The sequence below is a fragment of the Sporomusa sp. GT1 genome (assembly GCF_014634905.1).
In the GTDB taxonomy this organism is placed as follows: domain Bacteria; phylum Bacillota; class Negativicutes; order Sporomusales; family Sporomusaceae; genus Sporomusa; species Sporomusa sphaeroides.
This window is the reverse complement of record NZ_BMBX01000007.1, coordinates 115344-173014: the sequence shown is the minus strand read 5'-3', so window position 1 is coordinate 173014 and position 57671 is coordinate 115344. Positions and strand designations below refer to the sequence as shown.

The following is a 57671-nucleotide window of genomic DNA, read 5'->3' as shown; positions in this document are numbered from 1 at the left end:
CTAAGAGGAAAGGTGCGAAAGATGTTGCCAGAAGAACGAGAGCAAACAATTCTTAATGAACTGGCGGAAAAGCTTTCCAATAATAGAAAAAACTATGTTCTACCATTTAGATTTATTAGGGCAGGAGGTGAACGTACAAGTCATTATCTAATATTGGTATCAAAGCATGTGCTGGGATATACAATAATGAAAAATATTATGTATCGCTACAGTTCCGAACATAATGATGGAGTTGCTAGTTTTTCATACATTCCGGTAAGCAATAGGCAGCTTAGTCTTTTATCTTTGTATGATAGGCCTGTAGATAACTTAGCAGATGATCTTTGTCATTGCTTTGCAGGTAAAAGTCTAAATGTGCAACAAATACATGACCTTCATCACATTAATACGCCTTTTGTAATGGCAAATTATAAAGAAGCCTTGAGGAGGCTTGAGTTAAATCAAAGAGTTACTTGTGATCCTTGTAAAAGACGAGTGATTAACGGTATAAAAAGCATGGCTGACCATGTTATAATTTCATTTCCCCAGTAGGGAATGGAACTCATGTTTGCCGTTGTAAAATAGTATGCTATACTGGCAGAGAAAGGAGGACTGGCTATGGGTTCGATTTCAAAAATTGAGTGGACTGAATCAACTTGGAATCCAGTTACGGGTTGTACTAAGATAACTGCCGGATGTGCTAACTGCTATGCATATATAATGGCTAGGAGACTCCATGCGATGGGTAACCCGAGGTATGCAAATGGTTTTAATGTAACGTTACATAATGATCTTATAAGATTACCTTTGACATGGAAAAAACCAAGAAGAGTATTTGTAAATTCCATGTCTGATTTGTTTCATGAAGAAGTGCCGATTGATTTTATTGTAAAAGTGTTTGAAGTAATGAACGTAACTCCTTGGCATAATTATCAAATATTAACTAAAAGAACAAAGCGTCTTGTAGAAATTGCTCCTTATTTAAAATGGACACCAAATATTTGGCAAGGTGCAACTATAGAGAATAGTAGCGTAGTTGATAGACTGTTTGACTTGAAGCGAATTCCTGCAAATATAAAATTTTTATCCCTAGAGCCTTTAATTGGACCATTGAATGATCTTGATCTCGATGGGATTCAGTGGGTCATTGTTGGAGGGGAGTCGGGGGCATACGCTCGACCTATAATGGCTGAATGGATATATGAAATAAGAGATCACTGTGTACGACAAAAAGTTCCTTTCTTCTTCAAACAATGGGGCGGCTTTAACAAAAAAAAGAATGGCCGGTTGCTTGAAGGGAGGACATGGGACGAGATGCCTGACTATTAATCGGTTTTGTTTATATTAGAATATTCATTCGCATATATGAGCGGTAAAAGATAGAGGGGGTTATTATATGCCCTCAAAGGGATGGCGCAGCCTAGAAGGAATATCAGGTTCTTTTTCTATAATTAACCGAATGATGGATAGTATTTCTCATAAATATCCATCTAGTCTCCCAGATTTCAGTTCGGCCGCTAACATTCTTTTAGCCTCTGACTATAGTGGAGAACATCCTGGTGCTACTTATCAGGTGTTATCATTTCTCTTAGCAGACTTGAGTAAATGTGGGCACTGGAATGATGAACGCATTAAATTGCGGGAGCAGTTCTTATCTGATAAACGACGAATGTCTTTTAAAGCGCTACGAGATAATAAGCGCGCGCAAGCATTACCTTATTTTCTTATGGCTGCTGATAATATTCCTGGATTGTGTTTTTCAGTTGCCATAGATAATTCGATAAAAACTTTATTTGATGGGGTAACTCCTCTTGACCTGCAAAATCCTGAATTCGAAGAATTCAGAACGTGGTCGAAAAACGCCCTTGAGAAAAGCTTTCGGGTTGTACATTTTTTATCATTTTTAATTGCCGGTTTATTACAAGAAAAACAAAATATTCTTTGGTTTACTGATGAGGATTCCATAGCAGCAAATGACAGTCGACTCATACAGCTTACAAAATTATTTTCCTGGATTTCGACAATTTATCTAACTTTTGATTTAGGGAACCTTAGATGCGGAACAACAAAAAGTGATGATGGTTCTAGAATGATAGAAGATGTTTGTCGCAATACCAGATCTCGTCGCTGGCTCTATTTCAGAACAACTGAATCTAAATCAATCGACCGATATACCAGATAATACCTTCTTTTTTCACCACAGTAATTTTTCGGCAAAAACACGCTTAATTACATGGTGGCTATCCGATACTCATAAACCTTTGAAACGTCTGTTGTTTAGAATAGATAAGGGGTCAGGAGCTTTGTTTAAAATTTCGGACATACATTTCTTTGATCAATACTCTTAAGACAAGTTAATATGTTATCATCTCATGATGACATAGCAAAGCCTCGTTAGCAGACTAAAATCAACTTTGGTATAAATAAAATCTATGAATTACGTAAGTACATATAATTTTTTTATATTGAACATAGCTCACTAATGGCAATACTGCCATGACTAATTAGATAGTGTATTACCATATAGAATCGCTGTATAGCTAAAGTTAATATCTTAAAGAGATATTTTCTTTTCACCCTTTATTAAGATTCCTCTTATATTCTTTCCGTAGAATAGGACATAATTGTCCGTTTTTTGATACTAATAAATGAATTATAATAAAAACACAAATAGACGAGAGGAAAGAATTATAATGAAAACACTGGGACAAAAGCTAAAGGAATTACGAGCTTCTCTTGATTTAAGCCAAGAAAAATTATCGGAAGAGTTAGGAATTAGCATTAAATCTATTCAGAGATATGAAACGGATAAATTCCAGCCTGATACCTATACAATGGTAAAGCTTGCAACATATTTTGATGTCTCGACAGATTATCTGCTTGGTCTGTTAGCTTATGACGGAGAGTTAAGAGAAATCGCCAGCAAAGTTTCCCAGAATGGGAAATATAATGCATTTTACAGTCATCACCTTAAGTGTAAAAACAGTAGTGATGTGGATGAGTCAAATGGATATTATTGGATCCATTCTGTAGAAAATAGAGTGATTGGAGGGCAGACTGAATGGGTTGGCTGGTTAAATGAAGCACGCACGTTGGAAATAAGGAGGCTGAGACCTGTTATTCCAATGATAGCGATTAGAGAATGTACAAATATTCACGGTAGACCGATGTTGCTCAATAAAGAGGAAGATGTCATTGTATTTCGCCTGTTTGGTGGACACGCAGTTGTTAAGAAGGAAATCTGTGAGCAATACTTGCCTGAGTTTTTAGAGGATTTTATAGCAAGAACGTAACTAGGAAATAGCATAACGGTAAGTTATATAGATATATTGCTTATTTATAAGTACTGATCTCCTATATCGTTAATTTTTAGGGATTTTAAGATGACTAAATTTGTTCTGGAAATGAAAAGGAAAAAGGTAGAAACTAACAGAAAAATGTATTCGTTTTATATAGACGGGGAGGCACTTATGTTCTGCAATTTCGCGGTCTGTAATATAACATCGGAGGAAGTAACACTCAAAAGAATATTATATTCTCAAGCTGAGTTAGAGGCTCTTCGTGCCAACCGATCAGAAGAACTATATATTTTTCGAGATGGTAACTATATATATACTTCGGCTAAGACAAATGGTACTGAAAATACAATAGGTACAGAATTTCGTTTTAATTGGAATAATCGGCCATACCTGACCAAGAAGCTTGCTCATCAAATGATTCTTCACATCCTTAGACTTAAGGCTAAAAACAGTAATTTTACTATAGACTCCTATGGTCCAATCCGATTTTACTCAAATGAGGATAAAGAAAATGTTATATCTGGTGTATTACCAGATGGGGCAAAAATACGATTTGCAAAAGGTTATTCTATTGACACCAGAGTAATCTATAATGATAAGAATCCAGTAATAGGAGTTTTAGTAAATCCGGAATATCGGTGGATAAATCAATATACATGCGAAGATTTAATGGGGATTATTCCCCTAGTAGGATATAGGGTCTATGAATATAAACAGCTAAAGCAACATTTACCGCCAATGAGTAAATTTACTGGAACGATAGTTTCTATTGAAGGTAAAATTGCAATATTAGAAAAAGATGGAGAAAATATACAACGAAATCTGTCAGAGCTCCATGTTAATTGCAATCTAGGCAATTTGCAATCCATAGTATCAGGACTAAATGGACATACAACATGGCAAAGGGTACGCGAGTGCTTTTTCAACTCAAAAAGGAAGAATGCGCGTGAAATAGCTAATAACAACAACAACTTTTATTCGTGGCTAGAAAAGTGTAGGTTTGAAAGTAACGCGGGATTTTCGTTTCAAATAGGTAAATTATTCGATGATAGCTCACTTGAATGGAGGCAGTCATTTATTCAAAAGCCGACATTTGTTTTTGACTATCATGGAGTTCAGACCGACATTAGTAGTGATTCTGGCTTGAGAAAATATGGACCATATGACAAGATTCATTTCGAATATAAGACACCAAGGATTGCAGTAATATGTCAAGCACAACACAGGGGAACCGTTACTAATTTTTTGGATAAACTGACCTCAGGGATACAACTTGTAAAAAATGATGTATTCACAGGCATGCAAAGTAAGTACCACTTAACTAATATTCGATATGATATTTTCACGGCAGAAAAACCAACAATAAACGCTTATGAAAAAGCTATTCGAGAATGCTTAGGCTCCAATTGTCAATATCATCTTGCAATAGTTGAAACTTGTGATGAGTTCAAGTTATATAGGACAAATGAGAACCCGTATTTTCTTTCGAAAATTAAATTTATGAATCGAGGTATTCCAGTTCAAGAGGTTCGTATTGAAACCATGCACAAGAGTGATGCTGGACTAATTTATGTTTTAAATAATATTGCGCTTGCGATATATGCGAAGTTGAAGGGCGAACCATGGATAATACCACGAAACCAAAAAATTGACCATGAATTGATTATTGGTATTGGAAGTTCTTTTGTAGCACGGGAACGTAATCAAAAGCGACGCCGCGTTGTCGGAGTTACCACAATATTCTCCGGCGATGGGCGGTATTTGCTTAATAATAAATCTAAAGATGTCAATATTGACGAGTATTTCGAAGAGTTGCTTTCTTCCGTTCGTAATTCAATAGAGGAAATTAAAAGGCGACAAAATTGGCAAGAGCAAGAAACAGTACGTCTTGTAATTCACGCATTTAAGCCGTTAAGGGATATTGAGGCAGAAGTAATTAAAAAACTTGCAGACGACTATAAAGAAGAAATTAAATTAGATTTTGCCTTTTTACATATTTCTCAAGATCATCCTTTTCGAATTTTCGATCCGACGCAGCAAGGCATTAGAGGTAAAGGTATTTATACACCAAGTCGAGGAACTAATCTATGTATAGACGGAAATAACCAGTTGTTGCAGCTAGTAGGCCCGCGTGAGCTTAAAACCGATAAACAGGGCATGGGGGTGCCCCTCTTAATTAAGTTACATCGTTATTCGACATTCACAGACCTTGGTTATTTAACTCAACAGATATATACTTTTTCATACTTATCGTGGAGAAGTTTCTTTCCTTCTTCTATGCCGATTACAATTTTATATCCGCAATTAATTGCGAGATTGCTAGGAAACATGCGAAATGTGCCAAGTTGTGATCCAGACGCTGTTGTGAGTGGACTGCGTGGACATCTTTGGTTTTTATAAGAGGTGATCTCTTTGCTCGCAGATGACAAGGTTATTCAAGAGTATATATTTAACTCATGTGCAAAATCTCTGTTATTGAAATGTTTTACTGATTTCATGCTGGGTAACCGAATTGGTGGGGTAACACAGGTAACCCACGCTTTGTCTATTGATGATTATCGGGACATCGCTACATCTGGCTATTTATTTTGGCAGGATGGCAGTTGGTATGAGCACTTTAGCAAAAGTATTAGACGGTTACAGGGAAGAGAGCTTAAACATTATTCCCCGTTTCTGCATGATTACGCGGCACTGTTGGGTATAACACTCGGGGTAAAAAAACTAAATAATATAGAACTAACAATGTGGTTGTCGGTTTTGTTAAAGGAAGCCGAAGATGCTACGCAGGACTCTTGGGTGAAGGATTTTATCAAAGCATTAGGATATGTTGCACAAAATCGAGAGAATGAGTATCTGATTTTTATACAAAATAAGATCGATCCTATAATTGAAGACCACGCATTAGCAATTTGGCTTGCTAGGTTTTCCGGGTCCTCACGTGATCTAGAGTTAAGAGCGTCTACTTTTTTAAGAATGCTAAAAACTGACTATTATCCTAAACAGGTTAATTATTTTTTAGATATACTCATTATTACTGCCTATTATAAGGTACCAGTTTCATCCCCGGTAGCCGTTACTAATTTGAACACAGGTGGAGGTTCTAAATTGACTAAAAAGATTTTGTTTGTTGGCTCAGATTTTGATATGAATACAAATGAGTATTTTCATATTAAGGGTCTGGGCAAACCCGAAATTATTAAAGAGCTTGCAGCTGACGCACTATATGATTACGATTTTGTGATTATTCATCCGAAAAGTTTTTCACATTTTATCTTTGGGAGGCCAACAGAAAGTTCGGGTTCATCTAAAGAACTATACGAACTTAAGGGACAAAACAATGATTGGGATTTGGACACTGTATTTGATGAAGCAGAGCGGACTAAGGAACTGGAGATCGCAATTGCGAAGGGAACGGTTGTAATATTTTTAGCGGTCAGCGAAAATATACAGAAATTCTTTGGGTATAGAACGAATTATAAGGGGTATATAAAGACTAATATTGGTAGCTTCCTTCAAAATACAGAATTTAAGATGAAGCGAACTCGCAAAGTTACTGGTGTAGATCAGACTGGTATGTTTTCGGATTATTTTAACGTATTATCGGAGAATGGCCTCCTTAATGTATGGAATAATGAATTTACAACAGCATTGTCTTTAGCTGAGACACCCGACGGGTATTCTTTAGGGCAAGAGATATCAATTGATGGTAAGCAAGCCTGGTTGCTATCACCCCCAAATAGTAAAGAAGCGATGGATGCCTTAATCAAGTGTTTAGATACTAGTTTTAATAGCAACAGTACTAAAAAGATTGCTGCTAAAAGTGGGTTCAAGGCAGTTGCTAATGAAGTATTGCAATCATTGGTCGGCTCAGCTAATCTTCTTCTTGTGACAGCGACTGATTTAGAGACAAAAATACTACACGACATCATAGAGCCTTTGGATAATTACAACCAAAAGTTAAAGGGTTATAACCAGAACCAAACCTATTATATTGGAAAGTTCGGGGCTTACCCAACTATACATGTAAGATGTGCAATGGGGTCAGGTGGTAGAGATGCTTCAATGATGACTGTTTCTGAAGCCATTCGGTTTTGGAAACCTAAGGCCATTGTTATGGTCGGTATTGCCTTTGGTATTAACCCTACAAAACAGAATTTGGGTGATGTTGTCGTCGCGGATAAAGTTACCTTCTATGAACCAAGCAGAGTTGGACAAGATGCATCTCTTAATCGCGATACTAAATATAACGCAGACGTTGTATTGTTGGATCGCTTTAGAAATATTCAGGGATGGGAATTTAAAATTTCGGAAGATGCTTATTCCGAAAAACATATTGGTGAACTTCTTTCGGGAGAGAAACTCATTGATAGTCAGGAATTTAAAGATAAGTTGCTCAAGGCATTTCCTAACGCAAAAGGAGGTGAAATGGAGGGGGCAGGGCTATGCGCTGTAGCTGACCGGGAGCGTGTACCATGGATAATCGTTAAAGGAATTTGTGATTGGGGAGACGGAACCAAAAAAGACGATTTTCAAGAAGTCGCCTGTAAGGCTGCTATTTCTCTATGCCTTGCAGTTTTTGAAGATCCTTACGCACTTGCTGATCTACTATGTATAAAGGGCTAATAGGTAGTTAGACATTAGCCACTGGTATGAACGACTAGTAAGCAAAGAGGAAAAAACTATTGGTTATTAAAACTTCAACAGCCCTTTAACTAAGGGATATTTATTTTGATATGCTATATTAACATAAAATGTACAACAAATTGAATTTTAGCCTTAAATAAGCATTATATGTGTTTTCTTCTCGAATCTTATGTTAACATGATGCAATAAGTCTGTGGGAACATATTTATGGTTGTGGTATTCTGGCCTACGTAAAAACCGTCTAAAGCATCCAATAGCTTTAGACGGTTTTAAAATTACAGTATCTTGCTTCAAGTATTTATCTATTCAAGCCTTCTCAGATTATTGGACCGTCCAACTAAGTAATCGAGAGATACATTGAAATATGAACAATAACCCAGTCTCTGACATTGCCGTCAGTTCTATCTTCTGGCTTTATCTGATCTACCGACCAGATAATCTAGAGATACATCGAAATAGTCGGCTAAGGAGATAAGAACTTCAAAGCTTGGTTTTGACTCGTTTTTCTCATACATATATATGATCCGACGTTTGACTCCAATAACATCTGCCAAATCTTCAGCTTTCAGATCACGTAATTTTCGTAACTGATTTAAACGTTCGCCAAAAGAAGGCATCAAAATCACACACCGTTCAAGTGAAAGTATTGACTGTGCAATTATATTGCATTATAATAACTTTATAGTGCAATATAATTGCACAGAAAGGTGTTTGGTTAAAGATATGATTTTATAACATTCATATCAAGGTTAAAAGAGAGGTAGAGAAAGAAGATACAACATTTAGGTTCAGTAAAATTCTTCTTATTTAGCGTACCTTGCTACCAGTGATGTGTAGACAAGCACCTGGGTATCTGGAAATATTTACAGTTATTAAATTCCTAATTAAGCTCTAGTCTACAGAAAGGAGGCGATTAAAAGAGCGACCTAAACTACGGCAGGCTTAATAAGCCGCTAAACAAGGGCAAAGCATGCCTAAAAATGTGTCCTAAAGACACTTGTCGCTCGACACAACAACAAAACAACTGCTGCCGATGGAGACAATCGAACGGAAAACAGGGGTGTGTTCCACATACGATTGTCTCCATTATAGCGCAGTTGGCAACTGGCTTCAATGCAGGGCTGAGAAAATGCGGCAAATTAATTGCAGGGGTGAGTGAATGAGAGAGTTTGACGGAAAGGTTATTGTCGTTACAGGGGGGAGTGAAGGAATAGGCAAAGCGACGGTTCAGCGGTTTTGCGAGGCTGATGCCCAGTGTATCATTGTGAGCAGAGATGAAGTCAAATGCCGGGAATATGCCAGTGAGCTTACCGGCAAGGGGTATAAGGTCGGTTACATTAGCGCCGATGTTGGCAAGGTTGGCGAAATAAAGAGCATGGTCCGGACTGTTATGGAACGTTACGGGCGGATTGATGTGCTGGTCAATTGTGCCGGGGTCAATGTAAGGAAATTGGCACTGGATTACACGGAAGAAGACTGGGACTATATTATCAATATCAATTTAAAGGGGTCCTTTTTCTGTTGTTTGGAATGCGGAAAAGAGATGGTTGCCCAGGGCTCAGGTGCTATTGTGACCTTAAGCTCTTTGCAAGGCCATATCGTGTTGCCTGAGCGGACAATCTATGCGGCTAGCAAGGGCGGTGTCAGGCAGTTTACCAAAGGGATGGCCAATGAATGGGCCAAAAGCGGTGTCAGAATCAACTCGATTTCGCCTGCTTTCATCAGTACCCCGATGGTGGAAAAAGTAATGAAGGACGTTTGCTGGCGGCAATTGATTGAATCACGTACTCCAATGGGACGGGCCGGAACTCCCCGTGAGGTGGCGGAGATGATCGTTTTCCTGGCATCACCGCGGGCCGGCTATATTACCGGCGCCGATATTGTCATTGACGGCGGCTGGACAGCCAGCTAAACAGGAGTAAAACCGGAACGAAACATTACGAGGAGGCCGTGTCATGAAAAGATATCGCTGGGTAGTCCTGGGTCTTATGGTTCTGTTAACCTTTATCAACTATGTCGACAGGGCATCACTGTCGATCGTGGCGCCGTATGTTATGAAAGAGTTTGATCTTTCACCGGCGGAGATGGGGGTTCTGTTCAGTGGCTTTTTTGCGAGTTATGCATTGTTTTGTTTTATCGGTGGTTATATATCAGATATTTACGGTCCAAAGAAAACAATTACTATTGCGCTGGTATTGTGGTCGGTATTTGCCGCAGCCCCGGCTGTGGCCTGGAGTTTTGCTTCCCTGCTTGTTTTCCGGATCATCTTTGGTGCCGGTGAAGGGCCGGTAAGCTCGGTTACCAATAAAATGATCAATAACTGGTTTCCGGCAACCGAACGGGCCAAAGCTAAAGGTATTACCGATACCGGGATGTCGCTGGGGGCTGCCCTGGCCGGGCCTATCGTCGGTTTGATTGCCGTTCAATGTGGCTGGCGGATTTCATTTGTTACCTTAGCTGTGATGGGGTTTGTCTGGGTAATTTTCTGGCATAGGCTGGTAACCGACTTGCCGAAAGATCACCCTCATGTATCACCGGCAGAGTTGCAGGAGATTGAGGAAGGTAAGGTCACTTCAATACAAACTCCGGTAAAACTTCCGCTGAGCTACTACATTAAGCAGCCAATCATTGTGGCGACCATTGTGGCCTTTTTTGCCACAAATTACGCTACCTACTTCTTTTTGACATGGTTTCCCAGCTATCTTGTCATGGCCCATAATCTTAGCATTAAGAACATGGCCATTGTTAGTGTCATTCCCTGGCTGTTTGGCGCGTTAGGGTACGGCCTGGGTGGTTTTATATCCGATTACCTGGTTAAAAAACTCGGCAATCTGGTGTTGGCCAGAAAGCTTGTTATCTCGGTATGCCTGGCCGGAGCTGCCTTTTCTATCGGGCTGTGCGGCATGGTATCAACCGCGACGGCGGCTGTGGCCTTGATGTCGTGCGGTATATTCTTTGCGTATTTGGCGACCCCATCCTATTGGGCGATCATCCAGGATTCGGTACAGAGTGACAGTGTGGGCCGCGTTGGCGGGTTTGTGCATTTTCTGTCAAACACCGCCGGTATTTTTGCCCCGAGCGTCACCGGCTATATCGTCCAGATTTCCGGTCACTTTACCAGTGCCTTCTTTTTAACCGGGGGCTTGGCGATAACGGGAGCCCTGTTGGTAGCGGTTTTTGCCAAACCGGTTAAGGGGTTTGCAGCAACTGGTATTTAATTAAGTTGGCGGCATTGGTAGCCGCATCAATTTTTAATTATGAAGCGGGCTTTGGTGCAAAAATAAATCAGCTTTTGGATATTATCAGGGAAAACCCGTTCGCACCATATCCTCTATATGAAAAGTTAATAGGTGATTTAACAGGAGCCTATTAACGCAGAATAATATTCAGCACCGTCTTGTATATATGGTGTACCTGCAAGAACGCGTTCTAAAAGTGGTTGCTTTGCGGACGCAGTTAAAACAGTAAAAGACTCATTGACTACTGTCAATGAGTCTTTGCGCTTGTCAGTCAATGTTATTTACATACTTATCAATCAGATAAGGGAAGCCGTGAGTATAATAATCCTCCCAGAACTGGCCGCGGTTTTCCGGGAATTTGACAGGCTCACGGAGACGCTGCTGTTCGGCTAAGCATTCTGCTGCCGGCCGCTCCGCATAATCAAGATCCTGTTTAACCTGTTCGAACAGCATTTTTCCTTTGGCGGAATTTATTAAAATCAGGGATACGCCCTTGCTGTCCATAAATTCCGGCATATATTTTTCAATGCCCCAATAATCGGCGATGGTGATATCGGCAGCCCGTCTGCTGTCGGTAAATCTGCATTGGGAACAGGATGGCCGCATGATGGTACGGGCGGAAAAGTACAGGGTATAGTAATCATCTTCCACATGCGGCTGAGGACAGTTTTTCGTAGTACACATAAAATTCCTGTTGCTATTGGGGCGGTTCCAGGCAAACACCTTGCTGCGGAAATGTACGCTCTCAATTTTATTACCGTATTTAATCTCTAAATGCCGGAGATATTCCTGCCATATCAGCGGACTGGGAATACCATAACAAATGATATCACAGACATACAGGTTTTTCGCCGCAGGGTGGTCGCCGATAAAGCTGCGCAATCCTGCTGTCTGACAGGGTGTTCCTGTGAATAATACCGGTGTTCCGTGGCTAAGCTCGGCTTCAATGTCGGCAAAGGTATCTTTCAAATCGCTTTGCGCATATTTTGAAATTTTAAAGCGGTCGCGCTCTGGGGCAGTGCGGGCCTTCTTATGACATACTTTGAAGTTCTCATTAAAATCAACGCCGTAGACCACGCCATTTTGTTTGAGGATATAATCCGACAGAGCGGTAAATGCCCCGCCGGAGGTAGAGGTCATTTTTACGTCGTCGGCTTTATGTTTGGCGGCATATACGTTCGAGAAGACCGGTTCCTTGGCATTCCCCTCTTTTATCAGTGGACAAACCTGAACACATTGCTCACAATCAATACATGCCTCCTGATTGATGACCGGATATAAGAAGCCTTCCTTATCCGGCTCCATGGCAATGGCACTGCCGGGACAGATTTGCTGACAGGCACTGCAGCCGCAGCAGTTTTCTTTGCCGGTAAATACAGAGTTCATGAAATACCTCCTCAATTTTGCTGGCAGGTGCAGCTGTATAAGCTTGAAGATAACTACTATTGAGTATCGATAGTGTGGTGTTATTTTATTTACCGGCAACCGGGAGAGCGGTCAGCCTTTTTTTGATTGGTAATATAGACACCGGCAATGGCTAACAAGCCGCCTAACCCGGTGTAGATTGTCAACAGGTCGCCATACACAGCTACGCCTGCCAGTGTAGCCATAATTGGATTAAAATAGCTGTAGGTTGCCGTTTTTACCGCCCCGATTCTGGCGATTCCCAAATACCAGACAAAGTAGGAATAGACTGAACAAAAAACAGCCAGATAGACGGCAGCCAGCAGGGTAGTGGCGCCGATTGCCGGCAACTGCTGCCATAAGGTTTTTTCAGCAAATATACTTGGGACAAAAGCAAACGGGAGTAAGAATATGGCGCCAAATATGTGGACATAGGCCATGGCGACAAAGGGATTGTATTTATCTAACACGGTTTTGCTTTTGAGTGTAAACCAGGCCCACATGAGCGCGTTTAAGAGAATCAGGCTATCGCCTAAAAATGTCCGCTGTTGGAACAGGCCGCTGATTTGTCCCTGGGTTATTACTAATAACACACCCAAAAAGGCAATACTGATTCCTAAGAGGCTGCACTTCGTTATGGTTTCTTTTTTGGTAAGCAGGCAGAATAAAGCGGCAAAGGCGGGGGCGGTTGCCATGATAAGACCGGCATTGGTACTGGTTGTATACAACAGTCCCGTATATTGAATGTGGAAATAGAGCGTAATGGCGAAGAAACCAAGAAAGCAAAACTGGGGCAGGTCTTTGGTATCCAGCCGGGAACTGCCCTTCTTTACCAGCAGAATAAGACCGAACAATACCGCCGCGATCACAAAGCGGACGATCGCCAGGTTTAAAGGCAGCAGCTCGTGCATGCCGATTTTGGCAGCCACATAGGAGGTTCCCCAGAATATAGTTACCGTTAGTAACAGCAGGTGGATGTTGCCAAGCTTTTTCCAAAGAGAAGGCTTGGCCGCTGGTATATCGTGGCTATTTACTTGTTTTGAAACAGCAGTTGAGCTACTCATTACAAAGTCCCCAATCGTTAACCGTGTTCCGGAGAGTAGAATACGGTATTGCGCTAAAATATTTATTTGTCTGATTAATTATTGCAATTATAGCATACTAAAAGGTATGATAAAACTATTAAAAATATATGCATTATATACCGAAAAAATATAGTAAGGGGTGTGTAAATGGATATTCGGGACATGAGGAACTTTTATGCCATTGTGGAGGCAGGCAATATCAGTAATGCCGCTAAACGGCTCAATATCGCCCAACCGCCCCTGAGCAAGCAAATGAAACAATTGGAAGAACAGCTCGGGGTGCAATTGTTTGAGCGCGGCAGCCGCAGGATACGGCTTACAGAGGCAGGGCAGCTGTTGCGGGAGCGGGCAGAACAAATACTCGGGCTTGTTGATGGTACGGTTAAAGAAATTACGGAATTGAATTCAAACCTGGCCGGGACCCTGTCGATCGGGACGGTGACTACGTCAGGGGCCACCTTGCTGCCCAATTTGCTTTCCCGGTTCCATGATTTATACCCTGATGTTACCTTCCAATTATGGGAGGGTGATGGCTATCGAATTTTGGAGCTATTGGACAATCGGGTTATTGAGATCGGTATTATCCGGGCTCCGTTTGATTCGGAGATTTATGAATCCATTACCCTGCCTGACGAGCCGTTAATGATTGCCATGAAACGGGATGGCTGCCAATGCGGCGAAGATCCTGAAGTTATCCGGCTGGCTGAGCTTGCCGGTCAGCCTTTGATTATTCCGCGAAGATGGCAGGCCATGGTTGAAGAATGGTGTGAAAAAGCCGGGTTTGCACCGAATATCGTATGTCTCTGTGACGGAATTTTACTCAACATACTTTGGGTTAAACTGGGGATTGGCATGGCGTTGGTTCCTAAATCGACCGAGGTGTTAAGCTCTGATGCGGAGCTGATTTATAAAACCATTGTCGAACCCAATGTATCAACGCAAACGGCAATTGTCTGGGTCCGGAATCGCAATTTATCTGCCAGCAGCAGGCATTTCCTGGCTTTGTTGCAAGACCTTCTGCCTGAGTAAAAAAGGTATAGGGTTTGTCAATAGGTGAAAACTGTGGTAGTATATGAAATTAATAATAATGATGGGAGAAAATGAAAATATGAATGATTTACCCAATTGCCCAAAATGCAATTCAGAATACACCTATGAAGACGGAAGTCTGCTGGTTTGCCCGGAATGCGCTCATGAGTGGGCAGCAGGGGCGGAAAGTGAAAATAATGAAGGCAAAAAGGTTGTCAGAGATGCCAATGGGAATGTTCTGCAGGATGGCGATTCTGTAACGGTAATCAAAGACCTCAAGGTAAAAGGCAGTTCATCGGCCGTAAAAATAGGAACAAAAGTAAAAAATATCCGTTTAGTCGAAGGTGACCATGATATTGATTGCCACATTGACGGTTTTGGGGCGATGAAATTAAAATCCGAATTTGTTAAAAAGGCATAATATCCGGGGATTCCTGCGTAATAGTTGCTGCTGGCTGCAAGAGTAGCAACCGCTGTCTTTGCTTGCTTTGCAGTGGACAATATGGTATACTGGAAGAAAATGAAAGAAGCACAAAATGGGGGACACCACCAAAAGGGTGTCAGTCTCATTTTGTGCTTTTTTCGTTTCGCAGAATAGATGTTTTGCGCGCCTCAGTGCTGGTGACAGTTGTGGGGAGTGCGCTCGAAGGGAGAGAAAGCAATGAAATTAAATGGCAGGACAGTGCCGCTAAAACAGGATCAGACCTTAGCCGAATTTTTACTGGCTGAGAGGTTTGATGGCAGAACGATTGCGGTGGAGCTTAACGGGGTGATTGTCGCCAGAGCAGAGTATGAGACTACCCGGCTTACGGATGAAGATAGCTTGGAAATCGTCAGCTTTGTAGGTGGTGGTTAAATTTTAAAGCTGTTAACAGAAAAGAAAAAAGAGGAGGAAGGTGTTTTCTATGAACGATCGGTTGGTGCTTGGGGGACATGAATTTCAGTCCCGGTTGATTTTAGGCTCAGGCAAGTTTTCGCTGGCAATGACCCAGGCGGTGATTAAACACGGTGAAGTGGAAATGGTGACCCTGGCTTTGCGGCGTGCCAATGTCGGCGGTGAGGAAAATATTCTGGAGTATATCCCGGAAGGAATCACGATTTTACCCAATACATCGGGTGCCAGAAATGCAGAGGAAGCTGTCCGGATTGCCAGACTGGCACGTGAAATAGGCTGTGGCAGCTTTATCAAACTGGAGGTCATCCATGATTCGAAATACCTGCTGCCAGATAACTACGAAACCGTGAAGGCTACGGAGATTCTGGCCAAAGAGGGCTTCCTGGTTATGCCCTATATGTATCCGGACCTGAATGTAGCCCGGGAGCTGGTTAATGCAGGGGCGGTATCGGTTATGCCGCTGGGGGCGCCGATCGGCAGCAACAAGGGGTTGTGTACCAAAGAGTTTATCCGTATTCTGGTGGAGGAAATCGATCTGCCCATCATTGTTGATGCCGGAATCGGCCGGCCGTCCCAGGCGTGCGAAGCCATGGAAATGGGCGTGGCTGCCGTGATGTGCAATACGGCTATCGCAACTGCCGGCGATGTGGCCCAAATGGCCAGAGCTTTCAAACAGGCTGTTGAGGCTGGCAGGGCGGCCTATCTGGCCGGTTTGGGACGTGTTTTGGATGGCCGGGCAGAGGCATCCAGCCCGTTGACCGGGTTTTTGGAGGAATGCTGATGATGGCCGGTTATGGAAATCATATGGAGTATCTGGCAGGGATGGAGGTCATTGACTCCGGTTTAATGGAAAAAGTCATGTCGTTGGTAGAAAAGTACGAGTACCGGCAGTATACGGGTGACGATGTGGAACGGGCGCTGCGGCAGGAACGGCTTTCCCTTGAGGATTACGGAGTTCTCCTGTCTCCCGCGGCCGCAGCTTATCTGGAAACTATGGCGGTGAAAGCCAAGGCAGAGACCAGGCGGCATTTTGGCAACTCGATTCAAATGTTTACACCGCTGTATATTGCCAACTATTGTGAGAATCATTGCACCTACTGCGGTTTCAACTGCCGGAATCGCATTAAACGGGGCAAACTGAACCTGGAGGAAATGGAAGCAGAGCTAAGCGCAATAGCGGCAACAGGTCTGAAGGAAATTTTGCTGCTCACCGGCGAATCCCGTCATTGGTCCGGGGTTGAGTATATTGGTGAGGCCGTTACTTTGGCGGCCCGGTATTTTTCGACAGTCGGAATCGAGATTTATCCCTTGAACACGGATGAATACGCGTATTTGCATGCGTGTGGCACCGACTTTGTCTGTGTATATCAGGAGACCTACAATCCCGGTAAGTATGAACAGGTTCATTTGCGCGGGCCGAAACGCAGTTACCCTTATCGCTTTTATGCCCAGGAGCGAGCCTTACGGGGAGGAATGCGCGGTGTAGCCTTTGGCGCTTTACTGGGACTGGATGATTTTCGCAAAGATGCGTTTGCAGTTGGTTTGCACGCTTATTATCTTCAGCAAAAATATCCGCAGGCCGAGATTTCCTTCTCGCTTCCCCGCTTGCGGCCCTATATTAACAATGCCCAGAACCATGCCAATGACGTTCACGAAAGGCAATTGCTGCAGGTTATGCTGGCATACCGCCTGTTCATGCCCTTTGCGGGTATTACAATTTCTACCCGGGAGCGGGCCTGGTTTCGCGACCATGTCATCGGCATGGCCGCGACAAAAATCTCTGCCGGAGTCAGCGTTGGTGTCGGGGGCCACACCGCTGAAGAAAAAGGGGATGAGCAATTTGAGATTGCCGACCCGCGCAGTGTACAGCAGGTCCATCAAATGATTCTCGGCAGAGGCCTTCAACCGGTCTATACCGACTATGTGCGAGTGTAGCGCGCCGATGCTGATTTGTGTAACCCGGCGCCAGCTTTGCCAGGAGGATTTTTTGCACCGTATTCAGCAATTGGCTCAGGCCAGGCCCTATGCGGTGATGCTTCGGGAAAAGGATTTGGATGTGCCGTCCTATGAGCGAGTGGCCGGGAAGGTGAAGGAAATCTGTGACCGTTACGGGGTGCTGCTGATTCTTCATCAATACGGTATAGTCGCGGAAAAACTGAAGCTGAGCCATCTGCATTTGTCGCTGCCAGCTTTGCGGACCTACAAAGCCGGCGAGCGCCCCCTGCTTGTCGGCGCGTCTGTCCATTCGGTTGCCGAAGCTGAAGAGGCCCAGGCTCTGGGGGCTGCCTATGTTGTTGCCGGACATATTTATGCCACAGACTGCAAGCCGGGAATTCCCCCCAGAGGACTGTCGCTATTGCGGCAAGTCTGCCAGGCGGTTACGCTGCCGGTGTTTGCCATTGGCGGCATCACCAGAGAGAATGCGCGGGAGGTATTGGCCAGTGGCGCCAGGGGTTTCTGTGTTATGTCGGAAGCCATGACTTGTGAGGAACCGGCGGCGCTGGTGGAGGCTTTTGCCAAAGCAGCGTTGCCTTAGCAGCATATATACCGCCCGGAGGTTTCCTTTTTTACTGCATAGTTTGTCGGCAGTTTGCCGGTTTGAACCCCAAAAAATGGTTCAGGCCGGCAAACTTTTTTTTGCAGGGTTACTATGTTTTTCTCCGAAGTAATATCATATTGAAGGTAGAGGTGCATTCTATGGAAGAAACTTTGCTGATGCAAATGATCGAACGCATGAGTATTGCGGCCACCTTGGCGTTTGTTTTATCACAGACTACCATTTTTCGCCGTATTACTTACAGTTATGTAAGCGTAATGGATAAAGTAAAGCTTTCGCTTATTTTTGGCTGTATTGGTATTGTTGGTACCTATGCCGGCATCCCGGTGGATGACGCACTGGCCAACTCCCGGGTGGTAGGAGTGATGGCTGCCGGACTGCTTGGCGGTCCGGCCATAGGGGCTGCGGCCGGTTTAATAGCCGGGGGACACCGCTATCTGATGTTTGGCGGATTTTCGGCTTTTTCCTGTGCGCTGGCCAATGTCCTGGAGGGCTTGTTAGCCGGCTGGATAAAACAGCGATACCCGCACAGTCCGATGTCCTGGTGGATGGTTCTGCTCAGTGGTATTGTCGGAGAAATTATGCAGATGGTGATTATACTGCTTACCGCCCGGCCTTTCGAAATGGCGGTAACCCTGGTAAAGCATATAGCCTTGCCGATGATTGTCGCCAATTCCATTGGCCTTATGATTTTTATGTTAATCATTAAGATGACAATGGAGGTACAGCAGCAAGTCGGCGCGGCACAGTCGCAAAAAGTATTGGCTATTGCCGCTCAAACATTGTCGTATTTTAGAAAAGGGCTTGATACGGCGTCCGCCAAGGCGGCGGCAGACATTATTTATGCCAATGGAAGTTACCCTGCTGTGGCCGTAACCAATACTGAACGGGTTTTGGCTTTTGTTGGCACCGACGCCGGGCATCATTTGTCGAAGCACCACCAGCTTACGCTTGCTACCAATAAAACTTTGCAGACAGGCAATATTTATATTGCCAAAAGTCCTGAGGAAATCGGCTGCCAATGTCCCGGTTGTCTGCTGACCAGTGCTATTGTCGTACCGCTGAAACGAGGGGAACAGATTATTGGAACCTTTAAGCTGTACTACGTCGACAATAAGCCGGTTAATCAATCAGATGTCGTATTTGCCGAGGGACTTGCCCATTTATTTTCCATTCAACTTGAACTGGCGGAAATCGACCGTCAGGCAAAATTAGCCGCGAATGCGGAATTAAAGGCTTTGCAGGCCCAGATCAATCCGCATTTTTTATTCAATACGCTGAATACGATAACCTCGTTGATTCGAACCAAACCGGATTTGGCGCGCAGCCTGCTGATAAAGCTCAGTGCCATTTTCCGTTTTACCTTGCAAAAAGCCGGTCGCAATATTACTATTGCGGACGAACTGACACAAGTCAGCGCCTATTTGGCGATTGAAAAAGCCCGCTATGGGGACAAACTGCTTATTGAAGAAAATATTGATCCGTCAACCGGGGAGTATTTAATCCCCTCACTTACCATTCAGCCGGTTATTGAAAATGCTGTTATCCATGGCTTGAAGCCAAAGAACGATGGCGGAACGATTACCATTAATATTCAGAAAACCGTGCATGATATTATGATTATGGTTGCCGATGATGGGGTGGGAATGGATTTGGCGGCAGCCAATCCCCTCAAACACCCTTTTAACGATCATATCGGACTGATGAATGTTCATGAACGCCTGCGCGGACAATATGGCGGCTCCTATGGTCTGGCTATTGACAGCACTATCGGCGCAGGTACTGTTGTTACTATTACCATTCCCCAAATAACTGCAAATGAAGGTGAAGCATATGCTCAAAGTCCTGATTGTTGATGACGAATTACCGGCCAGAGAAGAATTGCGCTACCTCCTGTCGTTGAAACCGGAGATTGAAATTGCCGGTGAAGCGGACAATGGCGCACAGGCCATTAAACTTGCTACCCTGTTACAACCGGATGTTATCTTTTTAGATATCAGCATGCGGGACATCAATGGGCTGGAAGCTGCGGTAATCTTAAGAAAAATTGCAGTCCATACCATGATTGTTTTTGCTACCGCCTATGACGAATATGCGATAAAAGCCTTTGAAATTGGCGCGGTAGACTATATCTTAAAACCCTTTGAACAGGAGCGGATTGACAAAACCATTGTACGTCTGAAAAATTATCAGCCGGAAGAATGGAAAGCCGCTGCTGACCGTATTGATGCTGTACTTGATGTTACCAAAGTTCATATTCACAAACTGCCGGTAGAAAAGGCAGGGAGAATTATTTTCATCAACTACAGTGATATTATTTACGCTTATGCCAGTGCCGGCAATGCGGTTATCGTAACCGCCGGTGAAGAATTAAACTATAGCGGTACACTCGCAGAACTTGCAGACCGGGTTGGCGATACCAATATACTGCGCGTACACAAAAGCTATCTTGCAAACATGGATAAAGTACAAGGAGTTGTGCCGTGGTTCAAGGGTACTTATTGGCTGAAAATGGAGCAATGCCCGCAGGTGGAAATACCTGTTAGTAAAAGTAAAATTAAAGAGATAAAAGCCATTTTGGGATTGAAATAATACTATTTCTGTTCATTGTCAATAATTTCTGTTTAAGCCTTACTTTGTTCCATTCATAAAGATTGCATTTATTTAATGAATTCTTTGTTTTATAGTTAATTCGAAGAATTCAATAAATACAAGGAGGCAAGTCTTATGAATGGTTTTTATCTGGTACTCATCGCTGCTTTGGTGCTGACGATTTGTTATCGTTACTACGGCGCCTTCATGGCTGCAAAAGTATTAGCTCTTGATCCTAACCGACCGACTCCGGCTGTTGTCCACGAAGATGGCCATGATTATGTGCCCACGAATAAATGGGTTACTTTCGGTCATCATTTCGCCGCTATTGCCGGTGCCGGCCCGCTTGTCGGCCCGGTACTGGCAGCCCAGTTCGGTTATTTGCCGGGAACTATCTGGCTGCTTATCGGTGCCTGTATCGGCGGGGCAGTCCATGATATGATTATCCTGTTTGCCTCAATCCGCCATGATGGTAAATCTATTGCGGAAATTGCCAAGGCTGAAATTGGTAAATCGGCCGGTTTGGCTGCTGCCCTTGCCGTTATCTTTATTTTGGTTATCACCATGGCAGGTATGGGGATTGCGGTTGCCAACGCCCTGTTTAACAGTCCCTGGGGAGCGTTTACCGTTGGGGCCACCATCCCAATTGCCCTGTTCATTGGCATTTATATGCGCTATCTTCGTCCGGGCTGTGTGGGCGAAGCATCCTTTATCGGCGTTGCTTTGGTTATTGCCGCTGTATTTGGCGGAGCCTGGATACAACATTCTGCCTGGGCACCTTTTTTCACGCTTACCCGTTCCCAATTAGATATTTTACTTCCTTTATATGGTTTTGTTGCAGCCGCGCTGCCGGTATGGCTCCTGCTGGCTCCGCGTGATTATTTAAGCACCTACATGAAGATCGGTACGATTGCTGCCTTGGCTTTAGGAATTATCATTGTTCAACCCCAGATCCAGATGCCGGCGATTACGCCCTTTATTAGTGGGGGCGGTCCTGTTGTTCCCGGTCCGGTATGGCCTTTTGTCTGTATTACTGTTGCCTGCGGGGCAATTTCCGGCTTCCATTCAGTCATTGCCACCGGTACAACGCCTAAAATGATTACCAACGAAAGCGAAATACTGCCAATTGGTTTTGGTGCCATGCTGGCGGAATCCTTTATTGGCCTCATGGCTTTGATTGCGGCAACCAGTCTGGTTCCTGCCGATTACTTTGCTATCAACAGTACGCCGGCAGCCTTTGCCAAGCTGGGAATGGTTGTCGAGGAGCTTCCCTGGTTATCACAAATGGTTGGTGAAGATGTTGCCGGCCGGCCTGGCGGTGCGGTATCACTTGCCGTAGGTATGGCGCACATTTTTGCTAAAATCCCCGGACTGGAAAACTTTATGTCCTTTCTCTATCACTTTGCCATCATGTTTGAAGCCCTGTTCATTTTAACCATTATTGATGCAGGTACCCGGGTTGGCCGTTATTTATTGCAGGAAGTTGGCGGCATGATCTACAAACCGCTTGGTGATGTGCATTGGACTCCCGGTATCGTATTTACCAGTGCATTAATCTCCTTTGCCTGGGGCTATCTGATCTTTGGCGGTTCGATTTCATCCATTTGGCCGCTGTTTGGTCTGTCTAACCAATTGCTGGCCAGCATGACGCTAACTATTGGTACTACCGTATTACTGCGTATGGGCAAGGCAAAATACCTGTGGGTTACTTTGGTACCGCTTTCCTTTATGCTGGTTACGGCCCTGACTGCCGGTTTTTACAATATCTTTGAATTCTATTTGCCCAAAGGCCAAATGTTACTGGCCGGTTCCAGTGCAGTCATGATGATTCTCATTGTCTTTGTCATTATTGATGCTGTAAAAGTATGGTTTAACATGAAACCTGGCAAAGCTGCGGAAGAAACGCTGTAGTCAATAACCCCTCTTGAAAGAGCCTTGGGCACTTGCCGGAGTTCCGGTAAAGTATCCGGGGCTCTTTTCATCTGGGAGGGGATTTTTTACCTGATGTCGAATCCCTGGATATTCGCCAAAGTAAGAAGCGGGGGTTAATTAGTTGGGCAAACAAGCAGAACTTTTGCAGGAATTTAACCGGGGACGGCTGAATGAAGAAGCGGTGAATGTGGAAAGAGTGCATTTCTACAAAACCGACAGAAGCGTTAATCCCAAGCAGGAGGACCCTTTTTATGTTTCTTTAGGGAAGCTGCCTGTTCTGGTGTCGGCGCCGCATGCCGTCAGGTACTACCGGCAAAGAAAGATTAAGATGTCAGATCAATTTACCGGTTCCATCGCGTTTCTCTTGCAGCAACTGATAGATTGTCATGCCATTGCGGTGACTAAGCTTTATGGCGGTGACCCTAACACCGACAACCCTTGTATCTATAAAGAAAGAATTGCCGGGATTTGTGCCAGGCACAAGATAAAGCTGGTACTGGACCTGCACGGTGCGGCGCGCGAGCGAATTTTTGATGCCGATTTTGGCACCAATGAGGGCAAGACGCTGCTCAATCAGACCGGGATGCTGGCAGCACTGGAGCGTAACTTTCAGGAACTGGGGTTAAGCAAAATCTCCCGGGACCACGCTGGCGCCATCGGCCCTGATGCCGTTACCGCTTATGTGGCCCGCGAACTGGGCATACCTGCTGTGCAAATAGAAATTAACAAACAATACCGGGTGCCGGGGCAAAATCCCCAGGGTTTCCACCGTCTGCTGGGGGCTTTGGTCCAAAGTATCCGGGAACTGACACGGTAGACCGACGGCCGCCTCCCCGGAGTTGCGATAAAGGCGGCAGGACGCTATAATTAATGTCATAATCAAGGGAAAATCCCCGGGATTGGTGTAAGGTGGTGAAATCCATGCTGGTGGTTGAGGGTTTGGCAAATAAGTCCCTTGTGGAAACTACTTCAGATGCCATAGTCAAGCTGATTGTTGATAATGAGTATCCTGTCGGACAGAAGCTGCCTAATGAGTATGAGCTTTCGCAGCTTTTGGGCGTAAGCCGCAACACCGTGCGTGAGGCCATTCGGGCGTTGGTGTCCAGAAATGTTGTGGAAATCCGGCGGGGTGCAGGCACCTTTGTTTCACAAAAAATGGGTATCGCCGATGACCCGCTGGGGCTTACCTTCATCAAAGACAAGGAAAAAGTATTTTTAGACCTGATTCAGGTGCGGTTTCTTCTGGAACCGGCCATTGCCTCCTGGGCGGCACAAAATGCAACAGCCGGAGAGATTGAAACCTTAGGGCAGTTGTGTGATGAAGTGGAGCAGCAGCTGTTGGCCGGTGAAAATCCGGTAAAAAAGGATATTGAATTTCATACCCAAATTGCCAAATGCAGTAAAAATACGGTGGTGCCTAATTTAATTCCCATTATCAATGCGGCTATCACTGTGTTTACCAATATTGAGGAAAATAAAGTGGTAAGCAAAACCATTGAGCATCACCGGGAAATTTTTGAAGCCATTAAGGCCCGGCGGCCCCATGACGCGCAAGACGCTATGCTGCTGCATCTGTCTTATAACCGAAATAAGTTAAGAAAAAGTATGCATCTTAAAGAAACCTCATTTCTCAAATAAAACGGAGAAGTGAGGTTTTTATTTTTTATATATACATCCTATGTATTTGAGACTGTATATATGGGCAAAACGAAATAATAAAGCCCCAACAGAGGGGGATAATTGTAATTTTATTCGAAATAAGCAAAATCAATTGACAAAATCCCCTGGAAACGATAATCTAAAACTATAAATACATCCAATGTATTTTGACTGCTAATAGGGATATGGGGGTGCTTGCCAAATGAAGCAGGTATATGATGCAGTAATTATTGGCGCAGGTGTGGTCGGTAGTGCGGTGGCGAGAGAGTTGGCCCGGTTTCGCCTGAAGATCGGGGTTCTGGAAAAGGAACTGGATGTAGGCTGCGAAACCAGCAGCAGGAATACCGGTGTACTGCATGCCGGCTTTACTTATAAAACCGGCTCCCTTAAAGCGCAGTGCAGTGTGGAAGGGAATGCCGAATTTGATAAAGTGGCCGAAGAATTGGATATTCCCTTTAAACGAACAGGCAAGGTGGTTGTCGGCTTTGATGAAAAGGACCGCCAAAGCCTGATAAAATATAAGGCCATTGGCGATGCCAACGGTGTGCCTGGCTTAACTATGATTGATAAGCAAAGACTGGCAGAACTGGATTCGAGTGCCGGAGGAGAATTCGCCATGTATGCCCCTTCGTCCGGCATTTTAAATCCTTTTATTTATACTATTGCCCTTGCGGAAAATGCCAGGCAAAACGGCGTGGATTTTTATTTTGACCAGGAAGTCATCGGTATTCAAAGGATAAATGACCTTTATGAAATAACCACCAGGCATGGGGTATACCAAACGCGATGGGTGGTTAACTGCGCCGGGCTGAACGCAGCCAGGATTTCAACCCTGCTGGGGATTGACGGCTATACCATTGCCGGCTTCAAGGGCGAATATTTTGTGTTAGATAAAAGGGTTGGCAAATACCTCAATATGCCGGTATATCCGGCACCGGGGCCGACAGGCGGCTTTGCCACCCATGCAACGCCGACGGTGGATGGCAATGTGCTGGTTGGTCCAAGCTCGGAGCTTGTTGAGGATTTTGCCGACTATGGCGCAACACCGGCAGTGATGGAGAATTTGATTGCCGATGGCGCCAAAATGTTCAAACATATGAAACGGGAGCATTTTATCCGGAATTTCTCCGGAATTCGCCCCAAGCTGATCAATAAAGAGACGCGGCAAGTACTTGATTTTGTAGTAGAAGCAAGGGCAGAAGCCCCCAATACCATTAACCTGGTAGGCATTGAATCACCCGGGTTAACCTGTGCCCTGCCCTTGGCCAGAAGGGCGGTTGCCCTCATGCGGGAACAAGAAGCCCTGACACCTAATGAAAGCTTTAACCCGAGGAGAAAAGGCATCCTTTGCTTTGCTGAGCAAAGTCGTGAGGTACAAAAAGAATTAATTGCCCAAGACCCCAATTATGGCGAGATAATTTGCCGCTGTGAAACGGTGACTAAGGCCGAGATACTGGCGGCCGTCCATAATTGCCTCGGCGTGGAAACCGTACTGGGGATTAAAAACAGAACCCGCGCCACCATGGGGCGCTGCCAGGGCGGCTACTGTGAGACCAGAATTGCCGAGATTATTCAGGAGGAATTGCAGAAAAAAGCAACCGGGGTCATCTATGGAAGACCTGGTTCTACCATGTTTACCGGGAGGGTGAGGGTGTAATGGCTGTAATAAATAAAGAGGTTGTAATTGTCGGTGGCGGGCCGGCGGGGCTTGCGGCTGCGGTACAGCTTAGAAATAAAGGCATTAACGATATTGTCATACTGGAAAGAGAAAAGCAGTTAGGCGGAATCTTGCGGCAATGCATCCATGACGGCTTTGGCCTTACCCGGTTTCAACAGACTCTGAGCGGCCCGGAGTACTCGGCACGCTTTATCGATCAGGTAGCAGCAATGAATATCGAATATATTACCGACACCACCGTCATTGACATTACCCCGGGAAAAAAGGTCATTGCCGTGTCAAAAGCAGGTTTGCTGGAGTATCAGGCCAAAGCCGTTGTGCTGGCAATGGGTTGCAGGGAAAGAACCAGAGGCGCCATTGGCATTCCCGGTACAAGGCCTGCCGGTATCTATAATGCCGGCGTCGCTCAGGCATATATTAACCTGCATAATACCATGGTGGGGAAAGAGGCGGTTATTCTTGGCTCCGGTGATATCGGGATGATTATGGCCAGAAGAATGACACTTGAGGGCGCCAGGGTAAAGGCGGTATTTGAACTGCAGCCATATCCCAGCGGCCTGCCGCGAAATATCGAACAATGCCTGAATGATTATGGTATTCCGCTGCATGTAAGCCACACCATTACCAACATCAAAGGCTATTCGCGCCTGGAAGGCGTTACCGTATCGCAGGTTGATGAAAACCTGAAACCCATTCCCGGAACAGAAAAGGATTATGCCTGCGATACCCTGATTCTGTCTGTGGGCCTGATTCCCGAGAACGAACTGTCCTTAGCCTGCGGCGTAGAGTTGGACGAAAGAACCAAAGGTGCTGTTGTGGATGAAAACTACCAGACTACTGTACCCGGAGTGTTTGCCGCCGGCAATGTATTGCAAGTACATGATTTAGTCGACTTTGTCTCCCTGGAAGCAGAAGCGCTTGCCGACAGTGTGGCCGAATATATTACTGCAGGCAAACTGCCTGACTGCGGGATTAGGATAACAACAGATGCTGCCGTAAGCCATACCATTCCCCACCAGATCAGTGGCGGCAAGGATGTGAAAATCTCCCTGCGGGTAAGAAAACCCTTGAAGAATTGTGTAATAGCTGTCCTGCAAGGGGAAACGGTAATTAAGACAATAAAATTGAAAAAAGCAATTCCGGCAGAGATGATCCAGTTTAAGCTGGAGCAGGCAGCGCTGAAATCGACCGATACGATCAAGGTGGTGGTAAGATGAAAAAAGAGTATACCTGCATCATCTGCCCTAACGGCTGTGAACTGGAGGCCGAAATCGAGGGAACAGAAATAATTGCCATAGAAGGGGCAGCCTGCAGCAAGGGTACAGACTATGTCCGGCAGGAGTTAGTCGACCCGCAAAGAAATATTGCTACCTCGGTATTGATTGCCAACGGGGACATACCGCTTGTAAGTGTAAGACTGAGCAATCCCATTCCCAAAGCGGAAATTTTTGCTGTAGTAAATGAAATTAAGAAAGTAAAATTAACGGCACCGGTAATGCTGGGCCAGGTTATCATCAAAAATGTGTTGGGGCTTAATGCCGATATTATTGCCACCAAACAGGTCGGGGTAAAACGGGTATCATAATGAAAATCAATAAAAAGCCCTTAGCGGGGCTTTTTTTATTGATAAAGTTTTGTGGTGGATTTGGCTGGCAGCAACCTGGCGGCACGGTTTATTAATTATTCTGATATGCCAACGTATTTCCAATTTCAATAACATGTGATAAAATATGATAAAAAATCATTATATTAAGAAAATTTTGTATTTTCCTTTGGGATGAAGTAGGAGGAGCGTTATGACAAAATTAAAGTATCGGTTAATAGCTGCTTTATTCGCCACTAGCTTTGTGTGTGTCTTGATTCTCTCATGCTACAGTGTTTGGAGTACAATCCAGCGTAATGAAGCCGACATCCAGGAATACCGGGCCATGTTATACGAACAATTTGACAGAAGCATCAAGCTGGAGGTGGAAACTGCCCACAGTCTGGTGCAAAAGCTGTATACTGAGCAACAGCAAGGAGTTTTGTCTGAAGCGGAAGCCAAAAAACAAGCGGCTGCGCTGATACGGGATTTGCGGTTTGATAACGGCAATTATTTTTGGATTGACACCACCGAGGGGATTAACGTGGTGCTGCTGGGGCGGGATATTGAGGGTAAAAGCCGCCTGGAGCTTGTCGATGCCAAGGGTAATAAGTTTATCCGGGATATAATCAACAGCGGCATGCAGCCGGCCGGCGGTTATACCGATTACTGGTTTCCTAAGCCAAATGAAACAGAAGATTTGCCTAAACGAGGCTATTCCCTGCTGTTTAAACCATATAACTGGATTATCGGCACCGGGAATTGGGTAGATGACATCGAAGCAAATGTTGCCGCAAAAGCAGCAGCAAATAAACGCCAGTTGATAAATGATATTGGGATTGCCGTGCTTATCGCCATAATCGGGCTTAGTATTTCTGTCTGTATGGCGTTATACATCAGCCGGAAGATATCTGACCCTATTGTGGCGGCGGCAGAAGGTGTACGCCAGATTGCCACAGGCAATCTGGGAGTAGCTGATTTGCCGGTCAATGCCAGGGATGAGACGGGAATGCTGTCCCTGTCTGTAAATGAGATGAAAGCCAGTTTGCGGGAGCTTATCCGCGAAGTAGCCGATTCCTCAAATCAGGTGGCCGCCGCCAGTCAGGAACTTACCGCCACGTCGGAACAAACGGCGCTTGCTTCCTCGCAAGTGGCGGCATCTACCACCGAGATGGCTCGCGGCAGTGAGAATCAGGTGCAGGTGATAAGCCATGCTTCCGGCGCAATTGAACATATGTCGGTCAATATTGAGCAAATAACAGACAAGGTGAAAGCTGTGGCTGAAGTATCCGGTAAAACAGCCACGGCAGCAAGGGATGGAGAACAGGCTGTCTATTCTGCCATTAAACAGATGACCAATATTGAAAAAACCGTTACCGATTCTGCGGCAGTTGTCAGCAAGCTGGGGGAGCGTTCCCAGGAAATTGGGCAAATTATCGATACCATTGCCGGCATAGCCGGGCAGACCAATCTGCTGGCGCTTAACGCAGCCATAGAAGCCGCCAGAGCCGGTGAGCAAGGACGCGGCTTTGCCGTTGTAGCCGAAGAAGTCCGGAAACTGGCCGAACAGTCTCATGGAGCGACCCAGCAAATTGCCGGCTTGATTCAGGAAATACAAGCCGATACCGAACGTGCGGTAAAAGCTATGGGAACAGGTACCGGTGAGGTTAAACTGGGTACCAGTCTGGTTTCTTCTGCAGAAACAGCATTCCATGAAATCTCGGCAATGGTAAATCAGGTTTCGCTGCAAGTGAATGAGGTAACGGTTGCTGTTCAGCAGGTGGCACAAGGCAGTCAGGCAGTGGTTTCCTCCATTCGGCAAGTCGAAACCATTGCCAGGGATGCAGCTACAGAGACCGGGACTATCTCAGCTGCAACCGAGGAACAGACTGCATCGATGGAGGAAATTGCTTCTGCCAGTCAATCGCTCGCGCAGCTTGCGGAAAAAATTCAAGTTGCAGTTGCCAAGTTTCGGGTATAATTAACTTATAGATAACTGATGCCCCGGACCGCGCCCGCAGTAGTAGAGAAAAACGGCTTCACCCATGCGCGCAATGCGGGGGTGAGGCCGTTTGCTTCTCGGGGTATTAAAAAAGAAGAGTAAGGGGGCAGCCGGATGAGCGGTGAAGTATTAACAGAACGGGTATTTGCGGAAACCATTCTGGCAAATGGCGGGCGTTTGTATCGGGTAGGGGGCTGTGTCCGTGATATGGTGATGGAAATTGCGCCGAAAGATATAGATTTTTGCGTAGTCGGCATGGTTAAGAAAAACTTCAAGCAGCTCTTTCCGGAAGCTTCCGAATGCGGGAAGTATTTTCCGGTGTTTTGGCTGAATGTTAATGGCCGGCGGTGTGAAGTTGCCTTTGCCAGAACAGAGCGAAAAGACGGCAGCGGCTACAAAGGGTTTAAAATCGCGTCAAACCCGAAAATCACCATTGAAGCGGACTTATTCCGCCGTGATACAACGGTGAACTCCATTGCCATTGACTGTTTGACAGGAGAAGTCGTTGACCCGTTCGGGGGCGTTCAGGATATTAAGAACAAACTGCTTCGCGCTACCGGCCCGCAGTTTGCCGACGACCCGATACGCGCCTTGCGGCTGGCAAGCCAGGCGGCGCGATTGGGTTTTGCGATAGACGCTGATACCCTGACGCTTGCAAGTGCCGCGGCGGCTGAGCTTAGTGACGAACCGGCCGAACGGATACTGGCCGAAATGGTGAAGGTTATGCAGGCGGCTCAGGCGCCGGCGCGATTTTTTGAAGTTTTGGCTCAGAGCCGTTTACTGGATATTGCTTTTACAGAAATGGCGCAGTTATCCCGGGAAGAATTTGCACTTGCCATGACGCGGCTGGATGCTGTGGCAAACGTTACCGCCAGTCCCAAGGTAAGGTTTGCTGCATTGGGCTTAACAATAGGACCGGAAGGCTTAGCCTGCTGGAACAAGCGCATGACTTTGCCGGGAGACTGGCTCCAGGCCGCCGCGGCAGCAGGTAAAGTGGCAGCTTTACTGGAGCATCCTGACCCGGAAAAAATTGCAGTTGCCATCGACAGTTTGCGGCGTGGGTCACTGACTGTTGCGGAATTTGATATTGTTTCGCAGGCTGCTCAGGCAGGTATTCCGGCACTGGAACCGTTTAAAACAGCACTGGCTTTATTGCCGGGCGCTATCCCGGCGGAGTTACAAGGCCGGGATAGAGGTGAGTGGCTGAGACGGAAACAGAGTACCATTATTGCGGAGATTTGGCTAGACAAAATAGATAAAGAAGCAACACATCTCTTGACTCAACGGGATAGTGTGTGATAAAGTATTGCCAATTGCGACAAAAAATGGTATTTTTCTACTTGTTATCCACAGGAAGACCGTGATGACGTAGGGAATGAAAGGAGTCTGCGATGAGAATTAAAACGGTTCAGGCGCGCTTGCTAATATGGCTGCTGCCACTTATTCTCGTGGTGTTGAGTGTGTTGTCGGGGGTTAGTTACTATATTGCCAACCAATCTTTGCAAGAAAGCGTTGATAAAACGGCTGAGGCAATCGGCACCGATTATGGCAACCGTTTACAAAGCAATATCAGGGAACTTATGGTTCAGTTGGAGGATATGGCCCAAACTCCGACTTTCCGCACCGGGACTGACAAGGCACAGATTATTGCAGCCATGGCAGAGATACAAAAAGAGGTTGGGTTTGAGACTGTTTTATTCATTTCGCCGGATGGCTCGGCGATTCGCGGCGACGGTACTGCCGGCCAATATCAGGACCGCGAATATTTCAAAAAAGTACTTGATATCAAGAAACCCTATGTCTCCGAACCGCTTATTTCGCGGGCAACAGGTAAGATATCCGTTTTTCTGGCCGTACCGGTTATGAACAACGGACAACTGGTAGGGATAACAGGCGGGACGTATTCTCTGGAAGCGGTGACTGAGCTGATTAAGGACCTGAAGTTCCTTGATACCGGCTATGGGTTAATCGCCGATAATTCAGGGGTCGTTATCTCTCATCCGAGAATGCCTGAGGCTGCCGGGAAACTCAATATTGCCGAAAAGAAGATCAATGAGGAACTCAAGCTGCAGGAGAAAGAGCTTGACGACCGTCTGCTTTCGCTGTTTGCCACCGCAGCTCAGTCCGGGAAGCAAACACACGGCTTATACCAATTCGCTGGCGGTGTGACCAGGGATGGGGTATTTACACCAGTCGACCTTGCCGGCGGTCAGCGCTGGGTTATGGTGGTATCGGCGCCGGAGGCGGAAGCCACTAAGGCCACAGATGCCCTGGCGCGGATTATGCTGATCATTTCGCTGGTTTCTTTATTCATTGCGGCGGCAGCCATCGTATTCATTGCCAGGCAGTTCACCAAGCCTATTGCATTGATACGGGATCAATGTATGCTGTTGGCCGGGGGTGACTTGCGGGAACGTGAGGCTACGGTTATCAGCGAGGATGAAATCGGCCAACTGGCACAGGGCTTCAGACAGATGCGGACAAATTTACGTGAACTTGTTGCGAAAGTGCATTCTCAATCCGAGCAATTGGCTGCTTCCAGTGAACAGTTGACAGCCAGTGCCGATCAATCGGCTGAGGCTGCCAATCAGGTAGCCGCATCGATTACCGAGGTGGCGGCAGGTACGGCAGAACAGTTAAGCGCCGCTAACGAAAGCGCCGCCGTAGCTGAACAAATATCGGCCAGCATCCAGCATGCTGCATCTACCACCCAGGAAGTCGCCCTGCAATCGGCGCAGGCTGCGGTTAAAGCAACCGATGGCAGTCAGTCTGTCAATAAAGCCATCAGCCAAATGGCGCAGATTGAACAAACGGTCAACAGTTCCGCTGAAGTAGTAGCTGAATTGGGCGAACGGTCAAAGGAAATCGGACAGATTGTCGATACCATTGCCGGTATAGCCGGGCAGACCAACCTACTGGCCCTTAATGCGGCTATTGAGGCGGCGCGGGCCGGGGAGCAGGGGCGCGGGTTTGCCGTTGTTGCCGATGAAGTGCGCAAGCTTGCCGAGCAGTCCCAGGAAGCGGCTAAACAGATCGCCGACTTGATTGGCAGCATTCAGGGTGATACCGATAAAGCGGTAACAGCCATGAATGACGGCACCCGGGAAGTAAAGGTGGGTGCAGAAGTCGTCAATGCTGCCGGACAAGCTTTTACGGAAATTGTGACCCTGGTAACCCAGGTATCTGACCAGATAAAGGAAACCTCCGCCGCAATGGAACAGATAGCCAGTGGCAGCCGGCATATTGTCACATCGGTAAACCGGATTGAAACCTTGGGTAAGACGGCAGCCGGCGAAGCCCAGCTGGTATCGGCGGCTACCGAGGAACAATCCGCGTCCATGGAGGAAATTGCCTCCTCCAGCCAGAGCCTTGCTCATTTAGCGATGGAACTTAGGGAAGCTGTCGGCAAGTTTCAGGTTTAAGCCGGAAAATAATAATTGAACAAGTAAAAGCAGCATTCGCAGCTGGTAGTGTCTGCGCATGTTGCTTTTACTGTATGGACAGGATTGCCGCCCAGTGATTATAATACAAGTAACAAACCGGTGCAGACCGGGCGTTGGTTAGCATGAGAATTCAAAAGGCGGGTAACAGATAATGCCAGTAAACAATAAAAGGCGATTAGTAGTAGGGATGAGTGGAGCCAGTGGTGCCATATTAGGTATAGAATTATTGCAATTGCTTAAGGACAAGCCGGACTATGAGACCCATCTTGTCATCTCCAAGGGTGCTGAGGCAACAATACTGCAAGAGACGGATTATAAAATAGCTGATGTAATGCAACTGGCTGACAAGGTTTATGATATCAATAATATTGGTGCCAGCATAGCCAGCGGTACATATCGAACCGAAGGCATGATTATTGTTCCCTGCAGTATGAAGACTGTTGCCGGCATTGCCTGCGGCTATGCGGACAATCTGCTGCTTAGGGCCGCCGATGTTACCATTAAGGAACAAAGAAGGCTGATATTAGCCACCCGTGAGTGTCCGCTCAGTGCAATTCATCTAAGAAATATGCTGACCCTGGCCGAAATGGGGGCATTGATTATGCCGCCAATGCTCACCTACTATAATAATCCTGTGGAGCTAAAAGATATGAACAGGCATATTATCGGTAAAATTCTGGAGAAATTCGGTATTGAGGTCAATGGTTTCCAGCGGTGGTGTGAGTGATCAATCGATTTTTATACAGCATAAACTTATTCTTATGCATCGAATTTTAGCGAGAAATCAGTGAAAATGCGATATTAGTATATAGAAATTGGTTGTTTTATAAGATATAATTATTAATAGTTATACTTTGACGTACCAATTTAAATAAAAGGTGGTCATGTTTATGAAGAACCCATTGTTTATCGGTTCTGCAGTAGCTGTTGTTACTCCGTTTACAGACAGCGGTGTCAATTATCCCGTATTAGAAAAACTGGTTGAGTTTCAAATCCAAGGTGGCACAGATGCCATTGTGGTCTGTGGCACTACCGGTGAAGCCTCCACTATGCCGGATGATGAGCATATTGCCGTTATTAAGTTTGTGGTGGAAGCCACCAAAAAGCGCGTGCCGGTTATTGCCGGCGCAGGCAGCAACGATACCCGCCATGCCATAGAGCTGTCGAAAGCCGCTGAAGCGGTTGGTGCCGACGGACTGCTGTCGGTAACTCCGTACTATAACAAAGCCACACAAAAAGGCTTATACGGACATTTTAAAGTCATTGCCGATAGTGTTAAGATACCGGTCATTCTGTATAATGTGCCTGGCAGAACCAATTTGAACATCAACCCTGAGACAATACAAGCCTTAGCGGAAATTGATAATATTATTGCTGTTAAGGAATGCAATCTGGGGCAGGTTGGCGATGTGGTCAATTTATGCGGAGAAGACTTTTCTGTATATTCCGGTGATGATAATGTGGTCTTGCCTGTGCTGTCAATGGGCGGCAAGGGTGTTATATCGGTTATGGCCAATATCATTCCTAAGGATACTCACGACATGGTTGCGAAATTTTTTGCCGGCGATATCAAGGGTGCTATCCGGCAGCAGCTTCAGACACTCAATCTCATAAAAGCGTTATTTAGTGAAGTAAACCCTATTCCGGTTAAAGCCGCTGTAAACTTGCTGGGCTTCGAGGCCGGTCTTTGCCGTATGCCGCTGACAGAACTCAGTGACGGAAATCTTGCGTTGCTGCGCAGTGAAATGAAAGCTTACGGTCTGCTGTAATTTTCATCAAGGTTCAATGGATCGGTGCTGTTGCCCATTGGCAAAGCTGTATACATACAAAGAAGAGTTATAAATTGCTTTGGCAATTATAACTCTTCTTTGCTTATAGCCTTGTTTTTACCGCATCAAATTTTGCCTGGAGTTCATCAATCCGGTCCTGGAAGCTCCTGACAAGCGTATCTTCCTTGATTAACGGCAAATTTATTTTTGCCGCGGCAAGAGAGCCTTCAATGGCTGTTTTAGTTACCAGTAAGCCTATCATTAAATCCCCTAACACACCGGGCTTAACTTTTGGCAAAAGCATTATACCCGGTTCTAATGCGGCAAGGCAGGCTGCGCTTATTTTTAAAGGTATTTGGATGGCTGACACAGCGGCTGCCTGAATTTCAGCCCTGCGGTGTTCGGCTTCCCGGGGGGTGGATTTCTGCAGTTTGCAGGCGGCAAGCACTCTGTTATAAGCAACGGCATCTTTTTCGATATAAGTTAATAACTCATTATGTAACTCAGTCAACTGTGTTTTGGCATCCCGGAAAAGCTCTTCATATTTTTCCCCTTCCGGACGTCCGTAAGCCGAGTTTACTGACATCTCCAATAAGCAAACACCCATTAAGCCGGATAGTGCTGTAACACAGCCGCCTGCCGGCATTACCGGATCATAGGCAGCCACCGCCTTGGCAAAATCTTTAATACTTAAATCTGCTAACATCTTTCTCCACCTTTCGCAAATATATTGACATATAAGATGTTCAACATTCTTTTCTTTATTTTACCTGGAACAGCCTGTATATTCTGTGATTATTATCATGCATAAGAACAAAAATTTTCGGCGCTGCACTTCATAGCATCACCGGCTGCAGCAGTAAAGGGAAAATCAGATTTTCAACGAAGAGATACTATAACAGAAAGAGGTGACTGCCTATGACTGATAGTAATCTGTATGCCAGATATGTGCCGGCTAATCTTCCTGATGGTGATGAGGGTGAAGTGGCACAGCTGTTTATTTTTAACGATGCGCAAATGCTGGTTAAACTCAATACGGAACACCCGGGCATCCCTGCCGCTGAAGATTTTAAAGCAGTGGAAATGGAATTTTTGAGCAAGCAATATCTCGGCAAGCTGGATGGATATCCGTGTTATTGTATGGAAGTGGCTGAGGCGGCGGCTGCTCCGCCGGGTATGGCTTTTCAGGATTTACGCTCATTGCTGGGGCTGTTGGAGGAAGAAGTTTTTCTGCTGGCAGGCAGAGCCTTCCAAATTGTTAACTGGAACCGGATGAGTAAGTTTTGCGGCCGATGTGCAGCCATGACAGAATGGAAACAAACCGAGCTGGCCAAACTGTGTCCTGGTTGTGGTGCCGTATATTATCCCCGGATTTCGCCTGCCGTAATTGTGGCAGTTGTGCGCGGTGATCAGATTTTGCTGGCACATAATAAGAATTTCAGACCCAAATGGTACAGTGTGCTTGCAGGCTTTGTGGAACCGGGAGAGACCTTCGAAGCTTGTGTAATGAGAGAGATAATGGAAGAGGTTGGTATCAAAGTTAAGAATGTAAGGTATTTTGGCAGTCAGCCTTGGCCCTTTCCCGACTCATTAATGGTGGGTTTTACTGCCGAATATGATAGCGGAGAAATTATTGTCGACGGGGAAGAGATTGACGCCGCCGGTTGGTACGGCCGTGACAATCTGCCGCCGCGGCCTAAAAATAATACGATTGCCGGACGGCTGATTGAGTCGGTTTTTTCAGATATTGACAAAGGTTAATGCTTAACGATATGGCTAAAAACGCAGCTATTCTATTAAAAACAGATATAAATGGACAAAATCTTGCCCAAAAGCTTATTTCAGTTTCAATAAGATTTGACTAATCAGTCAATGGCTGTGTATAATTAGCTAAAGTAGAAATACTAATTTAACATGGAGGAAATTTACATGAAGAAACAAGTTATTACCGGTCTGTTGCTTGTTTGCCTGCTATCTGTTACCGCTATACCCGCATCGCAAGCTTTTAGTTTGGGAGATGTTTTAAAAGTCGGCGGCATAGGTATTCTTATAGATAAATTCTCGTCGCCACTTAACGATTTCATCAACAAATTAACCTTTAAACATAATGCAGGCACAGAATTTGCCACTAAGGTAGTTCCCATTATATCTGTTGGCAACCATGGTTACATAGGAGCTGCCCAGATTACCGGTTCTCAGGAGTTGGTTGATAGAACCAAAGCCGTAATGCAGGTAGAAGGCAACTTTAACGGCAACCAGTTCAGGGTTAAAGCCTTGATCCCCGGCGACAGCACCAATCCCACCAAGTTTAGCCGGGTACAGGGAGTCGGAGTATCGGCCATTATTGATATCAAAATATAAGTACACCGCGAAAAACCTCTTGCTATCGCAGGAGGTTTTTTCTATTTGACAATTATTTGCCGGCTTGATAGCTTGGTAGTTTTTTGCTGAAATATATAAATAATTTAGAAAATTTAATCAGACGCAACAAAAAAGGAAGGAAATTACAGAATGAAGCTAGAAACTACTTAAGGATAATCTTTACAATAGTAAGAAGAAACATTAGAATGGTATATGTAGTATGAAATACGTCTTATCTTAAAAGAGGAGGAATTTACGTATGGCAAAAAATTTAGGTGTTTACAGATGCTCTGATTGTGGCTACATGCTGGAAGTGGTTGAAATGGGCAAAGCGCAGCTCAAATGCAGCGGCAGCTCCTATGCGCTGACTTGCTCCAAAGCCGATGCTCAGGTAGTTTGCTGTGGCAAGGGCATGGAGCTTTTGGAGCCTAATACTGTGGAGGCGTCCACGGAAAAACATCTGCCGGTGGCTGAATTTGCTGAAACCGGAGAAGTTGTTGTTAAGGTTGGCAGTGCAGCGCATCCGATGACCCCGGAGCATTATATTCAATGGGTTGCCGTTGTTGCCGGCAACCGGGTGCAGCGCGTGCATTTTGAAGCCGGGCAAGCGGCAGAAGCTGCTTTTTGTGCCTGTAAAGAGACGGAAGTCGATGTATATGCCTACTGTAATCTGCACGGGTTGTGGAAGGCAACTGTGAAGAAATAATAGTTTGGCGGAAAAAAGGATAGCAAATTCCGGACCTGCAACCAGACCCTGGTTGCAGGTTTTTTTTAGCAGGAAACTTGCCGTCAACAAAAGAAATAGTCATAATAACCATAAAGGTAATATAACGGATGTTGAAGGGGGCGGATTTGCATGCCAATATACGAATATTCATGTAAAACCTGTGGCAGGACAGTAGAATTATTACAAAAAATGGGTACAGCTAAACCCGGTGTCCTCTGTCCTGACTGCGGTGAAGATGCTTTAACCAAGGTGCTGTCGGTAACGGCTCCGGCACAAATGTCCAAAACAGCAACAGGCGGCTGCGATGCGGCTATTAGCCGGGGGCAATGCGGCGGCTGCTGTTCCGGTTGTCACTGAGGACCGGAACCTGGCAGCTTGTGAGCCGGTACCTGTGCAAAAGAGGTAGGATTTATGAAGATTACTATTATTGCTCCGATGGATAACATTATGGATGCCGCCCGGGAAGTGCTGGCCCAAAACGATTTGCATTGGCCGGGCGAGATAGAAGTACTGCCAGGTCTGTTGGAAGCCGGTTTAGAGCAAGCCTGCCAGGCGGTAAAAAGGGGTACAGCTGTTATCATCAGCCGTGGAGGCACAGCGACTTTGATTGCCAAGCATGTGGATGTGCCGGTAGTCGAGATTCAGGTTACCGCTTTTGATATTCTCAGGGCTTTAAAAAGTATGGGTCATGTTTCCGGTACGGTGGGCGTAATATTTATGCGGCGTTTTTTGTTTGAGTGTGAAAAGCTGGGCGATTTGCTGGGCATACCCATCCAGGAGATTTTTATAGACAACGAGCTGCGGATTGAGGAAGAAGTGCTGGAGAAGGCTGGCCGCCAGGGTATCGGCACACTTCTGGGAGATGCTTCCGCGGTTAAGCTGCTTACGCCACGCGGACTAAAGGTTGGGCTTATCGAATCTTCGGTAGAATCTGTGCGCAAAGCCATCATTGAGGCAGGCAATCTCGCCGATGTGCGTCGGCGCGAACGGGAAAAGGCAGAACTATTCCGGACCATTATTGATACGTCGGCTGACGGAATCATCGCCATTGACAAAAATGAACAGATTACTATTTTTAACCCGGCCATAGAACGGATATACCAGTTGTCAGGCTCTGAGGTTATTGGCAGGAAAATCGGGGACATGATTCCGGACGATGGCTTGCGGGGGTGCCTGACAGGCGATACCGGCGAACGGGAAAGTGTACGGCGGGTAAATAACCGGGTATTTGCGATCAGGCGAATTCCGATTAAACTGGGCGAAGATATTGTCGGCGCAATCGCTAATGTGCAGGATGTTACACAATTGCAGAATTTTGAACAGCTTGTACGGCAAAAGCTGAATAAGAAAGGTCTTGTAGCCAAAGTTCACCTGGAACAATTAAGCGCTGCTTCCGGGCAAATGAAAGTTATTAAGGAGCGGGTGCGGCAATATGCCGCCAATGACGCTACTGTGCTGATAACCGGTGAATCGGGAACCGGTAAAGAGTGGGTTGCCCAGAGTATTCATAACCAGAGTCTGCGGCAAAAGGGACCCTTTGTGGCAATTAACTGTGCGGCGCTGCCGGAGTCTTTACTGGAAAGTGAACTCTTCGGCTATGAGGAAGGCGCTTTTACCGGTGCGAAGAAAGGTGGGAAATCCGGATTATTCGAGCTTGCGCACAATGGAACTATTTTTTTGGACGAGATTGGCGATATGCCGCTATCGGTCCAGGCAAGACTGCTGCGTGTTTTGCAGGAAAAAGAAGTGATGCGGCTGGGAGCCGATAGTGTCATTCCGGTAAATGTACGCATTTTGGCGGCGACTAATCAGGATATGATGCACTTAGTTGACGAAAGGAAATTCCGGGCCGATTTGTATTACCGTCTGGACGTTCTTCGCTTGCATATTCCGCCGCTTAGAGAACGGGTTGAGGATATTCCGGAACTGGTAAACCGCTTTTTGGAGAAATCCCCGCACAGTCATATTGTGGGGATTACCGCAGAGGCAGTGAAATTTTTGCAAAAGCAATTTTGGCGGGGAAATATTCGCGAATTGGAAAACGTGATTGAAAGGATAAAACTGCTTGCTCCGGGCCCGTTTATTGAGGAACGGATGGTACGGGAAGAACTGTCTGCCTCCGGGCACATACTCCATGACGACATTGACGGCCATACGGGACCGGATATGACAGAACGGCATAAACTGGAGCAAATCTTGTTTGAGGAAAAATACAATTATACGCAAGCCGCTAAAAGGCTGGGAATTAGCCGCACTACACTGTGGCGAAAGCTGCGGCAACGGCAAAAACCGTAGTGAAACAAATTCGGGAAACATAATGTTGCGACTGAAACGTTGTGTTTCCCGAAAGTAAAGTTTTATAGGCTTTGCCAGTATCCTGTTTCGGCAGGGAGAGGCCGGTAAAAGCCAGGTATGTGACCACACAAAACTCCAGGACTTAGCTTGGCATGAAAATTGCTAATGTTAATAATTCAGAGCTGACTTCCGGACAAGCTGCCCATTTACAGGCAAGCCGCCGACATTCCCGCTCATCAGGCAGGGAACTGTGGCGGACTAGTTGTCCGGCAGAAAGTGAGTAAATGAGGCTTGGAGGAAAACGTGTGAATAAATTCAAAGCCATTGTGATGAAAGCCAAAGACAATGTTGCAACCGTGACCGAGGATATTGAAGCCGGTTCGGACATTGCGATCCAGGCTAATGGTGAAACAGTACGCCTGCAGGTAACCAATCGCATTCCTTTTGGGCATAAAGTTGCCATCCGGGATATTTCCAAGGACGAAAGAATTATTAAATATGGTGAAGTTATTGGGATAGCAACTACCGATATTATGGCCGGACAGCATACCCATGTTCATAATTTAGTCGGCTGCCGCGGGCGCGGCGACCTGGCGGGTAAATAAAAATGCAGCATAGGAGTGGTAAATGATGAACTTTATGGGCTATCGTCGTCCGGACGGAACGGTGGGAATTCGCAATCATGTATTTGTTTTACCGACAGTAAATTGCGCCAACCAGGTAGCACGGGGGATTGCCGCCAATGTCCGCGGCACCGTCTGGGTGGAACATCAACATGGCTGTTCGCAGCTGGGGGCCGATGCCGAGCAGACGGCGCGCGCTTTTATCGGGCATGGCATTCATCCCAATGTTTACGGGGTGGTAGTCGTCGGTTTGGGCTGCGAAGTAATACGGGCCCAGGATATTGCGGCTGAAATCAAAAAACAATGTCCGTACAAACCGGTGCATACCATCATTATTCAAGACGAGGGCGGCTCCAATAAATCCATACAAGCCGGTGCCGTTGCCGCTCAGAATATGATGATTGAGGCGTCAATGCTGAAACGCGAGCCTATTGCTGCAGCGGAACTCATCCTCGGCACCGAATGCGGCGGTTCTGATGCCTGTTCGGGCCTGTCAGGCAACCCGGCCCTGGGAGCGGTCAGTGATATGCTGATCGACGCCGGTGGTACGGCGATACTTGCCGAGACGGCGGAGTTGATCGGTGCCGAGCATATTATTGCTGAAAGGGCAGTCAATGAGGCGGTAAAACAGAAGTGCTACGCAACCATAGCGGCTTTCGAAGAGTCTGCCAAGCAGATGGGTGTAGATATGCGGGGCAGCAATCCGACTCCGGGTAATATTGAGGGCGGGCTGTCCTCAATCGAAGAAAAATCGCTGGGCTGTGTATATAAGGGTGGAACGCGCCCGTTGCAGGACGTCATCGGCTGGGCGGAAAAGGTGACAACCAAAGGGCTGGTCTTTATGGATACTCCCGGCAATGATATTGAACAATTGACCGGTATGGTGGCAGGCGGCTGTCATATCTGTGTTTTCACCACCGGGCGTGGTACTCCCACCGGCTCGCCGATTGCCCCTACCATCAAGGTAGCTACCAATACGGCCTTGTTTCAAAAAATGAACGACAATATGGATATCAATGCCGGCACCGTCATAACCGGTGATGAAACAGTCCGGCAGGTCGGAGAACGGATATTTGCCGAAATGCTGGCGGTGGCATCCGGAAAAATAACTAAGGCCGAGGTCTTGGGACATAATGATTTCTCGATTATGCGAATTGGTCCAAGCATGTAATGCTATAGAAGAAGGGGGAATTGCAAATGGGGATCATACAGGAATTGCTCAAAGGAACACCACTGCCGCGGGTAGTCAAAGTCCGGCAAAAATTCAAAGTAACGGAGATCAGCGATATCTCGGCAGCCATGCGCCAGGAATTTGCCAAACCGGATATCGCTGACAGGATAAAGCCAGGTATGCGCATTGCTGTCGCGGTTGGCAGCCGGGGACTTGACAGGCTTCCTGAACTGGTACGGCTGACAGTGCAGGAAATTAAACAGCGGGGCGGAGAACCCTTCATCGTCCCGGCCATGGGCAGCCATGGCGGCGCTACCGCTGCCGGGCAAGCCAAAGTGCTGGCCAATCTTGGCGTTACCGAAGAGAGTGCCGGCTGTCCCATTATTTCCTCCATGGAAGTGGTGGAAGTCGGCAAAATCAAAAACGGGCTTGTTGTGCATATGGATAAAGCGGCTTATGAAGCAGACGGGATTGTAATTATCAACAGGGTAAAGCCGCATACGGCTTACCGGGGACCTTGCGAAAGCGGGTTGGCGAAAATGCTCAGCATTGGCCTTGGTAAACAAAAAGGGGCGGAAACCTGTCACCACTTTAGTTTTAAACATATGGCTGAACATGTTTTTGAAATGGCTCAGGTGAAACTGGCGTGCTGCAAGATTTTGTTCGGCATCGCCACCGTTGAGAACGCTTATGACCGGATATCCACCCTGGTGGCTGTTCCGGCAGAGAAAATCATGGAAGTCGACCAGCAATTGCTGCCTGAGGCCAAAGCCAAGATGCCGCGGATACTGTTTGATGCTGTTGATGTGCTGATTGTAGACCGAATAGGCAAGGAAATATCCGGCGATGGTATGGATCCCAATATCACCGGGCGTTTTCCCACTCCTTATGCCAGCGGCGGTCTGGATGCCAACAAAGTGGTAGTGCTTGATTTGAGCAAAGAGACTAATGGCAATGCCTGCGGCATTGGCGTTGCCGATTATACTACCCGCAAATTGTTTAATAAAGTAGATTTTGATTACACTTATGCCAATTTGATTACCAATACAACTCCGGGGCCTGCCCGCATGCCGATGATGCTGGCCGATGACCGGGAAGCCATAATGGCTGCCATTAAAACCTGCAATATCGCCGATCTGTCCCAGGTCAAGCTGGTTAGAATTCAAGATACACTCCACATAGGAGAGATAATTATTTCTGAAGCACTGCTAGCTGAAGCGCAGGCCAATCCCGATATTGAAATTTGCGGTGAACTGATGGAAATGGAGTTTGATGAGGCCGGGAATTTGGTTGGCTGATACTGAAAACCAATTGCTGGCAGCGGCAGGCAGCAACTAACATATGCCTGAAATGTAAAACAGACTGATTGCTAAAACCATGGCATCAGTCTGCTTTATATTTGTTCGGCAAAAACAATTCCTGTGATTTTAATCACTGACGACGGCTTGCCGTTTATTGTATTCTATAGCCAGGAAGATAACCTGCCGAAACGCGCTTGTACGGCCGGGGAAATGCGGCGGCGCCGGGGCGGGGTATATAATAAATAATAAGGGAGGAATACCTGTGATACGGAAAATTGTTAAAATAGATGAAGAAAAATGTGATGGTTGCGGACTTTGTATCGGAGCATGTCATGAGGCAGCTCTCCAATTGGTTGATGGCAAGGCTAAACTGCTGTCAGATAACTTGTGCGACGGCCTGGGGGCGTGTTTGCCGGACTGCCCCAGAGACGCTATTGCCATAATCGAACGGGAGGCCGAGGCCTTTGACGAAGCTGCTGTTCAAGCGCATATTGAAAGTGGCAAGCCACCGGTAAGTGCTCCGCCACTGGCATGCGGCTGTCCTGGGAACACAGTCAAGGAAATCAAAAAAGATACTGCTGTTAGTCCTAAGGAAGCGGTTGTTGCCGGTTCCGAATTACGGCAATGGCCCTGTCAATTGCAACTGGTACCGGTCAACGCTCCGTTCTTTGATCAGGCGCATGTACTGGTGGCAGCCGATTGCGCGGCCTATGCCCATGCCAACCTGCATGCCGGGTTCATGCGCAACAAGATCACGCTTATCGGCTGTCCTAAGCTGGATAAGGCCGATTATGCCGCCAAACTGACGGAAATTCTCAAGTTGCATGAAATCAAGAGTCTTACCGTAATCCGGATGGAGGTGCCTTGCTGTAGCGGTTTGGCCAATGCCGTCAAAGAGGCCCTGGTAGCCAGCGGCAAGATGATTCCTTGGCGTGTAGTGATTATTGGCACAGATGGAACTATCCGGGAAGATTAATTGTTCTGCCAACATAGCTTCCGGGGCTTTGGCAGTGGTTTGCTTTTAAAAAGCCGCGATTTCGCGGCTTTTTTTATTCCCTGGAATATAAGTTTTGTGCGCCAACGCAAGGCCCGGCGCAGACAATCATCCTATAACGCTGCGCCGCTGGCGCTTAACCTCCGCTTCTCTGAAGCCAAAGGCTCGATGTAAACCATGTTTTTTTATCGCTTGAGACTTATGAAAAAAGAATAAGCCATAGGACCACAGAGAAAGGGATTTTGACGCGGCATATTTAAATACTATACTTATCAAAATATTGTCAACAAGCCTGAACCTGTATTGGGTACTATAGATCCAAGGACAATTGGCAGCAGCGAGTGGGACAAGGTACCTGTCCCCTTGTCCCGAAACAAGGAGTAATGAGCATGCACAGAATTGGTGTTGTCGGTCCTGAACGCTCGGTAGAGCGGATACTCAGGGTGGCCGAAGAATTTGAGCGTGAAATTGAATGTATTCCCTTTGCCTATGATGATGAAGCTGAGATCCAATCTATTTTAGAGAACAATCGCGCCAAGGTAAAAGGCTGGCTTTTTTCCGGTCCGGTTCCGTATATTATTGCCGGGGACTATCTGGAGGCAGCCGATACTGTGGCCTATTGTCAGACCATGGGCGGCGGATTTTACCAGTGTTGTCTGCAGATGGCCTTTGATCACAAGGTGGTTTTGCAGCGCATCTCTGTTGATATCATTGAAGAGGAAGTGGATATAGAGAAGCTATTGCAGGCGACAGGGATACCGTGGAGCGATTTCTACATTAAGTATTATACCCGCCGGTATAATCCGGAAGAGATCATCCGGTTTCATCTTGAATTATGGCGGGCAGAAAAAATTGATGGCGTGATAACTGCTTTGCGCAGTGTTATGAATGCGCTGCAAAAAGAAGGAATTCCTGTTTACCATTTTACGTTGACTGAACGAGAAATTTATCAATCCTTAAAAATTATCATCGAGAAGGTAAAGTCGTCCTATTTCAAAAATACCCAGGTCGGTCTGGTCATTATTGAAGTTGGCAGCTATGGCGAGATTATTGAAAAGGCCAGGACGCCCTATGATTTGCAGCTGCTGGAGTTGAGACTTAAGGAGATTTTGCTGCCGCTTTGCAAGAGTTTGGACGGCTATCTCCTGGATAAAGGCAGAGGGGTGTATGAGATCTTTAGTTCCCGCGGGGCTGTGGAACGGGAAATAGCCATGCTGCAAGCTACAATTGAGCGATTAATACTGGCAGTAAATATTGACGTTCCCGTCACCGCCGGCATTGGCTTCGGCCAAACGGTTTTTGCTGCTGAAATCAATGCCCACCGGGCTCTGCGCAATACCAGAGAACAAAAGGAAAACCGGATCATTATTGTGCAGGATGATGGCAAAATAGTCGAAGTTGTTGGGCGCGGCAAGGGATTGAGTTATGACTTTTATTCTAACGATACAGCTTTATTGAAGAAGTTGAATCAGGCCGGTGTGGGAATCAAGACCTACCGCAAAATCGAGAACATCATACACCGGATGGGCTGGGGGGCTTTTTCGGCTGCCCAGCTGGCTGCTCAGCTGTCGGTTACCGAAAGGAATGTGCGGCGGATTATAACCAGTCTGTGTGAGGCTGGCCTGGCCGAGCAGGCCGGCGAAGAGTCTGCGGCAAGCAGGGGGCGGCCCAGCAAGTTGTATCAACTGGCTGCGTCCAAGCATTAAAAGGCTTGATGGGCATGCAAGCCGCTGCTAGCTAGTCTGCTCGCAAAAAAGTCATGTTGTCTGTCAGGGTAACAGCCTGCTTAACCATAGTGTGTTAAGCAGGCTGTTTGCTTGTTGTATAAGTTTCTTTATATACATAATCTGGTTCCAACAAAATTACTTGATAGTTCTAAGCAGATTGTTATATAATTATTTTAGGAAATATTCCGTATATATTCCTAAAATAAGGGGGAATTTGCAACAAGCATGGAAGATTTGGTTATGGAAACTGGTTTCACAGTAATAATTGGGGAGTGATGTAATGGACATTTTGCGCAATTGGAAAATCCACATGTTAGTGCTCATCATTGTTGTTATATCAGAGCAGATTGGGATGATAAAGTATGGTCTCATTATTTTATTGCCTTTGTTGCATGCGATGGTATTAGGCGGCGTGGTCAGCTTTCCCAGGTTTAATATTCTGTCCACCAAGCAAATGGAAACAGCTGCCGGAATATTGCCGGTTGCCATGATGCTGTTAATTGTCAAGATCGGGCTGGATATAGGACCTAATCTTTCCCTCTTATTTCATTCAAAAGGGGCGCTATTGTTTCAGGAAATAGGGCATTTTTTCGGGACAGTGCTTTTAGGCCTGCCGATTGCCGTATTGCTGAATATGGGCAGAGAAGCCGTTGGCGCTACCTATTCGGTTGCCAGGGAACCGAATATTGCCATCGTTGCGGAGAAATATGGCCTTGATTCACCGGAAGGCCGCGGCGTAATGGCGATGTATATCTGCGGTACGCTGTTTGGTGCCGTGTGGCTGGCGATTTTGACCGGTATTGTGGCTAAATTGGGTGTGTTCCATCCGTATGCGTTAGCGATGGGGTCGGGTGTAGGCAGCGGCAGTATGATGGCCGCCTCTGTCGGTTCCATTATTGCAGCCTATCCGGATATGGAGCAGCAGATCCGGGCCTATGCGGGAGCTGCCAACCTGATGTCTACGATTTTGGGCATTTATGTAAGTCTCTTTTTCTCTTTGCCGCTGGCGAACAAGCTGTACAATTTCTTAAGCAAGTTTCAGCGCAATAAAAAAATTGCAGAGGAGCGGATATAATGGGCAAGCTGCTGAATATGACCATTGTCCTGATAATCACAGGCTTGTTTGTGGCGGTTGCCAATCTGATCGGTTATAAAGTCGATTGGTATAGTTCGCTGCTGGGCATTGCTGTTATTGTCGCGATTGGCCTTGTTGGCATGATTCTTAGCCAAATACCTGTGCTTAATAAATTGCCTATGGTTTTTTGGATATCCTTTGTTGCCGTTATTCTCTCTCTCCCGGCTTTTCCCGGCAGTGCCTGGATTATTGAGACCACCAAAAAGGTACAGTTTTTAGCCATTACCACGCCGGTTTTGGCCTATGCCGGTTTGTCGGTGGGGAAAGATATTGAGATGTTTAAAAAGCTGTCATGGCGTATCGTACCGGTAGCGCTGGCAGTAATTACCGGGACGTTTATTTTCGCCGCCATTATTGCCCAGTTTGTCCTGAAATGGGAAGGCGCGATTTAGTCATAAGAAACTCAAGAGGGGTACTGGAGGTAGACAATGACGAAAGAGGAATTAAAACAGAAGGTTTGTCAGGCAATTGAAGCCAGACAGGAGCAGATTATTGAACTGGGAGAGTCTATCTATCGTGAGCCGGAGCTAGGTTTTAAAGAGACTAAGACTGCCGCCAAGGTGGAAAACATATTTCGTAACCTGGGCGTAGCTTATGAAAAAGAGTTGGCTCTTACCGGCGTGAAAGGACGGCTGAAAGGCAAAAGGTCTAACCGCACGGTTGCCGTCTTAGGTGAACTTGACGCTGTAACTTGTGCCGGGCATCCGGGGGCAGACCCTTTAACCGGTGCTGCCCATTGCTGTGGCCATAACATTCAGATTGCAGTGCTGATGGCTGTAGGCATGGCGCTGCTTGATACCGGCGCGATGGATTTTCTGGCCGGTGATGTCGTACTGTTCGCTGTTCCGGCAGAGGAATATGTTGAAATTACGTACAGAAACAAGCTGCGGGAAGAAGGAAAAATTGCCTACCTTGGCGGCAAGCAGGAATTGATTTACCGGGGAGCCTTTGATGATATTGATATGGCGATGCAAATTCATTTGCTTACCAATACGGAAGCCGACAGCTTTGTCCGGCTTGGCAGTACCAGTAACGGCTTTATTGGCAAATTGGTTCAATATCAGGGCAAAGCCGCCCATGCCGCCATGGCCCCGGCGGAAGGAATTAACGCCCTGAATGCAGCTATGCTGGGTATCATGGGGGTTCATGCACAGCGGGAAACCTTCCGTGAGCAGGATTATGTGCGGTTTCATCCGATTATTACCCAGGGTGGCGATTTGGTAAATGTTATCCCTGAAGATGTGCGTATGGAGAGTTATGTTCGTGCCGCCAGCATCGAGGCGCTGCGCGACAGCAACATAAAAATTGACCGGGCGCTGCGTGCCGGCGCCGATGCGGTAGGCGCTGCAGTGTCTATTCAAAGTTTGCCCGGTTACTTGCCAATGAATAATAACCAGGAGCTTAATCAAGTGTTTAGAGCCAATGCGGAAGCTGTATACGGCCAGACACAGGTGGGTACCGGAACCCATGAGGCAGGCAGTACCGATACAGGCGATCTTTCACACATCATGCCGACGATTCACCCTTGGCTTGGTTGTGTTTCCGGTGCGCTGCACAGTAAAGATTATTCTGTGGCTGATTCTCACGCGGCTTATATCAAGTCTGCACAGGCACTGGCGATGACGGTTATTGACCTATTGTACGGTGACGGCGAAGCGGCGGAGCAGATATTGCAGGAGTACAAGCCGCTGTTAACAAAAGAGCAGTATGTAACCTTTCTCAATTCATTTAACCAGGCTAATTAACCTCCCAATACCGGACAGGTATTGGGAATGACAGAGGGTCGTTTTATTGACCCTCTGTCATTTTTTTTTAAAAGCGAGACTACACTTGTGGTGGGAGATAAACCCCGGTCAGGTGTAGTCTCGCTTTTGTGATGCTGTTCTGCCGCTAATCGGAGAATCGCAACATAACGAGAATGGTTTCCCAATATTAGGAAAAGCGAGGAATATATATGACAAGTAGTCATATATATGGAGTAAGACGGTAGTGGTGCCAGTACCAATGTCCTTACCCCAGGAGAAAAAGTGAATAAAAGGTGGGATGGCTAAGGCCACATGTATGAAGAACTATGAGCTTAAGGTCAGGAACATGTTGGCACAAATTGCTTTCGTGGGAACCATAGGCTGCCTGCTTGCCTATAGGTATTTTTCCGTGCAGGTAACCACCGGATTGCTTATTGGCTTAGTGACAGGTTCAATTTATTTTTTGTATCTTTATCGCCAGGTTGAGAATGTCCAGGTGTTTTCCAAGCAGCAAGCCATTGAACATATCCGGGGGGGATGGATTATCCGGCTGGGAGCCGTTTTGCTGGTGCTTATTGTTATTACCCATTTCTTCAAAGTCAATGCTTTGGCATTTACTGCAGGATTCTTTACTATGCCGGCACTCCTGTTCATCAGTGGGCTGCAGCTGGTTATCAGGCAGATTAGGGATACCAAAAAATGTAGGTAAGGAGGTGAGGGGACATGGGGCACGGCGGAGGTGAGATAGGTGGGCACCATGTGGTAGTTTTGGCCGGTCTGGGGTTCAATCTTGATACCTTGTACATGACCTGGCTGACCATGGCGATTCTGGTTGTTGGTTCGCTGCTGGTTCGCAGGAACTGGGCGCTGGTGCCGGGAGGCTGGCAAAACTTTGTGGAGCTGCTGCTGGAAGGGCTCTTAACACAGATTGAGTCGACCATCGGCCATAATGGACGCAAGGTCGCACCGCTGATTATTACCTTATTCCTGTTCTTGCTGATTTCCAATTGGCTGGGTCTGGTGCCGGGCTTTACTTCGCCAACCAATGACATTAATACCACACTGGGTCTGGCGCTGATGATTGTTGCCATTGTTCATGGCTATGGCATCAAGACCAAAGGAGCGCTGGCGCATTTTAAGCATTTTATTGAGCCTAATATTCTGTTTTTGCCTATCAATATTATTGAAGAACTGGCCAAACCGGTAACGCTTTCATTCCGTCTCTTTGGCAACATTCTGGCAGGAGAAATCCTGATTATCATTCTGGGTATTCTGGTACCTTACTTTGTACCGACAGTATGGCTGGCTTTCAGTGTCTTTGTCGGTATCATTCAAGCACTGATATTTACTATGCTGTCGATGTCATATCTGAGTAATTCCCTGGAAGTACATCATATCGAAGAAAAGGAGGGGTGAAAGTGGAACAGGCAATTATCATTGCGGCTTCGGTTATTGCCGCAGCTTTGGTTGTGGGTTTGGCGGCCTTTGGAGCGGCAATGGGGGATGGCCATGTGACGGCTAAAGCCGTTGAAAGTATTGCCCGTCAACCGGAGGCCAAAAACTCCATTATGGTAACTATGCTCATTTCCGTTGGTTTGATTGAATCTATTCCGATTATTGCAGCCGTTATCGCCATTGTACTGGTATTCAGCAATCCTTTTGTCCAGTAACCAGCCTGCTCTTAGCTGCTGCAAGCAGCATTAATTCCAAGAGATAGGAGCGCGGCTACAGTTCAATCTCAGGTTAAGATAAGGCGACTAACCTTCAGGTGGGGTTATTACCCCATCTGAAGCCAAGTCTGCTTTAAAAATTGAACAGCAAGAGGTGTCTGACAGGTAAGCCAGATGCCGGCTCCCATGGTGGAGGGGGGATATAAATTGATTGAAATGAATGCTACTTTGGCGGCTCAGATTATCAACTTTCTGATACTTGTGGCTATTTTAACCAAACTTGCCTACAAGCCGATCCTGACAGCTTTGGAAGAACGAAAAAGCCGCATTGCCAGAAGCCTGGATGAGGCCGAACAGGAGCGAACCCTGGCAAATACCATGAAAAAAGAGAGCCAGGAGCAGATTGCCGCAGCTCGCGTTCAGGCCAGAGCCATCATTGATGAGGCTATTGCCTTGGGGGAAAGGTCTAAAGAAGCCATGCTCCAGCAAGCCAGAGAAGAACACGCGCGTCTCTTAAAAGAAACGCAGGAGGAGATTGAGCGCGATTATCAGCAGGCGATGAACCGGCTGCGGGTTGAAGTCGCCAGCCTGGCAGTGGCCGCTGCGGAGAGAATTATCGAGAAAAACCTGGATGCTGAAACCAATACCCGCCTGGTGCAAAGCTTTATCAAGGACTTTACTAAAGAAAAGTATGGTGAACTGGCATGAAGCTGCGGTTAGCAAGGCGGTATGCTCAGGCGATATTCCGGCTGGCCCGGGAGTGGCAGAATCTTCATGAGGTTGAGGCAGAGCTCACCATAGTGGAAGGGGTTTTTGCCGAGGCGGAGGTTCGCAGCTTCTTTAGCAATCCCGGTGTGCCGGCGGCTGACAAAAAGGAGACTGTTACGCGCCTTTTTGGTGACACGGTATCCGGCTTTGTCCAAAACTTCTTATGCCATATAATCGATAAGCGGCGCACCGCGGTGCTGCCGGAGATCATTAAGTCTTACCGGCTGCTGGTGAAGCAGGCCAGCAATATTCTGGAAGTGCAAATCATAACGGCAATGCCGCTGGCCGAGCAGGATAAGGAGCAGCTGGCAACACAGCTGGCCCATGTCACAGGAAAAAACATTGAAGTCTATCTGCAAGTGGATCAACGGATTTTAGGCGGACTAATCATTCAAATTGGTGATAGACGTATTGATAACAGTGTGGCAGCCAAACTGGCGAATTTAAAAAGGCATATGTTAAACAAATAGTTTGAGGAAGTGAGGTGACTAACTCACTGTGAAAATACGGCCTGAGGAAATATCGGCAATCATTCAGGAGCAAATCAAGCAATACCAGATTGAAAGCAATGTGGATGAAATTGGGATGGTAATTGAGGTTGGTGACGGTATTGCCCGGTTGCATGGCTTGGACAAGGTTATGGCCGGAGAACTCCTGGAATTTGGTGACGGCGTTTACGGTATGGCGTTAAACCTGGAAGAGGACAATGTCGGCGCAGTGCTGTTAGGCGATGAGGTTAGTGTACAGGAAGGCTGCAGAGTGCGGCGCACCGACAGGATTATGGAAGTGCCGGTGGGAGAAGCCCTTATCGGCAGGGTTGTCGATGCACTGGGACGCCCCATTGACGGGCGGGGAGTGATCGATACTGACTCGACCAGGCCGATTGAGTGGCGGGCTCCCGGTATTGCCGACAGGCAGCCGGTCAAAGAGCCGTTGCAGACAGGAATTAAAGCCATTGATTGTATGGTGCCCATTGGGCGGGGGCAAAGGGAGCTGATCATTGGTGACCGGGGTACCGGGAAAACGGCTATCGCTGTTGATACCATCCTGAACCAAAAGGGTGAGGATGTCATTTGTATCTATGTCGCCATTGGGCAAAAAGCTTCTACCGTAGCCCGGGTGGTAAAGACGCTGGAAGAGCATGGGGCGATGGAGCATACCATCGTAGTGGTGGCGACGGCTTCTGACAGTGCGCCGCTGCAATATCTGGCACCCTATACCGGTGTAGCCATGGGTGAGCACTTTATGCACCAGGGGCGGCACGTACTCTGTGTTTATGACGATTTATCCAAACATGCGGCAGCCTACCGGGCCATGTCTTTGCTGCTCAGGCGTCCGCCAGGGCGGGAAGCCTATCCGGGCGATGTTTTTTATCTGCATTCCCGGCTGCTGGAGCGGGCGGCCAAATTATCATCAGAACTGGGCGGGGGCTCGCTTACCGCGCTGCCTGTCATTGAAACCCTGGCCGGCGACGTGGCGGCTTATATCCCGACAAATGTAATATCCATTACCGATGGGCAGATTATTCTGGAAAGCGAGCTGTTTTACGCCGGTACGCGACCGGCCATCAATGTGGGGCTGTCGGTGTCGCGGGTAGGCGGCTCGGCCCAGGTAAAGGCTACCAAGCAAGTGGCCGGGCGCTTGCGTCTGGATTTGGCGCAGTACCGGGAATTGGCGGCGTTTGCCCAGTTTGGTTCTGATTTGGATAAAGGCACGAAAGATTTGCTGGAACGGGGCAAACGCATGACCGAACTGCTCAAGCAGCCGCAATATAAGCCTATGCCCATTGAGGAACAGGTCATCGCCGTCTATCTTGGTGTCAATGGGCACTTAGATGATATACCTGTTTCCCAGGTGAGTAAGTTTGAGCAGGAATTTCTGCAGTATATCCGTGCCTATCCGGAGATTAGCGGCGGAATTAAAGAGAAGAAATGCCTGGAGCCGGCCATTGAGGAGCGCCTGAAAACCACCATCAAGCAGTTTAAAGACTCCTTTATGGCGAGGTGAGCTTATGCCTAATGCATTAGATTTGCGCCGCCGCATCAAAGGGGTTAAGAATATCCAGAAAATAACCCAGGCCATGAAAATGGTTGCCGCAGTGCGCCTGCGCAAGGCGCAGGAGCGGGTAAAAGACAGCCTGCCCTATTGTCAGGAGCTGGAGACAGCTATCGCCGCGCTGGTAACCAGCGGCGAAGAGTTGCCGGGCGGCTTGTTTGCCGAACGGGAAGTACTGCGTACCGGGTATCTGGTAATTGGCGCCGATAAAGGTCTGGCAGGCTCCTATGGCAGCAACCTGGTTAAAGCGCTAGTGCGCCATATTGGCGGCGAAAGCCGTGTGGGCCTGGTGGTTGTGGGACGGAAAGTAAAGGATTATTTTGGACGCCGCCAGGTGGCGATTGACAAGTCCTATATCGGTATTTCAGAAAAGCCCCGGTATCAGCACGCCGTAGATATTGGTGCAGTTATTACAGAGTTGTTTGGCAGCGGAACCTATGACAAGGTGTACCTGGTGTATACAAAGTTTTGCTCGTCAGGCAACCAGCAGGTGGTGGTGGAACACCTCCTGCCTATCCGCATAGCGGAAACTTTACCGTGCCGGAAACAAGCGCAAATCTATGAGCCGTCATTTGACAGTGTGCTGGCAGAGGTTGCCGTCAAATGGCTGGAGGCTGCCATCTTCCGGGGGCTTATCCATGCGGCGGCCAGCGAAGTGGCGTCACGGTTAAATGCTATGAGCCTGGCTACCGACAATGCCCAGGAACTCATAGGTCAACTGGTGCTTGAGTACAACAAAGTCCGTCAGGCCAACATCACCAGGGAGATATCGGAGATTGTAGGTGGTTCGGAGGCGCTGCGGTAAGAGGAGGGAGTACATGGCTAGCGGGCAGGTAAAACAGGTAATTGGGCCTGTAGTCGATATTGAATTTCCGCAGGAGCAGTTGCCGGCTGTCAATAATGCAGTAACAGTCACCGGGAAAGCCGCCGGGTATGATATTCATCTGACGGTAGAGGTCATGCAGCATTTGGGTGATAATATGGTTCGCTGTGTGGCCATGTCGTCAACCGACGGGCTGGTACGCGGCATGACGGCCGTTGATACCGGTTCACCCATTACTATACCTGTGGGAGAAGGGACGCTTGGCAGAATATTTAACGTGCTGGGCGAGACGGTGGACAACAATCCCGCACCGGTAGTCGCCAGTGAATATTGGCCCATTCACCGTCCGGCACCGGCGTTTGTCGAACAGGAGACAGCTACCGAGATACTGGAAACCGGCATCAAAGTGGTTGACTTGATTGCACCCTATGCGCGCGGGGGCAAGATTGGCCTGTTCGGCGGGGCCGGGGTCGGCAAGACGGTTTTGATTATGGAACTTATCCGCAATATTGCCACCGAGCATGGGGGCTTCTCGGTTTTTGCCGGTGTGGGAGAGCGGACCCGCGAAGGCAATGAACTTTGGCGGGAGATGATGGAGTCAGGCGTTATCAGCAAGACGGCCCTGGTGTACGGACAGATGAATGAACCGCCGGGAGCCAGGATGCGGGTAGGTCTGACCGGCCTGACTATGGCGGAGTATTTTCGCGATGTAGCCGGGCAGGATGTGCTCTTATTCATTGATAATATATTCCGCTTCATTCAGGCCGGCTCTGAGGTTTCGGCACTTTTGGGACGAATGCCTTCGGCAGTAGGCTACCAGCCTACCCTTGGCACTGATGTCGGCACCCTGCAGGAGCGGATAACCTCGACAAAGCAGGGTTCGGTAACCTCGGTGCAGGCCGTCTATGTGCCGGCCGATGACCTGACAGACCCGGCGCCGGCGGCTACCTTTGCCCATCTTGACGCCACCACCGTATTGTCAAGGCAAATTGCCGAACTGGGCATCTATCCGGCAGTGGATCCACTGGATTCCACCTCCCGCATACTTGACCCGTTTATTATCGGGGATGAACATTATCAGACTGCTCGTGCCGTTCAGGAAATTCTGCAAAGATATAAAGAACTGCAAGACATTATCGCCATCCTGGGGATGGAGGAATTATCAGAAGAAGATAAGGTGGTTGTCGGCAGGGCCAGAAAAATTCAGCGTTTTCTCAGCCAACCGTTTTTCGTGGCCGAAGCCTTTACCGGTACTGCCGGCAAATACGTGCCGCTTAAAGAAACGGTGCGGGGCTTCAGGGAAATATTAAGCGGCAACTATGACGAACTGCCGGAGAATGCCTTTTATATGGTCGGAACCATTGACGAGGTGGCGGAAAAAGCAGCAGCCATGAGGGGGAAAGGGCAGTGAGCAAGACACTGCGCGTAGAAATTATCACCCCTGAAGGCAAATTATTCGCAGGTCAGGTTCGCATGGTTATTGCCAGGGCCACTACCGGCGAAATAGGCGTCCTTCCCGGCCACGCTCCCCTCATTACCCTGCTTGACTCCAGGCCGGTCAGGCTGCTTACCGGGGAGGGAGAGCAGCAGCTTATGGTACAAGGGGGCGTCATGCAAGTCAACCCCGAGCTGGTCACCATAATAACCGGCAGTTAAAAAAAGGCAAGCCCTGTTTTCGGGCTTGCCTTTTTGGGATTATTCCAGAATATTAACCTGTTCAAAATTATGCAGCGGTGCGTCGATAATGCTTTCTGCCAGGCGTTTGGCTCTTGCCGGGTCGGCTGAGAAGCAGAAACGGCGTACTGCCTGCTGGCTGGGATCTGCCAATAAATCCATGTCTTTCAGAACCTGTTGAGCATCAAGGGCCGTTTGTTTAGCCGGGTCAATGACGGTAACCTCAGGCCCCAGGATATGTTTAATGGGCGCTAAGAGGAAGGGATAGTGCGTGCAGGCCAGAACTACTGTATCCACACCCGCCTCTTTCATTGGCAGTAAGTATTCGCGGCAGGCCGCCTCGGCTTCGGCTCCCTCCAATATTTCGCTTTCCACCATGGGACAAAGTGGCGGGCAGGCCTGGGGAAATACTTTGGCGCTTGCATCCACTGCTGTAAGCCGCTGGGCATGCTTGCCGCTGTTAATGGTAGCTTGTGTGGCGGCAATACCGATATGCTTGCTTTTGGTAGCCGCCAGTGCTAATTGTTCGCCGGTATTCATGCCGACGATGGGAAATGAATACCGGCTGAGGGCTTGTTCCAATGTCCACATGGTTATCGTATTACATGCCATAATTGCCATTTTAACGCCCTGGCCATTAAGAAAATCCAGAATTTGATTGGTAAATTCGATGATTTGTTCCACCGGCCGGGGACCGTAGGGAGTACGGCCGGTATCACCGAAATAAACAATGTTTTCGTTAGGCATTAAGTTAATAACTTCTTTTACTACCGTAAGTCCGCCAATACCGGAGTCAAAAACTCCAATGGGTGCATTATTTGCCACAATTGACACCTCCGAATAATATAAAATTCCATAATTATACCATTATTATTATTATACTATTTAAACTACTAAAAACGACAAAAAAAGAAATAAAATTGATTTATAATAATTTGAAAAATCAGTAGATAGTGACATTCAATTTAATTTAATGGGAATTTTCTTTGATAAAATCAGCTTTGACACTGCCTAAATCAATAGTGGAGGTGTAGTATGAAAATTTTTAAGAAAACCTGCCGGGAGTTACGGGGAGTGCTGCCTGTCGCCGGGATTATTGTGTTTATTTTGTTGGCCGGTTCCGGGCAAGCAATTACGGACGGTTACTTACAATCACAGCTCAGCCATAAAACTATGCAGGAATCCCGGCAGCGTCTGGCAGCTTATCAAGCGCTCAAGGAGCGGGTAGAGGAGTATTGCCGGGCTTTTGTGGAGCGGGATTATGATACGATGTACAGACTGTCATATTTTAGAGATGTGCCAAAACCCAGTTTGCCCGAGTACCGGCAGCTGCGTGATGCCGGTACTGTTTATCAGATCAACGTATCGGTACAGGAAGTTGAGCTATATGACGACAAAGCCCGGGCCGCGCTTGAACTGGTAGTAACCCATCCCGTACTAGGCACCAACAAAACCAACCATAAGCAAGAATGGCAGCTGGTGGATAACCTCTGGTATAAAGTAGACTACGGCAGCATGCAGGGTAAATAAAAAGGACAGAGTCTAATGACTCTGCCCTTTGGGGTTTTATTCCTTTTTTATTCCTTATCGGAACATTCCGGCCATGCCGGTGATAATCAGCGCATTGGCAAAGTCGATCAAGAAGGCTCCTACCAAGGATACGATCATAAGCGCCCGGGGCGAAGGACCGTATTTTTCGGTTATTGCAGCCATGTTTACCAACGCATTGGGAGTAGCGCCCATACCGAAACCAACCATGCCGACAGACAGGTGTACGGCACTGTAGGTGCGGCCCATGACATAGTAAACTACCA

At 46.9% G+C, this 57671-nt stretch carries 58 protein-coding genes (2 of these 58 cut by a window edge); 52 read left to right on the top strand and 6 right to left on the bottom strand.

The genetic code is table 11. The annotated features are described in order from the left end of the window. The 6 genes from GT1_RS11030 to GT1_RS11005 all read left to right on the top strand — a co-directional run. On the top strand, positions 1-531 hold the end of the coding sequence (locus GT1_RS11030) for a three-Cys-motif partner protein TcmP (protein ID WP_223226181.1). It extends 579 nt beyond the left edge of the window; the window shows 531 of its 1110 coding nt (coding positions 580-1110); the start codon falls outside the window, past its left edge; the stop codon is at positions 529-531. Between the two features lie 66 nt (positions 532-597). Continuing rightward, positions 598-1308 carry a DUF5131 family protein gene (locus GT1_RS11025; RefSeq protein ID WP_188398742.1) on the top strand — a complete coding sequence of 237 codons (711 nt, stop codon included), beginning with the start codon at positions 598-600 and terminating at the stop codon, positions 1306-1308. A 67-nt stretch (positions 1309-1375) separates the two neighbouring features. Continuing rightward, a complete protein-coding gene (locus GT1_RS11020) occupies positions 1376-2161 on the top strand; it encodes a hypothetical protein (RefSeq protein ID WP_188398741.1) in 786 nt (261 codons plus the stop codon). A gap of 511 nt (positions 2162-2672) precedes the next feature. Then, the gene (locus GT1_RS11015) at positions 2673-3272 is read left to right on the top strand and encodes a helix-turn-helix domain-containing protein (protein ID WP_188398740.1); all 600 of its coding nucleotides are present in this window, start codon (positions 2673-2675) and stop codon (positions 3270-3272) included. Between the two features lie 90 nt (positions 3273-3362). Further along, positions 3363-5678, top strand: coding sequence for a Piwi domain-containing protein (locus GT1_RS11010; protein ID WP_188398739.1), 2316 nt, complete (start codon positions 3363-3365; stop codon positions 5676-5678). Positions 5679-5690: 12 nt separating this feature from the next. After that, positions 5691-7901 carry a hypothetical protein gene (locus tag GT1_RS11005; protein WP_188398738.1) on the top strand — a complete coding sequence of 737 codons (2211 nt, stop codon included), beginning with the start codon at positions 5691-5693 and terminating at the stop codon, positions 7899-7901. A 422-nt stretch (positions 7902-8323) separates the two neighbouring features. Here GT1_RS11005 and GT1_RS11000 read toward each other — a convergent pair whose 3' ends face one another. After that, entirely contained in the window at positions 8324-8539 is a 216-nt protein-coding gene (locus tag GT1_RS11000) for a helix-turn-helix domain-containing protein (RefSeq protein ID WP_188398737.1), read from the bottom strand. A gap of 542 nt (positions 8540-9081) precedes the next feature. On the opposite strand from GT1_RS11000, the gene GT1_RS10995 reads away from it, so the two are divergent. From GT1_RS10995 to GT1_RS22195, 3 genes are read left to right on the top strand one after another with little or no spacing between them, the layout of a single operon-like run. Next, on the top strand, positions 9082-9834 hold the full coding sequence (locus tag GT1_RS10995) for an SDR family NAD(P)-dependent oxidoreductase (RefSeq protein WP_188398736.1): 753 nt from the start codon (positions 9082-9084) through the stop codon (positions 9832-9834). Between the two features lie 43 nt (positions 9835-9877). Next, positions 9878-11140 (top strand): MFS transporter, encoded by a 1263-nt coding sequence (locus GT1_RS10990; RefSeq protein ID WP_188398735.1) that lies wholly within the window; start codon positions 9878-9880, stop codon positions 11138-11140. Positions 11141-11145: 5 nt separating this feature from the next. After that, the gene (locus GT1_RS22195; protein WP_223226180.1) at positions 11146-11295 is read left to right on the top strand and encodes a hypothetical protein; all 150 of its coding nucleotides are present in this window, start codon (positions 11146-11148) and stop codon (positions 11293-11295) included. A 133-nt stretch (positions 11296-11428) separates the two neighbouring features. Here the strand turns inward: GT1_RS22195 and GT1_RS10980 are convergent, their stop codons facing one another. Both GT1_RS10980 and GT1_RS10975 read right to left on the bottom strand, forming a co-directional pair. Next, positions 11429-12547 (bottom strand): Coenzyme F420 hydrogenase/dehydrogenase, beta subunit C-terminal domain, encoded by a 1119-nt coding sequence (locus GT1_RS10980; protein ID WP_188398734.1) that lies wholly within the window; start codon positions 12545-12547, stop codon positions 11429-11431. An 89-nt stretch (positions 12548-12636) separates the two neighbouring features. Then, positions 12637-13629 carry a DMT family transporter gene (locus tag GT1_RS10975; RefSeq protein ID WP_188398733.1) on the bottom strand — a complete coding sequence of 331 codons (993 nt, stop codon included), beginning with the start codon at positions 13627-13629 and terminating at the stop codon, positions 12637-12639. Between the two features lie 168 nt (positions 13630-13797). Between GT1_RS10975 and GT1_RS10970 the strand changes: the two genes are divergently transcribed. The 19 genes from GT1_RS10970 to dapA all read left to right on the top strand — a co-directional run bounded on the left by GT1_RS10970 (position 13798) and on the right by dapA (position 34788). Then, a complete protein-coding gene (locus GT1_RS10970) occupies positions 13798-14679 on the top strand; it encodes a LysR family transcriptional regulator (protein ID WP_188398732.1) in 882 nt (293 codons plus the stop codon). Between the two features lie 79 nt (positions 14680-14758). After that, on the top strand, positions 14759-15100 hold the full coding sequence (locus GT1_RS10965) for a zinc ribbon domain-containing protein YjdM (RefSeq protein ID WP_075757678.1): 342 nt from the start codon (positions 14759-14761) through the stop codon (positions 15098-15100). Between the two features lie 240 nt (positions 15101-15340). Then, positions 15341-15535, top strand: coding sequence for a sulfur carrier protein ThiS (gene thiS, locus GT1_RS10960; RefSeq protein ID WP_188398731.1), 195 nt, complete (start codon positions 15341-15343; stop codon positions 15533-15535). A 49-nt stretch (positions 15536-15584) separates the two neighbouring features. Next, positions 15585-16355: a thiazole synthase gene (locus GT1_RS10955; protein ID WP_188398730.1), complete on the top strand. Its 771-nt coding sequence runs from the start codon at positions 15585-15587 to the stop codon at positions 16353-16355. Beyond that, positions 16355-17509 (top strand): 2-iminoacetate synthase ThiH, encoded by a 1155-nt coding sequence (gene thiH, locus GT1_RS10950; RefSeq protein WP_223226179.1) that lies wholly within the window; start codon positions 16355-16357, stop codon positions 17507-17509. The genes GT1_RS10955 and thiH overlap by 1 nt, the downstream gene beginning before the upstream one ends. 7 nt (positions 17510-17516) lie before the next feature. Beyond that, positions 17517-18110, top strand: coding sequence for a thiamine phosphate synthase (locus GT1_RS10945; RefSeq protein ID WP_188398729.1), 594 nt, complete (start codon positions 17517-17519; stop codon positions 18108-18110). A gap of 161 nt (positions 18111-18271) precedes the next feature. Next, positions 18272-19987, top strand: coding sequence for a LytS/YhcK type 5TM receptor domain-containing protein (locus tag GT1_RS10940; protein ID WP_188398728.1), 1716 nt, complete (start codon positions 18272-18274; stop codon positions 19985-19987). Further along, positions 19950-20723 carry a LytTR family DNA-binding domain-containing protein gene (locus GT1_RS10935; RefSeq protein ID WP_223226178.1) on the top strand — a complete coding sequence of 258 codons (774 nt, stop codon included), beginning with the start codon at positions 19950-19952 and terminating at the stop codon, positions 20721-20723. The genes GT1_RS10940 and GT1_RS10935 overlap by 38 nt, the downstream gene beginning before the upstream one ends. Before the next feature lie 135 nt (positions 20724-20858). Continuing rightward, on the top strand, positions 20859-22634 hold the full coding sequence (locus tag GT1_RS10930; protein ID WP_075757685.1) for a carbon starvation protein A: 1776 nt from the start codon (positions 20859-20861) through the stop codon (positions 22632-22634). A gap of 142 nt (positions 22635-22776) precedes the next feature. Beyond that, positions 22777-23472 carry a hypothetical protein gene (locus GT1_RS10925; RefSeq protein WP_188398726.1) on the top strand — a complete coding sequence of 232 codons (696 nt, stop codon included), beginning with the start codon at positions 22777-22779 and terminating at the stop codon, positions 23470-23472. Positions 23473-23576: 104 nt separating this feature from the next. Further along, entirely contained in the window at positions 23577-24293 is a 717-nt protein-coding gene (locus GT1_RS10920; protein ID WP_188398725.1) for a FadR/GntR family transcriptional regulator, read from the top strand. Between the two features lie 223 nt (positions 24294-24516). Then, a complete protein-coding gene (locus tag GT1_RS10915) occupies positions 24517-25971 on the top strand; it encodes an NAD(P)/FAD-dependent oxidoreductase (RefSeq protein WP_075757688.1) in 1455 nt (484 codons plus the stop codon). Continuing rightward, positions 25971-27209, top strand: coding sequence for an NAD(P)/FAD-dependent oxidoreductase (locus GT1_RS10910; protein ID WP_223226177.1), 1239 nt, complete (start codon positions 25971-25973; stop codon positions 27207-27209). Before GT1_RS10915 ends, GT1_RS10910 begins: the two co-directional genes overlap by 1 nt. Continuing rightward, the gene (locus GT1_RS10905) at positions 27206-27577 is read left to right on the top strand and encodes a DUF1667 domain-containing protein (RefSeq protein ID WP_188398724.1); all 372 of its coding nucleotides are present in this window, start codon (positions 27206-27208) and stop codon (positions 27575-27577) included. Before GT1_RS10910 ends, GT1_RS10905 begins: the two co-directional genes overlap by 4 nt. Before the next feature lie 211 nt (positions 27578-27788). Beyond that, positions 27789-29555, top strand: a complete 1767-nt coding sequence (locus GT1_RS10900; RefSeq protein WP_188398723.1) for a methyl-accepting chemotaxis protein — start codon at positions 27789-27791, stop codon at positions 29553-29555. A 135-nt stretch (positions 29556-29690) separates the two neighbouring features. Next, positions 29691-30875 (top strand): CCA tRNA nucleotidyltransferase, encoded by a 1185-nt coding sequence (locus tag GT1_RS10895; RefSeq protein ID WP_188398722.1) that lies wholly within the window; start codon positions 29691-29693, stop codon positions 30873-30875. Between the two features lie 92 nt (positions 30876-30967). Continuing rightward, positions 30968-32998: a methyl-accepting chemotaxis protein gene (locus GT1_RS10890; RefSeq protein ID WP_188398721.1), complete on the top strand. Its 2031-nt coding sequence runs from the start codon at positions 30968-30970 to the stop codon at positions 32996-32998. A 172-nt stretch (positions 32999-33170) separates the two neighbouring features. Then, positions 33171-33746 (top strand): UbiX family flavin prenyltransferase, encoded by a 576-nt coding sequence (locus GT1_RS10885; protein ID WP_188398720.1) that lies wholly within the window; start codon positions 33171-33173, stop codon positions 33744-33746. 163 nt (positions 33747-33909) lie between these two features. Then, complete coding sequence (gene dapA, locus GT1_RS10880; RefSeq protein WP_188398719.1) at positions 33910-34788, top strand: 4-hydroxy-tetrahydrodipicolinate synthase; 879 nt, start codon at positions 33910-33912, stop codon at positions 34786-34788. A 103-nt stretch (positions 34789-34891) separates the two neighbouring features. Here the strand turns inward: dapA and GT1_RS10875 are convergent, their stop codons facing one another. After that, complete coding sequence (locus tag GT1_RS10875) at positions 34892-35494, bottom strand: cyclodeaminase/cyclohydrolase family protein (protein ID WP_188398718.1); 603 nt, start codon at positions 35492-35494, stop codon at positions 34892-34894. Positions 35495-35706: 212 nt separating this feature from the next. On the opposite strand from GT1_RS10875, the gene nudC reads away from it, so the two are divergent. The 23 genes from nudC to atpC all read left to right on the top strand — a co-directional run bounded on the left by nudC (position 35707) and on the right by atpC (position 55839). After that, positions 35707-36549 (top strand): NAD(+) diphosphatase, encoded by an 843-nt coding sequence (gene nudC / locus GT1_RS10870; RefSeq protein ID WP_188398717.1) that lies wholly within the window; start codon positions 35707-35709, stop codon positions 36547-36549. Between the two features lie 168 nt (positions 36550-36717). Beyond that, a complete protein-coding gene (locus tag GT1_RS10865) occupies positions 36718-37149 on the top strand; it encodes a hypothetical protein (RefSeq protein ID WP_188398716.1) in 432 nt (143 codons plus the stop codon). Positions 37150-37408: 259 nt separating this feature from the next. After that, positions 37409-37855, top strand: coding sequence for a desulfoferrodoxin family protein (locus GT1_RS10860; protein ID WP_188398715.1), 447 nt, complete (start codon positions 37409-37411; stop codon positions 37853-37855). A gap of 150 nt (positions 37856-38005) precedes the next feature. Next, positions 38006-38233 (top strand): zinc ribbon domain-containing protein, encoded by a 228-nt coding sequence (locus tag GT1_RS10855; protein ID WP_188398714.1) that lies wholly within the window; start codon positions 38006-38008, stop codon positions 38231-38233. 54 nt (positions 38234-38287) lie between these two features. Further along, positions 38288-40171, top strand: a complete 1884-nt coding sequence (locus GT1_RS10850) for a sigma 54-interacting transcriptional regulator (RefSeq protein ID WP_188398713.1) — start codon at positions 38288-38290, stop codon at positions 40169-40171. A 305-nt stretch (positions 40172-40476) separates the two neighbouring features. Next, positions 40477-40776 carry a UxaA family hydrolase gene (locus tag GT1_RS10845; RefSeq protein WP_083945709.1) on the top strand — a complete coding sequence of 100 codons (300 nt, stop codon included), beginning with the start codon at positions 40477-40479 and terminating at the stop codon, positions 40774-40776. A 22-nt stretch (positions 40777-40798) separates the two neighbouring features. Further along, positions 40799-41965 (top strand): UxaA family hydrolase, encoded by a 1167-nt coding sequence (locus GT1_RS10840; RefSeq protein ID WP_223226176.1) that lies wholly within the window; start codon positions 40799-40801, stop codon positions 41963-41965. A gap of 26 nt (positions 41966-41991) precedes the next feature. Beyond that, positions 41992-43263 (top strand): lactate racemase domain-containing protein, encoded by a 1272-nt coding sequence (locus tag GT1_RS10835; protein ID WP_188398712.1) that lies wholly within the window; start codon positions 41992-41994, stop codon positions 43261-43263. A 123-nt stretch (positions 43264-43386) separates the two neighbouring features. Beyond that, complete coding sequence (locus tag GT1_RS22535; RefSeq protein ID WP_255430430.1) at positions 43387-43512, top strand: hypothetical protein; 126 nt, start codon at positions 43387-43389, stop codon at positions 43510-43512. A gap of 16 nt (positions 43513-43528) precedes the next feature. Then, on the top strand, positions 43529-44242 hold the full coding sequence (locus tag GT1_RS10830; RefSeq protein WP_188398711.1) for an ATP-binding protein: 714 nt from the start codon (positions 43529-43531) through the stop codon (positions 44240-44242). 407 nt (positions 44243-44649) lie between these two features. After that, positions 44650-45966, top strand: coding sequence for a hypothetical protein (locus GT1_RS10825; RefSeq protein ID WP_188398710.1), 1317 nt, complete (start codon positions 44650-44652; stop codon positions 45964-45966). A gap of 301 nt (positions 45967-46267) precedes the next feature. Beyond that, entirely contained in the window at positions 46268-47062 is a 795-nt protein-coding gene (locus GT1_RS10820; RefSeq protein ID WP_188398709.1) for a DUF3100 domain-containing protein, read from the top strand. Beyond that, positions 47062-47514 (top strand): hypothetical protein, encoded by a 453-nt coding sequence (locus tag GT1_RS10815; RefSeq protein ID WP_075757708.1) that lies wholly within the window; start codon positions 47062-47064, stop codon positions 47512-47514. The genes GT1_RS10820 and GT1_RS10815 overlap by 1 nt, the downstream gene beginning before the upstream one ends. A gap of 36 nt (positions 47515-47550) precedes the next feature. Continuing rightward, on the top strand, positions 47551-48867 hold the full coding sequence (locus GT1_RS10810; RefSeq protein ID WP_188398708.1) for an amidohydrolase: 1317 nt from the start codon (positions 47551-47553) through the stop codon (positions 48865-48867). Positions 48868-49165: 298 nt separating this feature from the next. Further along, complete coding sequence (locus GT1_RS10805) at positions 49166-49576, top strand: ATP synthase subunit I (RefSeq protein ID WP_075757710.1); 411 nt, start codon at positions 49166-49168, stop codon at positions 49574-49576. A gap of 14 nt (positions 49577-49590) precedes the next feature. Then, positions 49591-50283 carry a F0F1 ATP synthase subunit A gene (atpB, locus tag GT1_RS10800; RefSeq protein WP_075757711.1) on the top strand — a complete coding sequence of 231 codons (693 nt, stop codon included), beginning with the start codon at positions 49591-49593 and terminating at the stop codon, positions 50281-50283. Between the two features lie 2 nt (positions 50284-50285). Then, the gene (atpE, locus tag GT1_RS10795; protein WP_075757712.1) at positions 50286-50537 is read left to right on the top strand and encodes a F0F1 ATP synthase subunit C; all 252 of its coding nucleotides are present in this window, start codon (positions 50286-50288) and stop codon (positions 50535-50537) included. 216 nt (positions 50538-50753) lie between these two features. Further along, complete coding sequence (gene atpF, locus GT1_RS10790) at positions 50754-51245, top strand: F0F1 ATP synthase subunit B (RefSeq protein ID WP_223226185.1); 492 nt, start codon at positions 50754-50756, stop codon at positions 51243-51245. Further along, positions 51242-51775 (top strand): ATP synthase F1 subunit delta, encoded by a 534-nt coding sequence (gene atpH, locus GT1_RS10785; protein WP_188398707.1) that lies wholly within the window; start codon positions 51242-51244, stop codon positions 51773-51775. Before atpF ends, atpH begins: the two co-directional genes overlap by 4 nt. Positions 51776-51803: 28 nt before the next feature. After that, positions 51804-53312, top strand: coding sequence for a F0F1 ATP synthase subunit alpha (gene atpA / locus GT1_RS10780; RefSeq protein WP_188398706.1), 1509 nt, complete (start codon positions 51804-51806; stop codon positions 53310-53312). Positions 53313-53316: 4 nt separating this feature from the next. Further along, positions 53317-54165 carry an ATP synthase F1 subunit gamma gene (gene atpG / locus GT1_RS10775; protein ID WP_188398705.1) on the top strand — a complete coding sequence of 283 codons (849 nt, stop codon included), beginning with the start codon at positions 53317-53319 and terminating at the stop codon, positions 54163-54165. Between the two features lie 13 nt (positions 54166-54178). Beyond that, complete coding sequence (gene atpD, locus GT1_RS10770) at positions 54179-55594, top strand: F0F1 ATP synthase subunit beta (RefSeq protein WP_188398704.1); 1416 nt, start codon at positions 54179-54181, stop codon at positions 55592-55594. Continuing rightward, positions 55591-55839, top strand: a complete 249-nt coding sequence (gene atpC / locus GT1_RS10765; RefSeq protein ID WP_188398703.1) for an ATP synthase F1 subunit epsilon — start codon at positions 55591-55593, stop codon at positions 55837-55839. The genes atpD and atpC overlap by 4 nt, the downstream gene beginning before the upstream one ends. Before the next feature lie 39 nt (positions 55840-55878). Here the strand turns inward: atpC and murI are convergent, their stop codons facing one another. After that, on the bottom strand, positions 55879-56682 hold the full coding sequence (gene murI, locus GT1_RS10760) for a glutamate racemase (protein ID WP_188398702.1): 804 nt from the start codon (positions 56680-56682) through the stop codon (positions 55879-55881). 210 nt (positions 56683-56892) lie between these two features. On the opposite strand from murI, the gene GT1_RS10755 reads away from it, so the two are divergent. Then, the gene (locus GT1_RS10755) at positions 56893-57387 is read left to right on the top strand and encodes a hypothetical protein (protein WP_188398701.1); all 495 of its coding nucleotides are present in this window, start codon (positions 56893-56895) and stop codon (positions 57385-57387) included. A gap of 54 nt (positions 57388-57441) precedes the next feature. On the opposite strand, the gene gltS is transcribed toward GT1_RS10755, so the two are convergent. Continuing rightward, positions 57442-57671, bottom strand: partial view of a sodium/glutamate symporter gene (gltS, locus tag GT1_RS10750; protein ID WP_188398700.1) — the 3' portion only. It continues 997 nt past the right edge of the window; the window shows 230 of its 1227 coding nt (coding positions 998-1227); its start codon lies off the right edge, out of view — the gene reads right to left on this strand; it ends in the stop codon at positions 57442-57444.

Bases quoted from the DNA above. Each gene is read 5' to 3' on its own strand.
- GT1_RS11025 (WP_188398742.1), top strand. From the start codon at position 598: ATGGGTTCGATTTCAAAAATTGAGTGGACTGAATCAACTTGGAATCCA.
- GT1_RS11020 (WP_188398741.1), top strand. From the start codon at position 1,376: ATGCCCTCAAAGGGATGGCGCAGCCTAGAAGGAATATCAGGTTCTTTT.
- GT1_RS11015 (WP_188398740.1), top strand. From the start codon at position 2,673: ATGAAAACACTGGGACAAAAGCTAAAGGAATTACGAGCTTCTCTTGAT.
- GT1_RS11010 (WP_188398739.1), top strand. From the start codon at position 3,363: ATGACTAAATTTGTTCTGGAAATGAAAAGGAAAAAGGTAGAAACTAAC.
- GT1_RS11000 (WP_188398737.1), bottom strand. From the start codon at position 8,539: ATGCCTTCTTTTGGCGAACGTTTAAATCAGTTACGAAAATTACGTGAT.
- GT1_RS10995 (WP_188398736.1), top strand. From the start codon at position 9,082: ATGAGAGAGTTTGACGGAAAGGTTATTGTCGTTACAGGGGGGAGTGAA.
- GT1_RS10990 (WP_188398735.1), top strand. From the start codon at position 9,878: ATGAAAAGATATCGCTGGGTAGTCCTGGGTCTTATGGTTCTGTTAACC.
- GT1_RS10980 (WP_188398734.1), bottom strand. From the start codon at position 12,547: ATGAACTCTGTATTTACCGGCAAAGAAAACTGCTGCGGCTGCAGTGCC.
- GT1_RS10975 (WP_188398733.1), bottom strand. From the start codon at position 13,629: ATGAGTAGCTCAACTGCTGTTTCAAAACAAGTAAATAGCCACGATATA.
- GT1_RS10970 (WP_188398732.1), top strand. From the start codon at position 13,798: ATGGATATTCGGGACATGAGGAACTTTTATGCCATTGTGGAGGCAGGC.
- GT1_RS10965 (WP_075757678.1), top strand. From the start codon at position 14,759: ATGAATGATTTACCCAATTGCCCAAAATGCAATTCAGAATACACCTAT.
- thiS (WP_188398731.1), top strand. From the start codon at position 15,341: ATGAAATTAAATGGCAGGACAGTGCCGCTAAAACAGGATCAGACCTTA.
- GT1_RS10955 (WP_188398730.1), top strand. From the start codon at position 15,585: ATGAACGATCGGTTGGTGCTTGGGGGACATGAATTTCAGTCCCGGTTG.
- thiH (WP_223226179.1), top strand. From the start codon at position 16,355: ATGATGGCCGGTTATGGAAATCATATGGAGTATCTGGCAGGGATGGAG.
- GT1_RS10945 (WP_188398729.1), top strand. From the start codon at position 17,517: ATGCTGATTTGTGTAACCCGGCGCCAGCTTTGCCAGGAGGATTTTTTG.
- GT1_RS10940 (WP_188398728.1), top strand. From the start codon at position 18,272: ATGGAAGAAACTTTGCTGATGCAAATGATCGAACGCATGAGTATTGCG.
- GT1_RS10935 (WP_223226178.1), top strand. From the start codon at position 19,950: ATGAAGGTGAAGCATATGCTCAAAGTCCTGATTGTTGATGACGAATTA.
- GT1_RS10930 (WP_075757685.1), top strand. From the start codon at position 20,859: ATGAATGGTTTTTATCTGGTACTCATCGCTGCTTTGGTGCTGACGATT.
- GT1_RS10920 (WP_188398725.1), top strand. From the start codon at position 23,577: ATGCTGGTGGTTGAGGGTTTGGCAAATAAGTCCCTTGTGGAAACTACT.
- GT1_RS10915 (WP_075757688.1), top strand. From the start codon at position 24,517: ATGAAGCAGGTATATGATGCAGTAATTATTGGCGCAGGTGTGGTCGGT.
- GT1_RS10910 (WP_223226177.1), top strand. From the start codon at position 25,971: ATGGCTGTAATAAATAAAGAGGTTGTAATTGTCGGTGGCGGGCCGGCG.
- GT1_RS10905 (WP_188398724.1), top strand. From the start codon at position 27,206: ATGAAAAAAGAGTATACCTGCATCATCTGCCCTAACGGCTGTGAACTG.
- GT1_RS10900 (WP_188398723.1), top strand. From the start codon at position 27,789: ATGACAAAATTAAAGTATCGGTTAATAGCTGCTTTATTCGCCACTAGC.
- GT1_RS10895 (WP_188398722.1), top strand. From the start codon at position 29,691: ATGAGCGGTGAAGTATTAACAGAACGGGTATTTGCGGAAACCATTCTG.
- GT1_RS10890 (WP_188398721.1), top strand. From the start codon at position 30,968: ATGAGAATTAAAACGGTTCAGGCGCGCTTGCTAATATGGCTGCTGCCA.
- GT1_RS10885 (WP_188398720.1), top strand. From the start codon at position 33,171: ATGCCAGTAAACAATAAAAGGCGATTAGTAGTAGGGATGAGTGGAGCC.
- dapA (WP_188398719.1), top strand. From the start codon at position 33,910: ATGAAGAACCCATTGTTTATCGGTTCTGCAGTAGCTGTTGTTACTCCG.
- GT1_RS10875 (WP_188398718.1), bottom strand. From the start codon at position 35,494: ATGTTAGCAGATTTAAGTATTAAAGATTTTGCCAAGGCGGTGGCTGCC.
- nudC (WP_188398717.1), top strand. From the start codon at position 35,707: ATGACTGATAGTAATCTGTATGCCAGATATGTGCCGGCTAATCTTCCT.
- GT1_RS10865 (WP_188398716.1), top strand. From the start codon at position 36,718: ATGAAGAAACAAGTTATTACCGGTCTGTTGCTTGTTTGCCTGCTATCT.
- GT1_RS10860 (WP_188398715.1), top strand. From the start codon at position 37,409: ATGGCAAAAAATTTAGGTGTTTACAGATGCTCTGATTGTGGCTACATG.
- GT1_RS10855 (WP_188398714.1), top strand. From the start codon at position 38,006: ATGCCAATATACGAATATTCATGTAAAACCTGTGGCAGGACAGTAGAA.
- GT1_RS10850 (WP_188398713.1), top strand. From the start codon at position 38,288: ATGAAGATTACTATTATTGCTCCGATGGATAACATTATGGATGCCGCC.
- GT1_RS10840 (WP_223226176.1), top strand. From the start codon at position 40,799: ATGATGAACTTTATGGGCTATCGTCGTCCGGACGGAACGGTGGGAATT.
- GT1_RS10835 (WP_188398712.1), top strand. From the start codon at position 41,992: ATGGGGATCATACAGGAATTGCTCAAAGGAACACCACTGCCGCGGGTA.
- GT1_RS10825 (WP_188398710.1), top strand. From the start codon at position 44,650: ATGCACAGAATTGGTGTTGTCGGTCCTGAACGCTCGGTAGAGCGGATA.
- GT1_RS10820 (WP_188398709.1), top strand. From the start codon at position 46,268: ATGGACATTTTGCGCAATTGGAAAATCCACATGTTAGTGCTCATCATT.
- GT1_RS10815 (WP_075757708.1), top strand. From the start codon at position 47,062: ATGGGCAAGCTGCTGAATATGACCATTGTCCTGATAATCACAGGCTTG.
- GT1_RS10810 (WP_188398708.1), top strand. From the start codon at position 47,551: ATGACGAAAGAGGAATTAAAACAGAAGGTTTGTCAGGCAATTGAAGCC.
- GT1_RS10805 (WP_075757710.1), top strand. From the start codon at position 49,166: ATGGCTAAGGCCACATGTATGAAGAACTATGAGCTTAAGGTCAGGAAC.
- atpB (WP_075757711.1), top strand. From the start codon at position 49,591: ATGGGGCACGGCGGAGGTGAGATAGGTGGGCACCATGTGGTAGTTTTG.
- atpF (WP_223226185.1), top strand. From the start codon at position 50,754: ATGAATGCTACTTTGGCGGCTCAGATTATCAACTTTCTGATACTTGTG.
- atpH (WP_188398707.1), top strand. From the start codon at position 51,242: ATGAAGCTGCGGTTAGCAAGGCGGTATGCTCAGGCGATATTCCGGCTG.
- atpG (WP_188398705.1), top strand. From the start codon at position 53,317: ATGCCTAATGCATTAGATTTGCGCCGCCGCATCAAAGGGGTTAAGAAT.
- atpD (WP_188398704.1), top strand. From the start codon at position 54,179: ATGGCTAGCGGGCAGGTAAAACAGGTAATTGGGCCTGTAGTCGATATT.
- GT1_RS10755 (WP_188398701.1), top strand. From the start codon at position 56,893: ATGAAAATTTTTAAGAAAACCTGCCGGGAGTTACGGGGAGTGCTGCCT.